At 47.3% G+C, this 57,671-nt stretch carries 59 protein-coding genes (2 of these 59 cut by a window edge); 32 read left to right on the forward strand and 27 right to left on the reverse strand.

From position 1 onward, the window contains the following. From EDC63_RS09630 to EDC63_RS09645, 4 genes are all read right to left on the reverse strand, one after another. Positions 1-56, reverse strand: the beginning of a protein-coding gene (locus tag EDC63_RS09630; protein WP_124946574.1) for an antibiotic biosynthesis monooxygenase family protein. It extends 274 nt beyond the left edge of the window; only the first 56 of its 330 coding nucleotides appear in the window; it begins with the start codon at positions 54-56; its stop codon lies off the left edge, out of view. Between the two features lie 201 nt (positions 57-257). Next, positions 258-1,133 carry an N-acyl homoserine lactonase family protein gene (locus EDC63_RS09635; protein WP_124946575.1) on the reverse strand — a complete coding sequence of 292 codons (876 nt, stop codon included), beginning with the start codon at positions 1,131-1,133 and terminating at the stop codon, positions 258-260. Positions 1,134-1,212: 79 nt separating this feature from the next. Next, the gene (locus EDC63_RS09640) at positions 1,213-1,518 is read right to left on the reverse strand and encodes an NIPSNAP family protein (RefSeq protein WP_124946576.1); all 306 of its coding nucleotides are present in this window, start codon (positions 1,516-1,518) and stop codon (positions 1,213-1,215) included. 192 nt (positions 1,519-1,710) lie between these two features. Further along, a complete protein-coding gene (locus tag EDC63_RS09645) occupies positions 1,711-3,156 on the reverse strand; it encodes an aminotransferase-like domain-containing protein (RefSeq protein ID WP_124946577.1) in 1,446 nt (481 codons plus the stop codon). Between the two features lie 210 nt (positions 3,157-3,366). Between EDC63_RS09645 and EDC63_RS09650 the strand changes: the two genes are divergently transcribed. Beyond that, the gene (locus EDC63_RS09650; protein WP_124946578.1) at positions 3,367-3,711 is read left to right on the forward strand and encodes a DUF2917 domain-containing protein; all 345 of its coding nucleotides are present in this window, start codon (positions 3,367-3,369) and stop codon (positions 3,709-3,711) included. Positions 3,712-3,953: 242 nt separating this feature from the next. Continuing rightward, positions 3,954-4,430, forward strand: a complete 477-nt coding sequence (locus EDC63_RS09655; protein ID WP_124946579.1) for a DMT family transporter — start codon at positions 3,954-3,956, stop codon at positions 4,428-4,430. A gap of 76 nt (positions 4,431-4,506) precedes the next feature. Here EDC63_RS09655 and EDC63_RS09660 read toward each other — a convergent pair whose 3' ends face one another. The 7 genes from EDC63_RS09660 to EDC63_RS09685 all read right to left on the reverse strand — a co-directional run bounded on the left by EDC63_RS09660 (position 4,507) and on the right by EDC63_RS09685 (position 10,187). Beyond that, positions 4,507-6,129, reverse strand: coding sequence for a sigma 54-interacting transcriptional regulator (locus tag EDC63_RS09660; protein ID WP_132920921.1), 1,623 nt, complete (start codon positions 6,127-6,129; stop codon positions 4,507-4,509). Positions 6,130-6,250: 121 nt separating this feature from the next. Next, on the reverse strand, positions 6,251-6,502 hold the full coding sequence (locus EDC63_RS09665; RefSeq protein WP_124946581.1) for an FmdB family zinc ribbon protein: 252 nt from the start codon (positions 6,500-6,502) through the stop codon (positions 6,251-6,253). A gap of 101 nt (positions 6,503-6,603) precedes the next feature. After that, positions 6,604-7,257 (reverse strand): beta-class carbonic anhydrase, encoded by a 654-nt coding sequence (locus EDC63_RS09670; protein ID WP_124946582.1) that lies wholly within the window; start codon positions 7,255-7,257, stop codon positions 6,604-6,606. Positions 7,258-8,019: 762 nt separating this feature from the next. After that, on the reverse strand, positions 8,020-8,154 hold the full coding sequence (locus EDC63_RS18965; protein ID WP_262982415.1) for a hypothetical protein: 135 nt from the start codon (positions 8,152-8,154) through the stop codon (positions 8,020-8,022). A 194-nt stretch (positions 8,155-8,348) separates the two neighbouring features. Beyond that, complete coding sequence (locus tag EDC63_RS18800) at positions 8,349-8,909, reverse strand: hypothetical protein (protein ID WP_223248289.1); 561 nt, start codon at positions 8,907-8,909, stop codon at positions 8,349-8,351. Positions 8,910-8,958: 49 nt separating this feature from the next. Continuing rightward, positions 8,959-9,837, reverse strand: coding sequence for an ImmA/IrrE family metallo-endopeptidase (locus EDC63_RS09680; RefSeq protein WP_124946583.1), 879 nt, complete (start codon positions 9,835-9,837; stop codon positions 8,959-8,961). Next, entirely contained in the window at positions 9,834-10,187 is a 354-nt protein-coding gene (locus EDC63_RS09685) for a helix-turn-helix domain-containing protein (protein WP_124946584.1), read from the reverse strand. Before EDC63_RS09685 ends, EDC63_RS09680 begins: the two co-directional genes overlap by 4 nt. Positions 10,188-10,314: 127 nt before the next feature. Here EDC63_RS09685 and EDC63_RS09690 point away from each other — a divergent pair, with 127 nt between their 5' ends. After that, on the forward strand, positions 10,315-10,608 hold the full coding sequence (locus tag EDC63_RS09690) for a DUF3892 domain-containing protein (RefSeq protein WP_124946585.1): 294 nt from the start codon (positions 10,315-10,317) through the stop codon (positions 10,606-10,608). 365 nt (positions 10,609-10,973) lie between these two features. Here EDC63_RS09690 and EDC63_RS09700 read toward each other — a convergent pair whose 3' ends face one another. Further along, positions 10,974-12,068: a site-specific integrase gene (locus tag EDC63_RS09700; protein WP_124946587.1), complete on the reverse strand. Its 1,095-nt coding sequence runs from the start codon at positions 12,066-12,068 to the stop codon at positions 10,974-10,976. A gap of 308 nt (positions 12,069-12,376) precedes the next feature. On the opposite strand from EDC63_RS09700, the gene EDC63_RS09705 reads away from it, so the two are divergent. From EDC63_RS09705 to mobV, 6 genes are all read left to right on the forward strand, one after another. Continuing rightward, on the forward strand, positions 12,377-13,582 hold the full coding sequence (locus EDC63_RS09705) for a tyrosine-type recombinase/integrase (RefSeq protein ID WP_124946588.1): 1,206 nt from the start codon (positions 12,377-12,379) through the stop codon (positions 13,580-13,582). Between the two features lie 2 nt (positions 13,583-13,584). Further along, on the forward strand, positions 13,585-14,025 hold the full coding sequence (locus tag EDC63_RS09710; RefSeq protein WP_124946589.1) for a hypothetical protein: 441 nt from the start codon (positions 13,585-13,587) through the stop codon (positions 14,023-14,025). A gap of 119 nt (positions 14,026-14,144) precedes the next feature. After that, positions 14,145-14,342: a helix-turn-helix transcriptional regulator gene (locus EDC63_RS09715; protein WP_223248290.1), complete on the forward strand. Its 198-nt coding sequence runs from the start codon at positions 14,145-14,147 to the stop codon at positions 14,340-14,342. Then, positions 14,342-14,677 carry a hypothetical protein gene (locus tag EDC63_RS09720; protein WP_124946591.1) on the forward strand — a complete coding sequence of 112 codons (336 nt, stop codon included), beginning with the start codon at positions 14,342-14,344 and terminating at the stop codon, positions 14,675-14,677. Before EDC63_RS09715 ends, EDC63_RS09720 begins: the two co-directional genes overlap by 1 nt. Beyond that, complete coding sequence (locus EDC63_RS18555; protein WP_165922965.1) at positions 14,670-14,816, forward strand: hypothetical protein; 147 nt, start codon at positions 14,670-14,672, stop codon at positions 14,814-14,816. The genes EDC63_RS09720 and EDC63_RS18555 overlap by 8 nt, the downstream gene beginning before the upstream one ends. Continuing rightward, positions 14,816-15,568: a MobV family relaxase gene (gene mobV, locus EDC63_RS09725; protein WP_165922966.1), complete on the forward strand. Its 753-nt coding sequence runs from the start codon at positions 14,816-14,818 to the stop codon at positions 15,566-15,568. Before EDC63_RS18555 ends, mobV begins: the two co-directional genes overlap by 1 nt. Positions 15,569-15,777: 209 nt before the next feature. On the opposite strand, the gene EDC63_RS09730 is transcribed toward mobV, so the two are convergent. Both EDC63_RS09730 and panD read right to left on the reverse strand, forming a co-directional pair. Continuing rightward, positions 15,778-16,257: a hypothetical protein gene (locus EDC63_RS09730; RefSeq protein ID WP_124946593.1), complete on the reverse strand. Its 480-nt coding sequence runs from the start codon at positions 16,255-16,257 to the stop codon at positions 15,778-15,780. A 542-nt stretch (positions 16,258-16,799) separates the two neighbouring features. Then, positions 16,800-17,180, reverse strand: coding sequence for an aspartate 1-decarboxylase (panD, locus tag EDC63_RS09735; RefSeq protein ID WP_124946594.1), 381 nt, complete (start codon positions 17,178-17,180; stop codon positions 16,800-16,802). Positions 17,181-17,446: 266 nt separating this feature from the next. Here panD and EDC63_RS09740 point away from each other — a divergent pair, with 266 nt between their 5' ends. Further along, positions 17,447-19,813, forward strand: coding sequence for an EAL domain-containing protein (locus EDC63_RS09740; protein ID WP_124946595.1), 2,367 nt, complete (start codon positions 17,447-17,449; stop codon positions 19,811-19,813). Here EDC63_RS09740 and panC read toward each other — a convergent pair. From panC to pcnB, 5 genes are all read right to left on the reverse strand, one after another. Beyond that, the gene (gene panC / locus EDC63_RS09745) at positions 19,810-20,646 is read right to left on the reverse strand and encodes a pantoate--beta-alanine ligase (protein ID WP_124946596.1); all 837 of its coding nucleotides are present in this window, start codon (positions 20,644-20,646) and stop codon (positions 19,810-19,812) included. The two genes, EDC63_RS09740 and panC, sit on opposite strands and share 4 nt — an antisense overlap. 32 nt (positions 20,647-20,678) lie before the next feature. Beyond that, positions 20,679-21,470, reverse strand: a complete 792-nt coding sequence (gene panB / locus EDC63_RS09750; protein WP_124946597.1) for a 3-methyl-2-oxobutanoate hydroxymethyltransferase — start codon at positions 21,468-21,470, stop codon at positions 20,679-20,681. Between the two features lie 124 nt (positions 21,471-21,594). Beyond that, a complete protein-coding gene (locus tag EDC63_RS09755; RefSeq protein ID WP_124946598.1) occupies positions 21,595-22,236 on the reverse strand; it encodes a deoxynucleoside kinase in 642 nt (213 codons plus the stop codon). Positions 22,237-22,241: 5 nt separating this feature from the next. Further along, complete coding sequence (gene folK / locus EDC63_RS09760; protein WP_124946599.1) at positions 22,242-22,751, reverse strand: 2-amino-4-hydroxy-6-hydroxymethyldihydropteridine diphosphokinase; 510 nt, start codon at positions 22,749-22,751, stop codon at positions 22,242-22,244. Between the two features lie 6 nt (positions 22,752-22,757). Beyond that, positions 22,758-24,110, reverse strand: a complete 1,353-nt coding sequence (pcnB, locus tag EDC63_RS09765) for a polynucleotide adenylyltransferase PcnB (protein WP_124946600.1) — start codon at positions 24,108-24,110, stop codon at positions 22,758-22,760. Positions 24,111-24,734: 624 nt separating this feature from the next. Between pcnB and EDC63_RS09770 the strand changes: the two genes are divergently transcribed. Then, a complete protein-coding gene (locus tag EDC63_RS09770; RefSeq protein WP_165922967.1) occupies positions 24,735-25,085 on the forward strand; it encodes a BON domain-containing protein in 351 nt (116 codons plus the stop codon). Positions 25,086-25,619: 534 nt separating this feature from the next. On the opposite strand, the gene EDC63_RS09780 is transcribed toward EDC63_RS09770, so the two are convergent. From EDC63_RS09780 to EDC63_RS09795, 4 genes are all read right to left on the reverse strand, one after another. Continuing rightward, on the reverse strand, positions 25,620-28,013 hold the full coding sequence (locus tag EDC63_RS09780) for a putative bifunctional diguanylate cyclase/phosphodiesterase (RefSeq protein ID WP_124946602.1): 2,394 nt from the start codon (positions 28,011-28,013) through the stop codon (positions 25,620-25,622). 142 nt (positions 28,014-28,155) lie between these two features. After that, positions 28,156-28,920, reverse strand: coding sequence for an ABC transporter ATP-binding protein (locus EDC63_RS09785; RefSeq protein ID WP_124946603.1), 765 nt, complete (start codon positions 28,918-28,920; stop codon positions 28,156-28,158). Further along, positions 28,917-29,882, reverse strand: coding sequence for a FecCD family ABC transporter permease (locus tag EDC63_RS09790; RefSeq protein WP_124946604.1), 966 nt, complete (start codon positions 29,880-29,882; stop codon positions 28,917-28,919). The genes EDC63_RS09785 and EDC63_RS09790 overlap by 4 nt, the downstream gene beginning before the upstream one ends. A 31-nt stretch (positions 29,883-29,913) precedes the next feature. Beyond that, positions 29,914-30,576, reverse strand: a complete 663-nt coding sequence (locus EDC63_RS09795; protein WP_124946605.1) for a histidinol-phosphatase — start codon at positions 30,574-30,576, stop codon at positions 29,914-29,916. A gap of 184 nt (positions 30,577-30,760) precedes the next feature. Here EDC63_RS09795 and EDC63_RS09800 point away from each other — a divergent pair, with 184 nt between their 5' ends. The 4 genes from EDC63_RS09800 to hrpA all read left to right on the forward strand — a co-directional run bounded on the left by EDC63_RS09800 (position 30,761) and on the right by hrpA (position 37,178). Next, positions 30,761-31,426, forward strand: a complete 666-nt coding sequence (locus EDC63_RS09800) for an energy-coupling factor ABC transporter permease (protein WP_124946606.1) — start codon at positions 30,761-30,763, stop codon at positions 31,424-31,426. Between the two features lie 393 nt (positions 31,427-31,819). Next, positions 31,820-32,236, forward strand: a complete 417-nt coding sequence (locus tag EDC63_RS09805; RefSeq protein ID WP_124946607.1) for a hypothetical protein — start codon at positions 31,820-31,822, stop codon at positions 32,234-32,236. A gap of 90 nt (positions 32,237-32,326) precedes the next feature. After that, positions 32,327-32,929: a hypothetical protein gene (locus EDC63_RS09810; RefSeq protein WP_124946608.1), complete on the forward strand. Its 603-nt coding sequence runs from the start codon at positions 32,327-32,329 to the stop codon at positions 32,927-32,929. 331 nt (positions 32,930-33,260) lie between these two features. Next, positions 33,261-37,178 carry an ATP-dependent RNA helicase HrpA gene (gene hrpA, locus EDC63_RS09815; RefSeq protein ID WP_223248291.1) on the forward strand — a complete coding sequence of 1,306 codons (3,918 nt, stop codon included), beginning with the start codon at positions 33,261-33,263 and terminating at the stop codon, positions 37,176-37,178. 187 nt (positions 37,179-37,365) lie between these two features. On the opposite strand, the gene EDC63_RS09820 is transcribed toward hrpA, so the two are convergent. Further along, positions 37,366-37,935: an ankyrin repeat domain-containing protein gene (locus tag EDC63_RS09820; RefSeq protein ID WP_124946609.1), complete on the reverse strand. Its 570-nt coding sequence runs from the start codon at positions 37,933-37,935 to the stop codon at positions 37,366-37,368. A 258-nt stretch (positions 37,936-38,193) separates the two neighbouring features. Between EDC63_RS09820 and EDC63_RS09825 the strand changes: the two genes are divergently transcribed. The 4 genes from EDC63_RS09825 to EDC63_RS18970 all read left to right on the forward strand — a co-directional run bounded on the left by EDC63_RS09825 (position 38,194) and on the right by EDC63_RS18970 (position 44,153). Next, positions 38,194-40,500, forward strand: a complete 2,307-nt coding sequence (locus EDC63_RS09825; protein ID WP_124946610.1) for a Tex family protein — start codon at positions 38,194-38,196, stop codon at positions 40,498-40,500. Between the two features lie 149 nt (positions 40,501-40,649). Then, positions 40,650-41,687 carry a GDP-D-glucose phosphorylase 1 family protein gene (locus EDC63_RS09830; RefSeq protein WP_124946611.1) on the forward strand — a complete coding sequence of 346 codons (1,038 nt, stop codon included), beginning with the start codon at positions 40,650-40,652 and terminating at the stop codon, positions 41,685-41,687. Between the two features lie 72 nt (positions 41,688-41,759). After that, positions 41,760-43,964 (forward strand): YgiQ family radical SAM protein, encoded by a 2,205-nt coding sequence (locus tag EDC63_RS09835; protein ID WP_124946612.1) that lies wholly within the window; start codon positions 41,760-41,762, stop codon positions 43,962-43,964. A 60-nt stretch (positions 43,965-44,024) separates the two neighbouring features. Then, entirely contained in the window at positions 44,025-44,153 is a 129-nt protein-coding gene (locus tag EDC63_RS18970; RefSeq protein ID WP_262982228.1) for a hypothetical protein, read from the forward strand. 392 nt (positions 44,154-44,545) lie between these two features. Here EDC63_RS18970 and EDC63_RS09840 read toward each other — a convergent pair whose 3' ends face one another. Next, positions 44,546-45,100 carry a hypothetical protein gene (locus EDC63_RS09840; RefSeq protein ID WP_124946613.1) on the reverse strand — a complete coding sequence of 185 codons (555 nt, stop codon included), beginning with the start codon at positions 45,098-45,100 and terminating at the stop codon, positions 44,546-44,548. 122 nt (positions 45,101-45,222) lie between these two features. On the opposite strand from EDC63_RS09840, the gene EDC63_RS09845 reads away from it, so the two are divergent. The 13 genes from EDC63_RS09845 to EDC63_RS09900 all read left to right on the forward strand — a co-directional run bounded on the left by EDC63_RS09845 (position 45,223) and on the right by EDC63_RS09900 (position 55,787). Next, positions 45,223-45,690 (forward strand): LEA type 2 family protein, encoded by a 468-nt coding sequence (locus tag EDC63_RS09845; protein WP_124946614.1) that lies wholly within the window; start codon positions 45,223-45,225, stop codon positions 45,688-45,690. 319 nt (positions 45,691-46,009) lie between these two features. After that, complete coding sequence (locus EDC63_RS18975; RefSeq protein ID WP_262982229.1) at positions 46,010-46,144, forward strand: hypothetical protein; 135 nt, start codon at positions 46,010-46,012, stop codon at positions 46,142-46,144. Between the two features lie 72 nt (positions 46,145-46,216). After that, on the forward strand, positions 46,217-46,468 hold the full coding sequence (locus tag EDC63_RS09850) for a hypothetical protein (RefSeq protein ID WP_124946615.1): 252 nt from the start codon (positions 46,217-46,219) through the stop codon (positions 46,466-46,468). 171 nt (positions 46,469-46,639) lie between these two features. Further along, positions 46,640-46,864 carry a BrnA antitoxin family protein gene (locus tag EDC63_RS09855; RefSeq protein ID WP_124946616.1) on the forward strand — a complete coding sequence of 75 codons (225 nt, stop codon included), beginning with the start codon at positions 46,640-46,642 and terminating at the stop codon, positions 46,862-46,864. A 91-nt stretch (positions 46,865-46,955) separates the two neighbouring features. Next, complete coding sequence (locus tag EDC63_RS09860) at positions 46,956-47,435, forward strand: GNAT family N-acetyltransferase (RefSeq protein ID WP_124946617.1); 480 nt, start codon at positions 46,956-46,958, stop codon at positions 47,433-47,435. A gap of 134 nt (positions 47,436-47,569) precedes the next feature. Further along, positions 47,570-48,052 carry a hypothetical protein gene (locus EDC63_RS09865; protein WP_124946618.1) on the forward strand — a complete coding sequence of 161 codons (483 nt, stop codon included), beginning with the start codon at positions 47,570-47,572 and terminating at the stop codon, positions 48,050-48,052. A 143-nt stretch (positions 48,053-48,195) separates the two neighbouring features. Beyond that, positions 48,196-49,173, forward strand: a complete 978-nt coding sequence (locus tag EDC63_RS09870) for a hypothetical protein (RefSeq protein ID WP_124946619.1) — start codon at positions 48,196-48,198, stop codon at positions 49,171-49,173. Between the two features lie 471 nt (positions 49,174-49,644). Beyond that, positions 49,645-50,205, forward strand: a complete 561-nt coding sequence (locus EDC63_RS09875; protein ID WP_223248292.1) for a DUF2589 domain-containing protein — start codon at positions 49,645-49,647, stop codon at positions 50,203-50,205. Between the two features lie 45 nt (positions 50,206-50,250). Then, positions 50,251-50,931: a hypothetical protein gene (locus tag EDC63_RS09880; protein ID WP_124946620.1), complete on the forward strand. Its 681-nt coding sequence runs from the start codon at positions 50,251-50,253 to the stop codon at positions 50,929-50,931. 6 nt (positions 50,932-50,937) lie between these two features. Beyond that, entirely contained in the window at positions 50,938-51,531 is a 594-nt protein-coding gene (locus tag EDC63_RS09885) for a hypothetical protein (protein WP_124946621.1), read from the forward strand. A 28-nt stretch (positions 51,532-51,559) separates the two neighbouring features. After that, on the forward strand, positions 51,560-52,111 hold the full coding sequence (locus EDC63_RS09890; protein ID WP_124946622.1) for a hypothetical protein: 552 nt from the start codon (positions 51,560-51,562) through the stop codon (positions 52,109-52,111). Between the two features lie 290 nt (positions 52,112-52,401). Beyond that, on the forward strand, positions 52,402-53,661 hold the full coding sequence (locus EDC63_RS09895) for an OmpP1/FadL family transporter (protein WP_124946623.1): 1,260 nt from the start codon (positions 52,402-52,404) through the stop codon (positions 53,659-53,661). Positions 53,662-53,693: 32 nt separating this feature from the next. After that, positions 53,694-55,787, forward strand: a complete 2,094-nt coding sequence (locus EDC63_RS09900) for an ATP-binding protein (RefSeq protein WP_124946624.1) — start codon at positions 53,694-53,696, stop codon at positions 55,785-55,787. Here the strand turns inward: EDC63_RS09900 and EDC63_RS09905 are convergent. Further along, on the reverse strand, positions 55,784-56,449 hold the full coding sequence (locus tag EDC63_RS09905; RefSeq protein WP_223248293.1) for a glutathione S-transferase: 666 nt from the start codon (positions 56,447-56,449) through the stop codon (positions 55,784-55,786). The genes EDC63_RS09900 and EDC63_RS09905 overlap by 4 nt on opposite strands. Beyond that, positions 56,446-57,671, reverse strand: the 3' portion of a protein-coding gene (locus EDC63_RS09910) for an ATP-grasp domain-containing protein (RefSeq protein ID WP_124946625.1). 43 nt of this gene lie beyond the right edge of the window; only the last 1,226 of its 1,269 coding nucleotides appear in the window; its start codon lies off the right edge, out of view; it ends in the stop codon at positions 56,446-56,448. The genes EDC63_RS09905 and EDC63_RS09910 overlap by 4 nt, the downstream gene beginning before the upstream one ends.

Consider the following 57,671-nt stretch of genomic DNA (forward strand, 5'->3'; position numbering starts at 1 on the left):
TGATAAAACGCTTCATCGAATTGTTTTTTATCAAAGATGAATGTTGCTGAATACATGCGGAATCCTAAATAGGGTTAACTAAGGGCTTATCTGATTTGCATCTGGCTACTGAGGTGCAACGCCCGGCGCACATGTCAGAAATGTGCCGCCAGGTTAGACGCTCTCAGGGAAAGTTTTCGGCAATACGCCCAAACGCATTTTTGGCGCGTCAGCTGGAACGAAGTGCAGGCGTAATACCCCTCGCTCCTTGTTGCTGATCAATCATAATAAGCAGGAGCATGCTTGATACCGGCATTTTGTTCCAGATCGTGCTGAATCCAGAGCACCGCATGATTTGCTTTCAGGAATTGTTCGGTCTCTTCCATGGTTTTGATCGACTGCTCCTTATCAAAGTTGAAGCTTGGCACACGTTTGTTCACCCAATTATCGGTATAGTGAACCAAGTCCCCTGAGAGAAGAATATTTCCGGTTTTGGGAAGTTTTACGTACAAGGCCTGGTGACCAGGAGTATGCCCCAGCATGCGCTTGATCACGACAGCACCGTCCCCAAAGACGTCGTAGTCCCCTTCAAGTGTTTTAACTGGATTGGAGTGCATGGTCGAATAGGTAGCAGGGTCAAATCCATACTTGGCCGGCTCGGGTCCGAAGGCTGCATCGTATTCTTCCTTTTGCATCAGGAGTGTGGCATGAGGAAATAAATCGGCATTACCCACGTGGTCGAAATGCATATGCGAGATACCCAGATTCTTGATTGACTCAGGTGCATACCCGATTTCCTTGAGTTGACTGGCAAGTGTCTTCGGCATTTTAATAACGAAAGTATCCATCATCGTTTTGCCTTCTGGTGTTTGCGCGAGCGCATCTGGAAGACCAGCATCCCACATCAACGTACCCTTAGGATGAACCACAAGGTAGCATGAATCAGTTAGCTTCTTGTGATCGCCTTTGCCTATACCAGGCTGGAATACTGAAAGATCCAATACGTCAATCGTGCCGCAGTTGAATACATAAAGATGTAATCCTGACGGCGGTGCTGTCCGCTCAGTCGCGCAGGCGGATAGAGCAAGTACCAGAATGGTGGTGAGGAAGATACGAAATAAGTTTCCATGATTCTGCATGATTTGGTTATCCATTTTAATGTGCGTGGTTAAGATAGCGACGGTGGTACAAAGATCAGATGTTGCGGTCCGTGTTGATTCATAGAAAGGACATTTACTCAAAAACCGGGCGCATAAACGAACGTTCAAAACTCAGAAAACACTGAGTTTCCTGGTAGTAGCGCATAGCTGCTTGACACTCCAGGTCATCAACTGCGGCTGCACGGTAAGTTTCGTAAGCAGCAAGGGATGGAAACGAAAACATGGCGAGCGCTATATTATTAGGGCCTTCATGAGGTAAAAAGTACCCGTGGTGTTTGCCGCCGAATTTCTCGACCAAGGGTATCCACATTTTTCCATAGGTTTCAAATTCCTTCAGCTTGAAAGGATCAATCACGTATCGAAGATAGCAAGTAATCATAAGGCGTTTCTTTCACCAGCAAAAAATTAGAACGCGTCACTATGGGCGATGCCAAACACAACCCAAATGACAGATTCGTCAGGACATGTTTTGAGAACAGGGACGCCAAGATATTTCTTTAACCTATTAATGACATACAGATTATCCATTTTTCATATAATACACAAGACCAAACATAAAAACGTTGCCAGTCTACTTACCGAAGGTCGCAACGTTGGCCGCTAGTGATCCCAAGCATTTAACGGCTTCCTCGAAACGCGCCGACCATGGGTTGCCACAGTTCAAACGTAAGCAATTACGGTAATTGCCGCTCGCAGAAAAAAGATCTCCGGGGACAAAAGCGATGCCTGCACTCACGGCATGCTCCAAAAGTACTGCGCTATCGATCCCGGCAGGAAGTTCGACCCATAGAACAAATCCACCCTGAGGCTGCGACAGTCGGGTACCAGCCGGAAAATATCGCAGAACCGCCTCGGACATCTGCATGACCTGTTTTTCGTACGCCCGCCGCAAGCCGCGCAGGTGCCGGTCATAAGCCGTCGACTCCAGATAACGGGCGACGACTTCCTGTGTCACCGGATTGGTGATACCAGAGGTCAGTGTTTTTTGCATCAGAACCGCCCCATGAAAGCGACCCGCTGCGACATATCCCAATCGAAGCGAAGGGCTCAGGGTTTTCGACATCGACGAGCAAAGCATCACGTTCCCGGCTGTATCGAATGATTTAACTGGCCATGGGCGATCCGTACCGAAATGCAGGTTTCCAAAAATATCGTCTTCAATTATCGGTATCTGCCGCGCCGCCATTAGATCTGCAAGTCGTTTTTTCTCATAGTCGGGGACGAGGCTCCCCAGCGGATTGTTAAAGTTGCTTACCAGCAGGCACGCTGCGATCCGCCGTTCACGAGTGGCAATCTCCAGCGCGTCGACCGACATGCCGTTACGGGGGTGGGTTGGAATCTCTATGGCCTTGAGCCCCAGGAGTTCCAGTAACTGCAGCATCAGATAGTACGATGGCGATTCCACGGCCACCGTATCCCCTGGCCGTGTCACGGCGCGCAAGCAGAGTGACAGGGATTCGGTACATGAATTGGTCACTACGATCTCGTCTGCTGCAATGGGTTGACCCCAGGAAATTGAATGCCGGACGAACTGGCGCACCAGATCTGTTCGATTTAAGGCCGAATGGCTGGCCTCATCGATGAGTGCGCCGAATCGTTTACCGACAGCGCCATAAAGGCGTTGAAGGTTCGCGACCGGGAGCAATTCAGCAGCAGGAAGAGCGGCGCCGAGGGGAACCATTTCCTTCCGATTATTCAACGCAAGCACGCGCATAAGACGACTGCTGATATCGACGGCTACCGGCCGCGCCAGATGTTGACGAGTTTGCGGTACAAGCTGCGGGTTCTGATTGAGAGATGGCAGGCGAACGAAAAACCCGGACTGTGGCCGCGCTTCCACTTGACCTCGATCTTCAAGCTGCCGCAACGCCTGCACCACTGTTGAGACGGATAGCTTCTTATCACGAGCCAAACAACGCACTGAAGGCAGGCGATCGCCAGGACGCAAAATGCGTTCAGCAATCATGCCTGCAAGTTCGTCTGCTAATTGTTCATAACGCAAAGTACGCTGATCCATCCCAGTCCCTTTTCTGCCAGTGATCTGTGCTAAATATTACTGTAATCGATCTGCTGCTTACAGATACAATTGCCAACAGATTTGAACAGTACAGTTTATATAAACGATAACTGTATTGGTAACAATTTAGCCTGATTGTGTCTGTACTGAATTATGCCGTAGTTCTAGACTGGCAGTGCGTTGTAATTGAATGCTTAAGGAAATTCAATCATGCTACTGTCACTGAGAAACATGGAAATCCAACTTGCTGAAGGGAAACCGCTGGCTTTTCGAGGCGCGCGCAATGTATATCTCGAATGCACTGAAGGGATGGTGTGGATCACTGCCGAAGGTCAACCTGGCGACTTCCTGCTTGTCCAGGGTGAACGATTGCGCATCGAAAACAACGGTCTTGTACTTGTTCAAGGTTTACCCTCTGGCGCCATCAGACTCATCAGCGAGGCGCCATGGTCAATTCTCCTGGCAAATCGTTTCAATCGGTGTTTCCATCTTCTGGCGATACTGCCTCGACTTGTACAGGTAAAGTGCCATTCAAACAGACCGTCAAAATGCTGAATTTTTTTCGTTCGGTTACTTCTCAAGTTAAGTAAACAATGAAAACACTTTCAGCCCAATGGCAAAGCACAATACTCGGCATGCTTGGGATAAGCCTCACTCTCCCCGCCACGCGGTTGGCGATCATCGAACTCGATCCCACTTTTGTTGGCCTCGATCGAGCAATCGTTGCTGCAAGCATAGCTGAAATTGCGCTCACAATGGTTGATACTCCGAGGCCAGTTAGAATGCAGTAGCTCCGATTGGGTGGAACTGCAATCGGTGTTGTCATTGGCTTTCCATTTCTGTCTACTTGGGCGATGAAGACCATACCTGCGGCTCACGGGGCAGTAGTCGTTGGCCTTTTGCCATTAGTTACTGCTCTATTTGGTGCATGGCTGGCTGGTGAACGCTCACGGCCAATTTTTTGGGTATCAACAATAGTGGGGAGCATAACCATTGCATTTTTTGCGCTGTCGTCGGGTGGAGGTTCTTTTCAAACTGGAGACTTTCTACTCTTAGGTGCAGTGTTTTCTACAGGATTTGGCTATGCCGAAGGAGCCCGTCTTTCAAGGGAGCTCGGCGCTTGGCAAACGACCAGTTGGGCGCTTGTTATTTCAGCCCCAATATGGTATTCCCTGCGTTCGAAACTATGCCTCATAACATCGACTCTGACGGTTGGCAAAGCCTATGCGGGTTTACTTACGTCAGCGTGGTCAGCATGTTTTTGGCCTTTGTAGGAATAAGTGTACGAACCGCTACTACGGTAGCTCACCACACACGCGCTTCAAAATTTGCGACAGACTCTGGTACTTGCTACTTCCCTTTATCCAGATGCGCGACTTTGAGCTTTACCCGGGAGCGATAATTGTTGGGATCTATGCTGTGCAAATTGATCTTCTGATGGATCGCCCGCGGCGTAAGCCCCAAAGACTTCGCTACCTCGCTGACATTGCCGCGGAAACGGGTAAGCGCCTCCTTGAGGATTAGCGCCTCCACTTGTTCACCCGCCCGCTGTTTCACCTCCTTGAGGGACAAGTCAAGGGGTTGTCCGGCGCTTGCTGGCGTACCGACACTGGTTTGGGGAAGCAGCAGCTCGGACATCATAGGGCCGACTGAGAACAGGAACGAGCGCTCCAGTACGTTCTCCAGTTCACGTACGTTTCCGGGCCAATCGTACTGCATCACCTGCGCCATCGCAGTCTCGCTTAATGCATTAATAACTTTGTTGTACTTCGCGGAGAGTTGCGCAAGGATGTGATTAACGAGGGGCAAAAGATCCTCGTGACGTTCGCGTAGTGGTGGGAGAAGGATGGGTACCACGTTTATTCGGTAGTAGAGATCCGTCCGGAAAGTTCCTTCGGCAATGAACTTGTCTAGCCGCATACTGGCCGCGGCGATCACCCGAACATTCGTCGAAAGGCGCTGTTTCCCACCCACTCGCTCGAACTCACTACCCTGAAGCACCCGCAAAAGGCGCGCTTGGGCGGCGAGAGGCAACGAATCGATCTCGTCAAGAAACAGACTTCCGCCCTCTGCCTGCTCAAACAGGCCGTGGTGGACTTCGTAGGCACCGGTAAATGCACCACGTTCATGTCCGAATAGTGTAGTCTCGACTAAATTTTCTGGTATTGCGCCGCAGTTCACCGCGACAAAATTCCTGTTCCTGCGTTCACTCACGGCGTGGATGCGCCGGGCAATGACCTCCTTGCCCACGCCGGTCTCACCAGTAATCAGCACGGTCGCTGAAGTTGGTGCTACTACCTTTACTATCTCCAGAGCATGGAGCATGGCCAGGGATTTCGCCACGATGGGAGGTTTATCAGCATCCTCTGGCTCGCTAACACCGCACCAAGTTTTCCCCTGCCGCAGCTCTCTAGTGATGTGAGCTTTGACTGTAGTCGCCCGACCGCGGATGACTCCCTGTTCCCGGTGATATTCGTCTCCCTCAAAGGAGGCAGCTTTCTTGAGATCGGTATAAATGCGTGCCTCGCACACCCCGTCTCCCATCGCAATGCGTTTGTCCAGAATCACCTTTGCGTAGCCGAAATTACGTGCTGCAATCCCGCCGAAGACACTGGACGTCATTTTGCAAAGCTCTGGGGCCTGCATGACAGCTTCCCCAAAGGGGCAGCGCGTGTTGACCACTCGCACCATGCCCGGTTCGCTTGATGCACGGGAAAAATTTCCGCCGATCTTATTCTTGATCTCAACAATCATGTCCGCGTACTTGTCATGATCCAAGGGTCCGTCTTGCGCCAACTTTTGGCGATATGCGGTCTCAAAGCAACCACTCGCGGTGAGACCAAGCTGCTCGATGTAATTGAGGCGATCATTACCTTTGCCGCCCCCCATCTTTGCGCTGACCTCAATGCTCTGGGCAACAAAGGTTTGCAAAAACAGGATGGGACTAAGATGGGAAAAAAGCTTATCGGGCATAGTGGTTCTCCTCAAATCTGACACCGCTATCGCAAGTCGCGCGCTATTGTGCGCTGGGCTTAGTCATTCCAAGGTTCCGCGATGGCTATCTGCCAAGGCTACACCAAAAAATTGATTGCGTTTAAGAATGTTGGTGATGCCCACATCCGCACCCAGGTCCGTGTACATGTTTTTCCTGGCCCGGTTTCGGCTGAAGTGAGCGCATTGCCAGATCACGGCCACGCGCCATGTTGCCATGCGTCGCGGGGGCCGAGAGGATCACTTTTTCAGTCGTGCCCCCACATACCGAGCAATCCGGGCTGGACGCGTTGATTGCATGACGTGCTTCGAATTGCAGCTTGCATTGTGTACACAGGTAATCATAAGTTGGCATTTGGAACCCCCATCCATTGTGTTAACGCGTTTCTCAGAAATGCTAAGACGTGGACACCTGTTACGCCAGGCAGCCCACGTTTCCGGCTTTCTCTTTTGGACTTAGCTCCAACGAGGCGGTTGCTTCCCTTTGACGCCGAACTGGGCTGAGGTGACATCGGTCCTTGCCCGTTTTTCAGGGTCTTGGGTCGGCGCCCTCAACCGACGCGTCTCAACCTCCCAGACCCAGCCGCTGATGACCACATCCTTGGGAATAAGGGGATGATTTTTAAATGCCGCTATTGTTTTCATGCAGGATTCGTCCACATCGTCCATCATCCCGATCCACTTGGCGAACGCGCCTTTCTCCAGCTTCAGTTCCGGCAGCGTCGGGTCCATCGCGATATTGTCCGTATCAATCCCCTTGTCGCGTAACATCTTTTCCAGATCGGTCGCATTCGCAGACAACATGCCGCATTGTGTATGCTGCACGATGACGATTTCCTTGGTGCCAAAAAAATTGCAAGTCAGCATCGCCGAGCGAATTGCATCGTCGGTGACGATTCCTCCGGCATTACGGAAGCAGTGTGCATCCCCACCGCCGGCCGGTGTATCTACGTGAATGCCGAGCGCTTCATCTACCGGCAGGCGTTCGTCCATACAGGCAAGTACCCACAAGCTTCGGTTGTTATGCCCATCCGGTCCATAGCGGCGACGTTGTGCCCAGAGGTCATATGCGGCGACGTGTGTGCTCAGTTGCTCTTTGAGAGTGGTCATTTTGAATCTCCTCGGTAAAAGTCTGCAAATTTAAAACCCCTAGAGCGGCCTAATTTCTTCGGTAGCAGCCCAAGGGGATTGGTAACGGGGGTTTTACCCGCACACTTAAATTAGCAAGACTCGTGCCAGATAATAATCATAGCAAAAACAATGGCTTAAATTTGCACGTACTCTCTCCAGTGATTTTATTTTTCTGCTGAAAACAAGTTAAGTGCGCATAACATATTGAAAAATATAAATAACACTGAAATGAAGTAACGCTTCATAGTGGGAAGTGATGTTGCTTGTTGCGGGGAAAATTGAGGCAAACATTGTCCATAAGGACTTCCCTGTCAACACCTAGGACTGAGCAGCAAATTTTACTGTTACCGATTTGCCCCCTGTTTTAACCGAAAGTGACTACCAGCGAGTTCGAAGCGAATGACAGTCCCTTCAGGGTCGAAGGCTGCCAACCAGCTTATCTGCAAGCAGACACTCGAGTCTATTTCTCTGAATTTTTTCAAAAAAATGTCGTGACTGGCCGGTGTTGAGCATAGAGCAGCCACTAGCGCTAGATGCTAAAACTGGTCCATTGATTCTTTAGCAGTCATTCGTTATCACAGATTTTCTGGCCTCGCTGACCGGCAACTTAGGCCGAACTTCAGCCCATACTGGTGATCGTGACTTACTTCCGATTCTCGACCTAAGCGGCCACTTGCCTTTACGCTGAACTGAGCGCCAATAGCGCACACCTGTAGGGTGTCAGACCGCACTACCATAGACCTATTGATGGTCGGGGAAGAAAGGACGCCGAGGAGCGGGCCAGCCTCCAGAATCCATCTCTGCTGCCAGATCGGCGCTTACTATGCGGCGCAGTGCTGAAGCGGCGATAAACTGAACACTCAATGCTAAGCGCACAACCTCCAGTCGGGCAGACCTGCCGGACTATATCGGCTATCGACGTAAGGCGGTAACCTCGACACGATTGATGCTACCAGTGGATCATCGCGATGTGGACTTGCCTGCGCCAAGCGTTCGGCAAGAAGAGTGAGATTATGACCTCCTTTGCCTTTAAACCCATTCGGATCGGCACCATTCCAGACGAGAGCACCTTACATCGCCAACTCGGCAACCATGCAGATTGGCTGAATCACGGAATCCACACTAAAGGTTGAGGGCAATATGTTCGCCACGTCTTCGAGGTTCGACTTCGCCATTCTCCACAATGTCGCTGCATTAACGCAGCGATCATCTACTTCGTTCAAGCCGTATGTGAAATCGTAGAGATCTGCGAAAGCAAATGACGCCTCCGAGGCAATATCATGCCTCTGTCGGCACCACGCCCACCATTCCTCAATGCTATTAAACCCGGTCGCTTGCCAAGGCTCAATCGATTGCCCGCCAAAGATGACCGCTAAAGTGAGCTTGCGTACTCGATCGACGGATACGGCTAAACCGACACCAGCACCTGGCCAGGTCGTATTCACCTCGGGCACCAGTTCGGCATAGGCGTCCATAATCTTTTTGACCTCGGGATTTCTCCCAACGCCAAGAGCGAAGGCTGCCCCAAGCAATTCCGTTGCCGCACGGAAAGGACGTTGATGCAGATGCACGCCTTCCTGCGCGTACTTAACGTCGAGTTTATGAAGATCGTCTTTTGTCCAACTCGCCATTTACGTTTCTCCCAAGCCCATAGCACTTGTTAACGCTGTACAAATCTTTCTAGCGCCTGAAATGCGGAGTCCAGGATTCCATGAGGGATTGCTCGCCTTCCTCGTCCTCTGGGTCTGGCACGTCGATGTCATACAGCACAGTAAGGGTCTTGCCATAACGGCCAAGCCCGACAACGTCTTCGCTGATCTCAATGCTGCGCCGTCCGCCGAACCAATGCTGAAGGTTGGAAGTTTCCTCGATTCGGACTCCGTGCAACACGTTGGTTGGAACCTTGTTGAATGCGGATGTGGTCGTATTGCGCGGCAGCCCTTCTCTTTTCCTAAGCCAGTTAATGCCGTCAACGTTTTTGATCGCCTCAGACATAAAGCAGTGGTCGATAATCCCGCCACGGCTGATGACTATTGCAACTGGATCGCGGGTGCATTGCGTATACCGAATAGCCGTAGCATGCAGCGAGGTCTTACACAGCGCCGCAAGATTTTCGATAGCCGCAAGGCCACTACCAGCCTTCTCAAGCGCTGGGAAGAACAGATGGCGTGGCATTAGAAAGCCTGCGGCAAAACGATCCGCCTCCGCTTCATACTTGTCGCCTGATGAGTACCCTGCGCGCGACGCATGTGAGCCGGTGTCACCTGCAATAACGGCGTCGACATGTCCGGGCAGGAAGTAGTGCCCTAGCTCATGGGCAACGCTGAAGTTTTCAAACCCTTCGTTCTGATGGTGTGTAGCGTAGGCAATCGCGAACTCGCTATCATACCGTACCAACATTCCCGAAACGCCCTCGTTTTCCATGGGCTTTGCGACAACATCGATTCCTCGTCCGCGAGCTATCCCTTTCGGATCGATGGGTAACGTAACGATCCCTAGGCCCTTGACAATTTGTTCCGCAACGAGCGTAGCAAAGGCGTAGGGATCGGTTGTGATCATGGTTTGCCTTTCTCCTCGGCGCGTTTGGCCAACATGGTTATGAGCTCGTCGGCCATCTTCCGATCCGACCCATCAAGCGACTCGTAATGGCGGTGGAGGCGATCTGCGCCAGCGAGGGCCTTAAACTCTTCAACGCGGCCCAGAAGGTAGTCAGTAGTGACATCGAGGCTATCAGCTAGGATGCGCAGATTATCGAAAGAAGGTTTGCGGGTACCGGTTTCAAAGTGGGAAATGGCGGAAGGCTGCATACCAGCTTTCTGGGCCAGTTCTGCCTGATTCAGTCCGCGATATTCACGCGCTCTACGCAATCGGTCTGGAAAAACAGCGGATGGGGGTGTTGACAAATTCATGACGATTCCGTATAGTTAACATTGACTATTTCGTCACGGCCCAACAGGGCCTCTCTTTTGGCCAGGAGCATGACGAATTCGTCACATTATAGATGACGCTCCTGGCGCAAGCAAGAAAGGAAATTCCATGGCTGACGTACAAGTAACTTGCATTTTGAAGTCTCACCCGCAGAGCACACACGAACACATCACACATCTCGGCAACCCGGCCGCGAACTGGATATGGACTCGTGAATCGGTGATCAGCAGCATCGACGCCAAGACTAATACGTTCTACGTGTTGGATGTGGCCAACAGCAAGCGTGCCGACATCGGAGTTGTCCGCGAGACGGGGAAAGCTCCATATCTTCGCACCTATGCGGATGGCCGTTGGAACAACAACCTGTTGTCCCTGAATCAGTGTCCGTTGAAGCAACATTAATCTACCTAAGGAGCACCACATGGCAACGACAAAGAAACCCGGTGAAAGCACCGGCAATAGGGGTGGGATTTACCAAGAGGTAGGTCCCCGTGGCGGCAAGCAACCAAACTACACCACTGTGCCGGACAACCGGCAACTTCCCCCAACGACCAAGCCCGGGCACACCTGGACTCCGGTTAAGGTGACGCCGGACAGTAATCGCTAACCCGTGCGACGCCTTATTAAACGAGCGGCTACAGCCGCTCGTTTTCTTTGGCAAGCGGACGCTCGTTAACGACTTGTTCTGTCGCTGTTCGACGTCAGCTTAGGCCGACATGCAGACAACTTCCCTGTTAGACTTGACAGTCTGTTGACAGCATAGAAACTTAGCCCATCTTCCTTGCCAAGTCTTCGGCCCGCAAATGTGTATAACGCTTAAGCATCTGGAGTGTCTTGTGCCCTGTAATGCTGGCCACCTCCATAGAATCGAATACTCCACGTTCGAACAACCTACTAGTCGCTTCATGGCGTAAATCGTGGAAACGGAGATTTCGCAAGAAACCTGGATTTGAATCCCTACCAATCTTTTCACATTCGAGCGCGTACTCTTTTCTGGCCCGCTTTAAAGCTGCTGCAAGCGCAGCCCTCAATTGGACTTTATCGACGTTAAAAACCTGACCACCCTTGATTGGCCTAGTCAACCCCTTTAGGACAGCCACCGCTTTGGTCGACAGAGGAACTACGCGATTTTCACCATTTTTGGTGTCATAGAGGGCTGCAGTTCCGGTCCCATCGTCATGGTACGTAATATCTTTCCATTGCAGTGATAGTAATTCGCCGCGCCGCATCGCAGTTTCCACTGCAAGTTTTGTAATTGGCAATACGAATTTATTGCGCGCTTTCCCCAGCTGTGCATAGAACCGAACCTCTTCCCCAGATTCAAGACGACGGTCACGCGACGGGCCATTACTGGGTAGCTCAATTGACGAAGCAGGGTTACTAACAGCCATCCGCCAACGTTTTAAGGCTATGTTATATAAGTGTGAGAGAATGAGTGCGTACTTGCGTCTGCCGTTATCGCTCATCCCCTCATCTTTAAGGGTAGATAGAAACATTGCAATATCATCGGCAGAACAGCTATAAAACCCTATTTTGGCAATATCGTAACGTTTCAGCTTGCCAATCTTATACTTCTCTTCTGCCGCACCCTTTTTTAATACTGTCACTTCCCGCAGATAACGATCAAGTGCTTTTGATATGGTAAAACTTGCCGCCTCTTGCTTCTTGATTCGCGAAGCAACGACCCGCTTAAAATCCGGGTCAAGTGCTTTGGCAACATTTTTTGAATCACGAAAAGCACGGGCTTCCAGAATGGTATCGAACGTCTCAGTCACACGATGACCGTTCACCATCATTTTGACCTGAAAGCTGTACTCACCCCGCTTGTATATCCCTTTCTCGACACGAACGAAATCCGCCATATTTTTCCCAAATTGTCCCAATTAATCAGATATATTTTGCTGAAATCAGTATACAGACTTGATATTGCCGATTTCAAGGTCAGGACTCAAAATCCCGCGACTGTGAGGTCATGGGGGTTCGATTCCCCCTCCCGGCACCAAGGAACACTTCTAAGCAGTTCAATACAGAATAATTCAGCAATAAAAATCAGCAGTTTACCTAGTTAGTCAGTACAAACCCTTTCAACACAATTCAATTGAACTTTAATGTGGTTGGGGGTATAAATGGGGGTATAAGTTTTCACCACTTAACTTAAGGTGCTGATTATATGCCACTTACTGATATTGCCACACGCAAAGCCAAGCCAAGAGCCTCTCAATACAAGCTAGGGGCTGGCAATAGCCTATATCTTCTAGTACATCCTAACGGTTCAAAATATTGGCGCATGAAGTACCGCTTCAACGGTAAAGAAAAAACCTTATCATTCGGCCAGTACCCAGAAATTTCCTTAGATAAAGCCAGAGAGTTGGCGGCGGATGCCAAGAAATCGATAAAGGCTAGTATTGACCCAATGGCAAAAAGTACGCACAGCACTTTTGAATCTGTAGCAAACGAATGGCACGATAGCAAAGCCCTGCCAGGTACAAACGCCAAAGCAACAAAATGGGCACCCGTTACCGCAGGCAAAATTAAAGCCATGCTTGAAAATCATTTATACCCCCATATTGGCAAAAGGCCGATTGCTGAAATTGATTCAGACGAATTACTAACAACACTCCAAAAGATAGAGTCAGATGGCAAGCATGAAACGGCTAATCGCGCATTGCAGGTATGCGGACAAATATTCCGTTATGCAGTACGCAAGAAAAAAACCAGTTCCGACCTCAGCGTATTGATTCGCGGCGACTTAATCCAGACTAAAGAAAAAAATCACGCTGCCATTAAAGACCCCAAGAAGTTAGGCGAATTACTCCGCAAGCTAGAGAATTACCAAGGATATTCCACAAAGTGCGCCTTAAAACTCATTGCCATGCTATTTGTGCGCCCCGGCGAGCTTCGCCATGCAGAATGGGCAGAGTTTGACCTTGATGCTAGCGAATGGCGCATTCCTGACCACAAGATGAAAATGAAAACCATGCACCTTGTACCCCTATCAACTCAAGCTGTAACGATTATCCGGGAGCTACAAGCTTTGACGGGTGACAGCAATTATCTTTTTCCTGCTATCAGCAACAACGATAAGCCTATGAGCGAAAATACCTTAAATAATGCCCTAAGACGCTTAGGCTATGACACGCAAGCGGATATATGTGCTCATGGTTTTAGGGGTACTGCCTCCACCATTCTTCACGAACAAGGCTGGCCACATGAAGCAATAGAGCGACAACTTGCTCATATTGAAGGCAACAAGGTGAGCAAAGCCTACAACCACTCGCAACACTTACCCAAGCGCAAAGAGATGATGCAAGCATGGTCAGACTATCTCGAAGGGTTGGCCGCTGGTGGCGAAGTAGTCAACATAAGAGCGGCTTGAAAATGACAACAGATAAAATTAATCCCAATTCTATGCATGTACCAGATTGGTGGATGCCTGATTTGAAGCAGCGTTTTGAGAGCGGCGAAGAATGGGCGATAATGCAGGTTATTCATACCTGTGCTAGCAAGGGATGGGCTTTACCTGATTGGGCTGCACTTGCTTACATATCAGCATTCGAAAAAATACAGAAATCCGATGAAAAATCTTGGGATGACGTATTTGGTAAGCGTCATAAAAAGGGTACCAATCTAAACGCGACTAACAAGAAAAAAAGAATAATGTGGCCATTGTTTGGCCATGTTCAACACATTATTGAACATTCCCCAGAAACACCAATTGATAATGAATTTTTTGAGCAGGTAGGCAGTAAGTTTGCAATCGGTAAAACATTAGCAAGTAAGTATTACTACGAAGCAAAAAAAAATGCAGAACTTTGCTGACTTTCCACAAATTTTGAAAAGTTTGCGGTTATCGCGATAGTAATTGAATAACTAGTATTCCAATCATGCAGGGCCATTCGGTCTTGTGCAATCCGGTTTTACTTAAGGAATTTGCAAACATGGCTGAGATTACAAGAAAATTACTACGCATCAACACACTGGCTGCAAAACTGGACGTTTCTACCAGCACCATCTGGTACTGGCTAAAAAACGGGAATTTCCCCAAGCCTATCAAGCTTGGTGCAAACTCAACGGTATGGCTAGAAAGTGATATAGAGGCATGGCTTCAATCCCGTATTGAAAACGGGGTGCAATAATGAGAGCCGCTACACTCACCAAAGCAACAGCGGCTCCCGAACAACAATGGCTGTTTAACCCAACAGATTTATTTTACCCTAAGCTACCAAACCGCAATAGTCTCGCATGGCGTTTATTAGATGTTTTGCTTGCTGGCAATTCTCTAACACAAATTGAATGGCTGGATAATTCATGGAGGCTCGGTGCAACAGTTTGGGATTTGATTCGGCTTGGCTGGCCGATTGATTCTCACCCAGTACCACACCCAGATAAACCTGATACGGCAATAGCGCGATATTCCTTGCCTAAATGGGTTATCGCTTGGCATGACGGTATTGGTGCCAATCATGAATAGGCTCGAATGGTTTGAACGCCTTGAAACACTCTTAAACCGCTTTTCATACCTCGGCATTGATGCTGATATAGCCTCGCTTACCTTATTTGAGCTATGGGCGCTTTATTTGCATCTATCACGGCTGGTGGATGCCCAGTAATGGCGGCAAGTCAGTTATTAAGAATTGGCAAGCTAAAGGGTAGCGGACGTTTGCTTGTCGCTGCTAAACACAACAGACGAACGATTCAGGCAGAGTTAGGAGCAGATAGCCACATTGATGCTACACGCTCATGCTTGAATTATTCGTTGGTTGGCGCTGAAACCCCTGCACTTATAGCAAGCCAAGCTAAAGACTTAATGCTCAATGCTGAAATAAGCAAGTTGCGAAAGGATGCTGTTCAAGGAATTGAAATAATCTTTTCGCTACCCCCTGCCAAGCATCAAGAAGATACACGTCAATTTTTCTATGATTGCATGACCTGGACTTGCAAACACTTTGGCGGCGTTATCTTGTCATTCGATGTTCACCTTGATGAAGCTGCACCACACGCACACGCATTGATTCTACCGCTAGAAAATGGCCGCATGATAGGCTCGGATATGGTTGGAAATAGAAAACACCTCAGAGCGTTACAAGATAGCTTCTATATCCACGTTGCTAGTAAGCATGGATTAAGAAAACCAAACCGAAAACTATTGGGTTTTGCCAAAACAGACACAGAGCAAGCTATCTTGAATCATCTAAAGAATGATTCTGTGATGCTTTCCGCTTGTTGGCCTCTTGTTCGTGATTTAGTTCATCAAGACCCTTTCCCATTTGCTGAACTTTTAGGTATCAAACCAGCAAGAAAAAGAGATAACCGAACGTTTACACAAATAATGATTAGCAAAGGTAAAGGACAAACCCTATAGGGTTCAGTCATCAATAAAACATCAAACCCTATCCTGTGTAGGGTTCGTTATTTTAACCATGCAAATTGAAAAGCGAAAGTTGTATATAAAGCGGCATTGCTGGAAATAATGAATGCAACGCGAACGCTCGGACATACTTATTAAGGGTGCTAAATGACCAGCATTCAAACGAATCAGGGAAAGGCGATAGTTTCAAATCCATTCACTGGTTAATCCAATACAACCATATCATATTGCTTCCCTGCATTATCTTGGCAGACACCCAAACCAGTACCATGACGGGAAAGATTAACTGTAAATTCACAACGTATAGCATCGCCTTTTGCATTTGTTGCTAGCAGCCTTCCATTACCCGAGCCTTGTTCAAATGTATTTCCAACAGTGGTGCCATACGCTTGTCCAAAACCTGTTCCATAAACTGTGTTATTTCCAGAAGTTGCACTTGCATTTGTATTTAATGTAGCAGTTGAATTGGATATATAAGTTTTAACTCTACCGGCATCCAATACAAAAGTGCCCGAGTAGGTGTTTCCATTCAGCGAAATTTCCACTGTTTTTTTGAATCCATATGCAACTCCCTGACCAGATGCACCTGGCTCTCTAGGGTTAATTGTAAAATGGTGCAGGGATTCACAACCAAAAAGAGTTAAGGTTGTAAACAATGCCACAGTGAATTTTAAATTACGCATGCATCTCTCTCCGAATTTGCCTGACCCAGTTTGCAACGATAGCACGGATTTTTAAAGCTAGTGCACAGCCAATACTTTAATAGCGATTACCCTTTCAAGTCCGTTTTATACGGCATTTAACGGACAAGTCAGTCATTTAACTTATTGATAGGTCAGCTATAAAATTATCTTTTACTACAATGTGTTAGATACCATAAAATGAATGGTTGCTTTCCTTCAAGCTAGAGTTGAGTCAACAACCATTTTAAAAGGTAAGTAATGGCTGATTTTGATTGAACGCTTTATCTATAGTAGATAGCAGTAGAAAACATAATGAGTGAAATTTATATTTAATCGGTTCAATAAACAGTGTCAAGCAGCATGCGAATGGGGGTATAAATAGGGGTATAAAATTAAACAAGGCCAATGAAACCTTTATATATATTACGTTTCAGATTGCTTGTGGTGCCCCCTCCCGCACCAAGAAAATCATAAAAAAAGCAGCCAGATCTGGCTGCTTTTTTTATGATTTCAATTTAACTGAAAGCTTCCTACGAGAAAAATCAGGCAACCTGTACAGGAATCTCCTGGCGCGTGTTCACAATACAGTTTTTTTCATCCACGTAAACAAGCTGCGGATGAAATTTTTGCAGCTCCAATTCATTGTATACCGCATAGGTAGTAATAATCAGAATATCATCTGGATTCGCCTTATGCGCAGCAGCACCATTGACTGAAATGATACCTGAGTCCCGCTGAGCACGAATGGCATACGTGGTGAAGCGTTCACCATTCGTCACATTATAGATATCAATCTGCTGATATTCGCGTATATCTGCAGCTTCCAGCAATGTTTCGTCGATCGCACACGATCCCTCGTAATGCAATTCAGAATGCGTCACATGTACACGATGCAGCTTGGACTTCAGCATAGTTCTTTGCATAGGATATTTATTGCGAAGCTGTATAAAGGGCAATTATTATACCGCCTGATCAATTTTGAAACAATTACGTAATTTTTTCTTTTAAAAACAATCACCAAAAAACACAAACCAAAATTCCTGCCTTCAAAAAAACCACTTGCCGCCAACTTTTACCATTTTCTGTCATGGCAAAAAAAAGCACGCAGTCCATTTTTCTACTGTAATATCATTGTTATACAATTATAAATACACACCATTAGAATGAATTCACTGGTGTCAGAACTATAATGACCGACTTAATAAACAAAATAACGAAATCCATTTATTGGGACTTAAAATCCATTGTTGCAATAGGCTTTACCCTTTTACTTGTGGTTATGCTTATTTTGGCTGCCGTTGGTTTAACCAGTATGGCAAACAATAATAGCCGTCTTGAACAAACAATCAATGAACAAAATTTCAAGCTTTCCGTGGTTACTTCCATGCGAAACATTGCCAGAGAACGATCACTGAATCTATTCATGGCAATATCCTACGACGACCCCTTCCAAAGGGATCAGGCCTTGTCAAAATTCAGGGAACTGGCTTCTGATTTTATTGCGCTACGAGAGCAATTTGAAGCTCTTAACCTGGATGAGGAAGAAAAAGCGCGCTTTGCAGAAATGCAACGGTCCGTACGTACCGCTTCCGCATCCCAAAATCAGGTTGCCACCCTTATAGGCAATGACAACATTGCAGAAGCGCAAAAAACAATGCTCAACGAAACAATTCAAGAGCAACATTTCGTAATCCAGGCCTACAACAAATTTGTCGATTTACAAACGAATAAAGCAAAGTCCGCAATTGACGTAGCAAATCAAGCCAACCACTTCACTTACCTGATCATGTTTCTGCTGGTTATTGCGGCATTAATTACCGGCGCTTTCATTGCGCTTTTCGTTATACGTCGCATAGCCAGTATCGAAAATGCTTTGTTCACTGAAAAAGAGTTTGCAGAAGTCACCTTACATTCCATTGCAGATGGCGTAATCACGACAGATAAAAACGGTGAGGTTACTTACATCAACCCTGTCGCTGAACGGTTAACCGGATGGAAAGCAACAAATGCAACGAATCAACACATTTCAGCTGTTTACAACATTATTGATGCTACCACCAGGCTGCCAATCGACCCTTCATTATTACTGGACCAACTGGAAGGTCCCACAGCCAATCTTGAGGAACGCACATTAATCCGGCAGGATGGCCAGGAGTTTGCCATTGAAGATTCTTCTGCCCCCATTCGCAATAAAGAAGGGGAAACAATTGGCGCTGTATTGGTGTTTAACGATGTATCTGAAGCACGAAACCTGACCCAGCAACTTTCCTGGCAAGCCAGCCATGATCCTTTAACAGGGTTAGCAAATCGCCTCGAATTTGAACGGGTTTTATCAATCTTACTGGATCAGGCAAAAAACAATAATAGACGCCACGTATTGTTATTTCTGGATTTGGATAAGTTCAAATTAATCAATGACACATGTGGCCATATTGCTGGCGATGAATGTTTGCGACAATTGTCGCGCATGCTTGAATCCAGAATAAGAGAAAACGACACATTAGCGCGCCTCGGTGGGGACGAATTCGGAATACTGCTGGCCAGCTGCCAACTTGATCATGCGCTCACCATTGCTGAAAATATTCGCCAGCTGATTGCTTCTTTCAAGTTTATTTGGGAAGGTAAAATATTCGACGTAGGCGTCAGTATCGGTGCCGTTCCCTTTGGCTCGGAAAGTGAAAATTCCGTGGACATTATGACCTCGGCAGATACCGCCTGTTACAAAGCAAAAAGCGAAGGACGTAACCAGATTCAGGTATTTCAGCCTGAGCATTTGGCCGACAATACCAATGGTGAAAAACTTTCCATTAAAAAAATTACTCAGGCATTGAATGCAAACCGCTTCCAGCTCTATTATCAAAAAATCATTGCTACTGATCGAAAACTACAACCTCATTCGCATTATGAAATTTTGCTACGAATGATAAATGAAGATGGCCAAATTGTTGCGCCCGGCGCTTTCATTCCTGCTGCAGAGCGTTACCATTTGATGCCAAATATTGACCGTTGGGTAGTTCAAGCCATGTTTGAATGGCTAGCAGATCACGCTGCAGAAATCAGTGAACATTCCATTTTTTCAATTAATCTTTCGGGGCAGTCTTTAGGTGACAAGCGCTTTTTGGGGTTCGTGATAGATCAGTTAAAACAAATTAGTATCCCACGCGGCACCATTGGATTTGAAATCACAGAAACATCCGCTATCGCTAACCTCAGCAATGCTGTACGTTTTATTTCTACGCTCAAGGGTTTGGGTTGTAAGTTTTCACTGGATGATTTTGGCAGTGGAATGTCTTCATACAGTTACTTGAAGAATCTTGATGTGGATTTCCTGAAAATCGATGGTGCCTTCATAAAAAACATCACGCACGATATGGTGGACCTTGCAATGGTTGATTCAATCAATCGAATCGGCCATGTCATGGGGATTAAAACAGTCGCTGAGTTTGTTGAGAACAATGCTATTTTCGACGAACTGGAAAGCATCGGCGTCGACTTCGCCCAAGGTTATGGCATCCATATTCCGGAACCTTTAGCAAATTTCAACCTTACCCATTAGGCGGGTAAAAATACTTCCAGATTATCAATCAGGCGGGTCCCACCAAGCCAGCATGCAGCAAGAATGACTAAATCAGTATCTGCTACCTGAGCAGGGGAAAGTGAATGCTGATGACGAATAGAAAAATAGTCCACACGCCAGCCATATTTTTCCAGCTCGGCTTTCGCATTGTTTTCCAGAAATGCAAAGTCACGACTCCCAGAAACCAAAGCATGCATGATAAATTCCAGATTCCTGAATAACCGAACGGCTTCATCCCGTTGAGTTTCACTTAGAAAGCCATTACGAGAACTGAGCGCTAATCCGTCTGCTGCTCGCATGGTTTCACCGGCAACCACCTCCACCGGTATATTTAACTGTCTGACCATAGAGCGGATAACATGCAGCTGCTGGTAATCTTTTTTTCCAAATACCGCTACAGATGGGGTCACAATATTAAACAGTTTCAACACAACGGTAGCCACCCCTCGAAAATGCCCGGGACGGTAGGCACCGCATAATTCATTGGCAATGGGCGGCGGTTCAACCAATACTTGTTGTGGTTCGGGATAGAGTGTCTGTTCAGTTGGCGTAAAAACCACATCAACGCCAGCCGCCTGCAACTTGTGGCAGTCTTCAGCCAGCGTGCGCGGATATTTGGCAAGATCTTCTTGCGGGCCAAATTGCATGGGGTTGACAAAAATACTCGCCACAACACATTTACTGCGCTTTTTGGCCAGTGCCATCAAAGCTAAATGCCCTTCATGCAAATTGCCCATTGTCGGCACAAAAGCTATGTCAGTTTCTGGCTGCAACCTTTCTTGCAGAACAGGAATTTTTGAGATAATTTCCATAAACGATGAGTGACTGCTGTAATTGCCGTATGCTAAAAACTATGCTCTACAGAAGGGAAATCTGCACTTTTAACTGCTTTAACATAGCGTTCAACCGCGTCCTGAATACTTGAGGAGCCCTGCAAAAAGTTCTTGGCGAATTTAGGCGTTTTACCTGGAAAAACACCTAGCAAGTCATGCAACACCAACACTTGCCCGGAACAATCAGCGCCTGCGCCAATACCGATGGTAGGAATTTGAAGCGTTTCTGTAATTTGTTGCGCCAAAACAGCCGGAATAGCTTCCAGCACTATCATGCTTGCGCCTGCTTGCTCCAGTGCAGCTGCATCGGTTTTCAAGCGAACTGATTGCGCTTCATCCTTGCCTTGTACTTTATAGCCACCGAGTTGATTCACAGACTGAGGCAGCAGCCCCAGATGACCGCAAACAGGAATGCCGCGGCTAGTCAGAAACGCCACAGTTTCCAGCATCACCTGGCCACCTTCCAGCTTTACCATGTGGGCACCAGCAGCCATCAGGAAAGCAGCATTGCGCATCGCCTGCGCAGGACTTTCCTGATAACTGCCAAATGGCATGTCTGCGACAATAAACGCCTGATTTGCTCCACGCGCGACACATTGCGTGTGGTAAATGATGTTTTCCATGCTAACCGGCAGTGTGGAATCATGCCCTTGCAGCACCATACCCAGAGAATCACCAACCAGCAACACTTCTACCCCGGCATTCTCCAGCAGCGAAGAAAAACTGGCATCGTAGCAAGTGAGCACAGCGATTTTCTCGCCAGCACTCATCATTTTTTTCAGGGTTGTAAGCGTAATTTTCAAAGCAACTCGCGCAATTTAATTTTCACAGTTTATTTTAACTCAGATATTACTATGGAACGAGATGAGGTGAGTGATCTTGCATTTTTTGGCTCAGCACAGCCAGGACAAGTGCTGAGCTTAAAGTTCAAACTGCACGATTAAAAAATTCCCGTTGCCCGCGCATTTCACCCATACGAGTCAGCAGCAATTCAAAATCCTGCTTATCTTCCACAAAATTCAGATTCTCACTATTTACAATCAGCAAGGGTGAGGATTCATATTGATAAAAAAACCGGCTGTAACTCTCTGCCAAATCACTCAGATAGGTTTCGGAAATTTGGCGCTCATACTGCACTCCACGCCGCCTTACCCGTTCAACCAGCACACTGACAGGCGCCTGAAGATAGATTACCAGATCCGGCTTAACTGTTTGCGGTTGCAGGTGACTATAAATCTGCTGATACAACTGAAATTCGTCATCATTCAGGTTAAGCCGTGCAAACAACAGATCTTTATCCAGAATAAAATCTGAAACGGTTACCTGATTAAACATGTCCATTTGTGCCATATCGCGCACCATGTTTGAACGCTGAAACAGGAAAAATAATTGTGTTGATAACGCATAACGCTGCGCATCATGATAAAACTTGGGCAAAAAAGGGTTTTCGTCTGCATTTTCCAGCAGGGTTTCTGCACGAAAACGATCAGCCAGACACTTGGCCAGACTGGTTTTTCCGGCACCTATCGGGCCTTCCACAACTACGTATCGATACCGATTTAATATCATGCGTGCTAATTATCCGTGACCTGCTCAATTTCCTGCTCGTCACAGTCTTCCATAAACTGTGATGCCTGCCCACGCCCAATAATGAAGCATTCAGGGAAAATTTCCAATAGTGGTTTTAATACAAACGCGCGCTCATGCATTCTGGGATGCGGCAAGGTTAAACCATGTTCATGGCACTGCAATCCATCATACAGCAATATGTCTAAATCCAGTGTGCGTGGACCATTCAATACATCCCGCACGCGACCATGCTGGTGTTCCAGCTCAAGCAATGCGTCAAGCAAAGCATGAGGCTGGAGGCTGGTTTCAACTTCCGCTACCGCATTAATAAAAACCGGTTGATCCAGAAAGCCTACGGGGGCAGTCAAATACAGTGAAGATCTTGCAACCATTCTTGTTTCCGGTAACGCGCCCAGCGCATCGAATGCCTGCAACACCTCTTCTTTGGAATTCCCTAAATTACTACCCAGAGCGATAAAAGCCCGACAAGGTTTACTTGAAGAGAAGCACTTCATAAAAACTTAATCTACCTGATCTTGATTGGATGAAGGCACATCGGCAACTGATTGCGCACTGTTTTTGCGGCGACGACGCTTTTTCTTGGGAACGGTATCAGCTATCAGCATATCGCTTCTTTCATGTTCTGTCGCCGACTGGAATTTCTCCCACCATTTTCCCAACTCCAACGTCGCTTCGCCACTTTCGCAACGCAACAGCAGAAAATCATATCCCGCACGGAACCGAGGGTGGCTTAATAACCGGAAAGGCCGACCACCAGAGCGTTGTTCAAAGCGGGGCTGCATTCCCCATATTTCTTTCATATTTGCGTCAAAACGGCGTGGAATAGCTAGTCGTTGCTCTTGTGCACGCATCACATCGTCCATGGCCAATTGCAAAGCCGGAACAGGCTTTGCTTCTTTGGCCTGATAAGCTTGCCAGGCAGCCAACACTTCGTGCCAAAGCAGCGTGGCAAACAGAAAACCTGGTGATACTGTTTTGCCGATTTTGACTCGTTCGTCGGTGTTTTTTAACGCCAGGGTGATAAAACGCTCTCCCATAGGCTGTTCCAGCACGACATCCAGCAATGGAAGCAGTCCATGATGCAAGCCCTCGGCACGTAACTGATGCACTGCGCGCAAAGCATGTCCGGAAAGCAGCAGCTTGAGCATTTCGTCGAACAAACGGGAAGATGGCACATTCTCAAGCAAATTGGCCAGTTCAGCGACAGGGGCGCGGGTACGCTCGTCTATATGAAAATCCAGTTTCGCGGCAAATCGCACTGCGCGTAACATGCGCACGGGGTCTTCGCGATAACGTTGTTCCGGATCACCAATAATGCGTAGTGTTTTGTGCTTTAGGTCACGTACCCCGTTCTGCGTATCCCATATTTCCTGGGTTGCCGGATTATAATAGAGCGCATTGATTGTAAAGTCGCGCCGGACGGCGTCATCTTCCTGACAGCCAAATACGTTATCTCGCAAAATCCGGCCATTTTCGTCAGACTTGCGACCATCTTCTTCTGAGGGTGCGGCGCGAAAAGTAGAAACCTCAATCGTCTCACTTCCACACATGACATGCACAATGCGAAAGCGCCGGCCAATAATGCGAGAACGTCTAAAGAGTGCCTGCACCTGCTCAGGTGTGGCATTGGTGGCAACGTCAAAATCTTTGGGTCGCGTACCCATTAACAGATCTCGCACCGCGCCACCAACAACAAAAGCAGAGAAACCAGCAGACTGCAAACCATCCGTCACTTTAAGCGCGCAGAAAGATAGCTGCTCACGAGAAATTTGATGTTCTTTAAACGGGAGGATTTTCGCCGCAGTTGTCGCTTTGTCTTTATTCAGGACGCGATTGATAAATTTTCGGATCATTGGAGGCTGAGCGACATGGATAGAAGCAAAAAATTGTGAGTTGTAAAACTTGCCAAAGTAAATTTTCCGGGGGAACACGGTTGTACATAGTTGGCCTTTTTCAAAGGCATTGGGGCATTATACACGGCAAAAACCATTTACGCCTTTAACCATCTATCTTGACGACCGTATCAACTGAAAAATGTGTACCAGCAATAGCAAACACCCCATAAAAGTGATTTTCGCAATAAAAATCTCAACCCATGTCGCTATTTATATCTAATAAAAATCAATATTATTCAATAAGTTAAACAAATTTTCATTTTGCCATGTCGCTTTCAGGCGACATTTTTTACCGCCATTTCTATACAGGATAACTTCAACATATTGTTTTAAATAATAAAACAATATCTGGCACACGTCTTGCTACTTATCAAACTGCCGACGACTTCTACCCCTTTCAATTTTCCGCGGAAGCTGTCGGGGCCTTTCTGGATCGCATACCAGAAAGGCCATCCTTGGGCTTCGCAATCGCTGCAAATGAATCAAATTCTCAGCGATATCGATAATGATCTAACAAGCTACCGGTCTGAAGCCTGGTTACATAAAGCTCAAACAAACGTAAAACTTAGGAGATGTATTAGTATGAAAAGCAATCTACGCGTATTAAAAATGAGTATGTTAGCAGCGATATTTACATCAGCTTTTAATCCTGCGGCCTATGCACAAACCGATACAACTGAAGCCGATGCCATGACTCCGAAGTTGTCTGCGGAAAACAATGTTGACGATAATGCCATTACTGCAAAAGTAAAGGGAGAACTTATGCGCAATGCCATTACCAACGGCCTTGATGTACAAGTAGAAACCAGCCAGGGCCAGGTAATCCTGAGCGGTACTGTCAACAGTGAGATACAACTGCAAAGCGCCGAACAGATTGCTGCCAGCGTGGCGGGTGTCAAAAAGGTGGTCAACAAACTTGAGCGCAAAGGATAAAAACTTCACATTAATCACGATTCGCTGAATGCTGATAAATTCGGCAAATCGTGGTGCTTTCATTACCATCAGAACGAAGAAGACACTGATCAACAGCAACGAGACTGTCGACATTTACGTCTTCATTATCAAATTTCAAGGGAGAAAAAAGTTATGCGCTTCAATTACAGAGCAATCATTCCACTTATAGCAGCCGGCATTGTCGGACTCACCGCTGTTGGCTGCCAGAAAAATTAGGGACCTGCAGAACAAGCTGGCGCCAAAATCGACCAGGCAGCTGAGCAGGTAAAAGACAGTGTAGAACACGCGACTGATAAATTAACCGGACAAACCGAACAAAAACTGGAAGAAACCACTCAAAAAGCCGGTGAGAAATTGGAGGAAGCGGCAGGTAAAGTCGGAGAAAAAATCGAAGAGGCAGGTGAGGCAATCCAGCAAAAAGCCCACCAATAAGCAGGACTGATTTCTCGGGGAGAACCAGTAAACGCTTGTATTTCAACTAGTGAAATAGATAAATTCCGTGGTTAAAGGCCGTTACGCCTTTAACCGTAGATCTTCATCAAAAACATATTCCGGAATCGCTTTAGGCCGCCCAAAATAATACCCTTGCCCGTACTTTACCCCCAGTTGTATCAAACGCTGACAGGTTTCTTCATTCTCTACGTGCTCTGCAACTGACAATGCGCCGAAAATTTTGGAAAGCTCGATAATTTGTTCCACTATCTTGGCATCTTCTTGATTGGTGGTGACCTGCTGCACGAAGCTACCATCAATTTTCACAAAATCCGGGCGTAGTTGCCGCATATAACCATATGAAGAATAACCGACACCGAAATCATCCAGCGCCAACTTGCAGCCAGCATCGCGCAACTCGTTAAAATACTGCATGAAGCTTTCTGTGAATGAAGTTGTTTGGCGTTCTGTAAACTCAATGGTGATATTGCGACCTAGCACATCAGGTGACAGCAAGATGTTGCGCAGATCATGACTAAATTCCGGGTTATAAAAAGAACACAAGCTGATATTCAGAAATAAATGTGTATGCTTTGGCACTTGTTTTAATGCCTGCTTGATAATGAACAAATCCATTTCACGAATCAGTCCCAGATCTTCAGCCATCAATACAAATACATCCGCAGCGATATACTCCTCGTTGCGTTTGAGGCGTGTCAGCACTTCATACGCAAACACTTCGCCAGTTTTTAGTTCAACAATGGGCTGAATAAAGGGCGTTAACATCCCTGCAGACACGGCATTTCGCAGTTCGAATCCTCGGGAGAAAATATCCATAATGGCTTCGCCCATATCCTTGGAGAGCGTATCAACCCGATTACGGCCGCTTTTCTTGGCGTGATAGAGCGCCACATCTGCCGCACTGATGAGTGACTGAGGTGTTTTACCATGCTTAGGTGCTAACGCAACGCCCATTGAAGACTGTATACGAAGCTGACCTACAGCCATATCTATCACGATTTTTCCGATGCGATTATGAATCTCATTGGCAATGTTATTTGCCTGCTCCTCTGTCACGTCTTGCAAAATCACTGCAAATTCATCACCGGCCAGTCTTGCCACTTCCACGCCAGCATAATCGAGGCTATGCAGTGTACTTGATAATGCCTTCAGCACTGCGTCCCCGACAGGATGGCCATAGGTATCATTAATGAACTTGAAACCGTCTATATCAATGACAAGCAATGCCATTTGCTGCTGATTGCGCAAGCTGGACTCGATGAGCTTATCCAGAATTTCATCAAAATATCGCCGGTTATATACGCCTGTCAAAGGATCTGTAATGGCCAGCTTATAGAGATTTTGCTCATGTTCTTGCTGCAATTTCTGTAGCCTTAAATTTTCAGTGATATCCACCAATGTGCTGATGGAGCCACTAAATTCACCGGCATTGTCAAATTGGAGAGTGGTATTCATCTGAAGCCATACCGATGCACCGTTTTCCGCTCTCAGTTCCAGTTGCAAATCATTGAGCGCAATATGCGCCAGATTTCCTTGTTCAAAATACTGTTGCTGCGATTCCTGAACAAGAAAAAATGAAAAGGGTTTTGTCAGTGAAAAAGCGGTCGTGTAACCCGTCAGGGTTTCCCAGATTGGATTCAGAAACTGGATGCGACCGCCCTTATCCAGTTCCAGCAGCACTTCCTGCATGTTGTTCACAAGGTTACGCAGCCGCAATTCATTTTGCGCCAGTTGGCTGCGTGTTTGCTCCAGTTCATGAATTTGCTTACGCATGATTTTGGCGCTATCGACAAACGCATTGGTCAGGTGTTTTACTTCAACAGAAGCCCGTGCCGAAGGTTTTGTTACACCATCAAGCGTCCCGCGAGATAAATCCTGCGCCATCAGCGTCAACGAACCCAAAGGCGACACAAGGTATTTGACCAGCAACTCAGACGCCAGTAAATCTATGGCCAACAAAATCAGAAAAAGATACAGCACGTTATGCAACAGGATACTGATATTATTATTAATTTCGTAATTTGAAAGGACAATGTTAAGCAGCCCGGCATAGTGATCACCATCCCGTAATGCTGTACTGACCTGAGCATCCAGATTGGATAAATTGAGCCAACCTGCAACTGGATGCAACGCGACAGGTGGTTTTTCCCGGGAAAACATTACCTTCCCTTGTGCATCCTTTACTTTGATATCTGACAGCGCTGAATCGCTATACAGTCGATTCAGGTAAGCAACCAGTCCGGATTTATCCTGCTCGATCACCATGCGCTCAACGGCAGGGGCAGTCAGAATAATAATTTTATGGCCCAGCACCTGGCGGTTGGTGACTTCATTTCCCACCAATTGCACGATCATATAAACACTGAACAACCCCACTACAATGAACTGCAGGGCTGCAATCGCCAGCATGATGCGCATGTGCAATGTGTGCGGCAAAGGGATTTTAAAAGCCATCAAACTTTCCTGATTCAATTTCGACCAAACTGTTCATAGACACAAATCAATTTACACTGCCATGCCCGTGAATCAAGCTTTCCCAACAGAGCTCGCACATCCATGAGTGCCAAAGGAATAACCCGAATTTGCTAAGATCGCCTCAATATGGCACATAGTGGACTTCTTTATCGATTATTAATGCTTGCATCTTACACCCGTACAATTCTTCCAGGTTATCCTTGCTCAACAAATCTTTTGCTGCCCCACTCAATGCGTTGCCATTTTCATATAACAACAATACATTATCGCAATATCGACTTGCCCAAAGCGTATCATGCAATACCATCACGACTGTTTTGCGCTGTGTTGCAGCAAGATCACGCAATAGCTTCATGGCAGTCGCCTGATGGCAGATATCCAGATGCAATAGCGGTTCATCCAGACCATATATCACCGGGGATTGAGCCAAAAGCATTGCGATACGCACACGTTGCCGCTCACCACCGGAAAGCGTACCAACCAACCGTAAAGCCAGGGCATTCAACTCCATCTGTTCCAGAGCATTTTGCACAAGTGCCTCACCCAATTCATCCCTGCCTGCCAGGGAGCCATTATGAGGAAATCGGCCAAACCGGACATAATCTAAAACTGTGCCAGAAAACAGACTGGATTCTTCCTGCAACAATAAGCCCATGGTCTGCGCCAATGTAATCCTGGGCAACGATGCAACTGGATTACCCTGAATAGAGACACTACCGGAAAGTGGCTTGATCAACCCACCCAAAGCATGCAGCAAGGTGCTTTTACCGCAGCCGTTTCTTCCCAGAATCCCCCAGCATTCACCAGGCAGCATGGTAACATTCAGGTTCTGGTACAACGATTTTCCGGAGTAACCCAGCGTGAGATTTTCTGCAGAAAGTGTCATCGGATTTTTCTAAGCAGCATGAGTAGTACGGGCACGCCCAATAACGCAGTCAGTACACCTACCGGCAGTTGGCCGGGCGCTACGATGGTTCTTGCCAGGGTATCCGCAACCGTCAAAAACCCGCCCCCCAGCAGAAGCGCCATGGGAATCAACCATCGATAATCAGAAATCCCTAACAAACGCACCATATGGGGTATCACCAAGCCAACAAAGCCAATGGCACCCGCCTCCATTACGGCAGCAGATGTCGCAACAGCTGCCAGAAAGTAAATACCGATTTGCAATGGCACCACAGATACACCCAACGTCTTTGCCTTGATTTCGCCCAGACTGAGAATATTCAAACTCTGTGCTTGCCAAAGGGAAAAGCCTGACACAAACACCATCGTTCCCCACACGACAGCAGGATTTTGCGCATGAGACAAATCTCCCATCAACCAGAACAACATACCTTGAACCTGCGCCGTTGGCGCCAGCACCAGCATTAAACTGATCAACGCACCAAATCCGGCTGATAACACAACCCCTGTCAGCAACAAGCGCCGCATATCCCAAAATCCGTCGCCGTAACTCAATCCGAATACCAAGCCGATCGCTGCCAATGCGCCTGTCAGCGCGAGCAGATTAACCCCACCCCAAGACAGCCCCAGCAACATTCCGCCCAAAGCAGCCACTGCCGCACCGCCGGAAATACCCAGAATATAGGGATCAGCCAGCGGGTTACGCAATAACACTTGCAGCAATGCACCTGCAACAGCCAGCAATCCACCGCAGGCAAAGGCACTTAACACTCGTGGCAAACGTAACTGGAGCACAATTTGCGCATCCAGCCCGGAAGCATTCCCCAACAAGGATTCGATTACTTTTGCAAAGGGGAGATTAGCGCTCCCCATGAGCATGCCCGAGACAATACTTGCCAAGGCAAACACAACCAACAACAGTAGGAGTATAAAACGCGGCATGTAATCTCAGATTTGTGATTTCACAGCAATTTTAGCGCAGGCTGATTACTGGCCACCCTTGTTTCTCGGCATAGTCACGCAGGGTGTCGTCAGGGTCAACAGCTACCGGGTTGGTAACACGTTGCAACAGCGGCAAGTCATTCAGAGAATCGCTATAAAACCAGCTTTCAGTGATTGAAGACCAGGTTAGCCCTTTCAGTTTTAGCCATTCATCCAGTCGGGTGATTTTTCCTTCCCGGAAGCTAGGCGTACCAAAAACCTCGCCGGTGAACTCCCCATTTTTCTGTTCGGGTTCAGTTGCAATCAGATGAAAAATACCAAAGGCTTTGGCAATAGGCGCCGTTACAAAACTATTGGTCGCTGTAATAATCGCCATCAAATCTGCGTCTTGAGCATGATGGGCAACCAGTTCCCTAGCCTTAGGGGCAACGATAGGCAGAATTTTCTCCTGCATGAATTGTTCATGCCACGCATCCAACTGGCGGCGGGAATGACGTGCAAGCGGCTTCAGCTGAAAATTCAGAAATTCGTGAATATCCAGCGTACCGGCCTTATATTGTTCGTAAAACGCCAGATTACGGGCTTCATACACTTCACGGTCGAGCACGCCCTGTTCAATCAAAAATTGCGCCCACTCAAAATCACTGTCTCCTGCCAGGAGTGTATTATCCAAATCAAACAGTACTAAACGCACAATAACCCCTTCATTCTTAATCCAGTTTAACTAAAACGATGCTTACTCAAAAACACGCTTTCGCAACAGAAAAACATAGAAAACATTCCACCACGGAATAATTATTTGAAATGTTGTTTCTCTGCTACGAACAAATTGCTTTTCAGGCATTAAAAATCAGAAGAGTATAGCGTAAAATAAGCTAATGAATTTATCAGACAATCTATTACCTGCCCAGTGGTATTGGTTCGGACATGCGCTACTCGCCATCCTGCTGATCAAAACCGTGCCTGCCACCCCATGGCAACGCTTAAAAATCCCTGCCAATCATAATCTTTGGTTAGGAGCGTGTGTTGCCTTAATGACCATCTGGAGCATCAAAGCCGGGATCAAACCGGGCTTGAATTTTCATTTATTAGGCGCAACCGCTTTCACCCTCATGTTCGGGCCGCAGCTGGCTATTTTTGGATTATTAATTGTATTAGCCGGCGTAACACTTACCGGCTTAGGCGGATGGGAAGCCTTTTCGCTTAATGCTCTGATCATGATTTTCTTACCGGTATGGTTAAGTTACACCCTGTTCAGAATAGTGGACCAAAAATTACCCAACCATTTTTTCATTTATATTTTCATTAACGCCTTTATTGGCGGCGCTTTCGCAGTGACTGCCACAGGCCTTGCTTCTACCTGGCTGCTGGCAGCAGGGGATGCCTATAGCCTGAAATATCTCTATTCACAATATCTGCCCTATTACATCCTCATGAGTTGGTCCGAAGCAATGTCTACAGGCATGATCATGACGCTGATGGTGGTGTTTCGCCCTCAGTGGGTCAGCACGTTTGATGATGAACGGTATATTCGGAACAAATAGAAAGTTTAGAAATGACGAATTCAGGTTATCTGTGATTCATAGATTTATTTTATTGAACCCTCAGCCACAAAGCAAGACTCAAGCAACCACTAAATTTCTTGCTTAAATCATATTGATTACCTTCTACACCAACAGGCAGCAATATGCCAATTCTAGAAACTGGTAATTGCCCATTTTTAGGTAACAAAATGAATGCAATGAAGTTTACGTTCGTACCAAAAAGAGACGAGTTACTTCTGGTTCTAGCTGGCTCCACAATCAGCACTTGAACCAGAAACTTTCTCTACTGGAAGATTATGGCTTTTGCTGATAAATTGTTCCTTGTTGTATCTGTAGCTTCCTTGTGTTAAGTGAACAGGGAAAATTGCTTGCTACCATGGAAGATAATATTAAATGACACCTACAAAGCAGAATCGTTTACTTTCCATCCTACTGGTTGTTTTTGGATTGATTATGAGCAGCGCCACCAATGTTTTTGCCTACGACGAGCATGGGAAATTTTTAGCTTGGGGGGATGGGAGTTGTGGGCAACTTACCGAGGAATTAAAAACAGGTCAAGGTGCAGCAACCGTTAACAAAATGTATATCCAAGGTTTTGTTGCGGGAATCAATGCATCAGTACCTGGGAATGTCGATTTCTTTGCAGGATCAGATATGGACTCCAGATTTAATTTTGTAGCCAAGTATTGTGAAGAAAATCCTCTAAGCTATGTTATTGGAGGTCTGGCTGAAATGGTGAGGAAAATAACAGGCAAGGATATGCAGCACTTAGCGCCACAGCCATTTCAAAAACCTAAGCACGGGATGTAGTTTCTGATTTTTTAGGAATACAGTTGCTTACTGCCCCAGTTTTATACATATAAGTATTGCAGCCTAGTGATTAACTATTAGCCCCGGATCATGAAATTTTTTGCCTATTCAAACAGAGCAACACAACGACAATCTGAGCTAGTAATTGAAGTCTTGAGGATTGCCGAAGTTGATACGTTACCGGGATTAATTGTCATCGATCGTGAACAACAAGATCTAACTCAATCTTTAATAGGAGGCCAATACGATTTTGGTTTATATCGCAGGCCTGGGGAGCAATTGCCGCGTGGGCAAGTGCCTGATCACATTTGGAACCTAATTAATAATGCTCCCGACGATCATCTCATATGGTTGGCTGCACGAATAGTGGAACAGGAAGATATTCACTTTACTTGGATCGTCGCTCACGAGTGTGGTCACGTTCGGCAAGTAGCTTGCTCCCAATCTTTCGTTAAACTGGCGCGAATCAAACAGCGCCTGCGCCAGAACACGGAATTCACCCAACTACCGCCAACGTGTATGGAAAATATTGAAATCGATAGCGACTTACTGGCGATGCAAATCACCGAAAATATCTTCGGTAAGGAAAAACTCCATGAATTTTTTGATCGCCATGGGATAGCTCGCTGCCCATTCCCCAGCTACCCAGAGTTTTTGAGGAATTTAAGCGATGCCCTTGCTGAGTCAGTTTGAGATGGTGGCAACCGACAGCTATGGGTAATGTCGATATCCAAAGTTGGAACCTACACCTGAAAAATTCAATAATTCAGTTAAATAGACTCTATCCAATGCCCAGTTTTGTCCGAACCGGTGAGCCAAACACAATCCGAAAACAAAACTACCGCTGCTGCTTGCTGTGTGATCGTCTGCAAGATGTCAGATGCCACATATCTCGATAGTTAGGACTTAGGGGAAGCGTATTTACAAGATTGAATGGCCGCATGGCTTGTAAATAATCACATTTGTTAGAAAATAATCATTTTAAACTTTGCATTTAAGCATAGAGCGATGCATCCAAAATGCCGTGTATAATCCCAAATTCTTTAATATTCATGACGTAACCGTGCAAAAGCAACTCCAGCAACTGGCCGCAGACATTCCCTCCTGCATGGGTGCAGACCAGTACCCTCTGCGCAGACAACTCGACAAAATCCGTTCTGTTGCCAGCGCGGGTAAACCCTTCGAAAACCTGCTGGAAAAGCTGGTGCTTGCCATACAGCTATCTGCACAAAAGCGGGCGCAACGTGTTGCTTCATTGCCTGTCCCCACCTTCCCGGAAGAACTACCCGTTTCGGAAAAGCGTAGCGAAATCGCACGGGCGATTATGGATCATCAAGTCGTCATCGTGGCAGGTGAAACCGGTTCCGGAAAAACTACTCAAATTCCGAAAATTTGTCTGGAAATCGGGCGGGGGGTCGGTGGTTTGATTGGCTGTACCCAACCTCGGCGGATTGCTGCGAGATCTGTGGCTTCGCGCATTGCAGTGGAGCTGAATTCTTCCCTTGGGCAGACGGTGGGCTACAAAGTGCGTTTCACTGACAAAATCAGCCAAGAAAGCTTCATCAAAGTCATGACGGACGGCATTTTGCTGGCTGAAACTCAGAATGATCGTTTCCTGAATGCCTACGATACGATCATTATCGACGAGGCTCATGAGCGCAGTCTCAATATTGATTTTCTGCTGGGTTATTTCAAGCAATTATTACCGAAACGGCCTGATCTTAAACTGGTCATCACATCAGCCACTATCGACACTGAGCGCTTTGCCAAGCATTTCAGTAACGCGCCGATTATTGAAGTATCGGGCCGCCTGTATCCGGTTGAAGTGCGTTATCGGCCTATTCGATCTGATGATGAAGATGAGCAGGAACGAGATCAGGAACAGGCCATTCTAGATGCGGTTGACGAATTATCCCGACTGGGCCGAGAAGGGGATATTCTGATTTTTCTGCCGGGTGAACGGGAAATTCGCGAGACTGCGGAAGCGCTGCGCAAACACCACCCGGCACACACGGAAATTCTCACGCTGTTTGCCCGACAATCGGCTCAGGAACAGGAACAGATTTTCAAACCATCCGGTGCGCGGCGTATTATCCTGGCGACCAATGTCGCAGAAACTTCGCTCACTGTGCCCGGTATCCGTTACGTGATAGACCCAGGCCATGCCAGAATAAAACGCTACAGTTATCGCAACAAGGTAGACCAACTGCTGGTTGAAAAAATATCACAGGCTTCTGCCAACCAGCGCTCTGGACGGTGCGGGCGGGTAGCTGCGGGCGTGTGTGTGCGCTTGTATGGCGAAGATGATTTTAAAGCGCGCGCGCCTTTCACGGACCCGGAAATTCTGCGTACTTCACTGGCCGGGACAATTTTGCGCATGCAAGGTTTACGGTTAGGCACAGTAGATACCTTCCCCTTTTTGGAAGCACCCATACCCCGCATGATTGCAGACGGTTATCAACTTCTGCAAGAACTCAACGCAATGGATACCGAACGCAATCTCACTGCAGTCGGAACACAGTTGGCGAAACTGCCCATTGACCCAAAAATTGGCCGCATGCTGCTTGCCGCCGAGAAAGAAAATTGCCTCAATGAAGTACTGATTATTGCCTCTGCCATGTCTGTTCAAGACCCTCGCTTGCGGCCGATGGAAGCGCAAGGACGTGCAGACGAACGACACCGCCGATTTGCAGATGAACGCTCGGACTTTATGGGCTTTCTGAAACTGTGGGATTTTTACGATGATGCGCTCAAGCATAAAAAATCCAATCGCAAACTGCTGGAACAGTGTCACGAAAACTTCCTTTCGCTGATCCGCATGCGTGAGTGGCGTGACATTCACGGCCAGCTGCATACCCAAATTGCAGAAATGGGTATGCGGTTAAATCAGATTCCCGCTGCTTTTGAAGAAATACACCGTGCGCTATTAACCGGTTTGCTCGGGAACATCGGCGTCAAAGCGGAAGAAGGACACTATCAGGGTACCCGTGAGATCAAGTTCAATATTTTCCCCGGCTCCGTCCTGCACAAGAAAAATCCTAAGTGGGTCGTAGCTGGCGAGCTAGTTGAAACCACTAAACTGTTTGCACGAACCGTTGCAAAAATCGAACCGGAATGGGTTGAAACAGTTGGCGAACATCTGATCAAACGCCACTACTTTGACCCCCATTGGGAAAAGGCGCCCGCTCAGGTAGTGGCGTTTGAACGCACCTCACTGTACGGCCTTACCCTGAGCCCGAAAAGACGTATACATTACGGCCCCATCGATCCTAAACTTTCGCGGGGACTGTTTATCCGGCAAGCGCTAGTAGAAGGCAACTACGATAGCAAGGCCCGGTTTTTTGAACACAATCGCAAGCTGGTGGAAGAAATTCGCGAACTGGAGCACAAATCACGGCGCCAGGATGTGCTGGTAGATGAAGAACGCATGTTTGCTTTCTTTGATAAGCATATTCCACAAGGCATCTTTAACGGCTCTTCTTTCGATAAGTGGCGGCGGGAAGCCGAGAAAGAACAACCACGTTTGCTGTTTATGACACGTGAAGACCTGATGTGCCATGGTGCAGAAATGGTGACTGTAGAACTGTTCCCACAAACACTTAATATTGGCGAAACTCCCTGCATATTGACTTATCGATTTGAACCGAGTCATCCTTTAGATGGTGTCACGTTAACTGTACCACTGCATTTGCTGAATCAGGTCAATGAAGCGCGTTGCGAATGGCTGGTGCCGGGTATGATCCGAGAAAAAATCACCTCCCTGATAAAGGGATTGCCTAAACAAATACGCCGGGCTTGCGTACCGGTACCCGAGTTTGTGACAGCTGCTCTGACTGATATACCGTTTGGTAGCGGCCCGCTGACAGAATCCCTTGGGCGATTCATTCTCAAAAAAACCGGTGTTGAAGTACCACCGGACAGTTGGAACAGTGCTGATATACCCACCCATCTTCAAATGAATTTCCTGGTAGTAGATGATGCCAAGCAGGAACTGGGCATGGCACGAAACCTGGCTGCGCTGAGAGAAAAACTGGGCCAAGCCGCGCAAGTGACTTTTGCACGGGCCCCATCGCTGGATTTTGAACGGGAAAATATCACCACTTGGGACATTGGTGATTTGCCGGAAGTGATCACTTTCAAGCGCGGCGAAACGCAACTGACCGGCTACCCCGCACTGGCGGATGAAAGTGGGATTGTTTCAATCCGATTATTTGATACACAGGAAGCAGCCAATACTGCCATGCGAGAAGGTGTGCGCCGGCTGCTCAGACTGGTACTGCGTGAGCAGATCAAGCAACTTGAAAAGAGCCTGCCTGGTTTTACGCAAATGGCTATGCAGGCACGTACCATTGAAAACCCGGACGAACTCAGGGAAGATCTGCTGATTGCGATCACGGACCGTGCTTTCATTGGCGACGATGAGCTTCCCCGCAACGAAAAACAGTTCATCGCCCAGAAAGACCGTGCCCGCACCCGGCTAGCCGCTGTGACACAGGGAGCCTGCCGCATCACTGGGGAAATATTTACCGAATACCATGCCATCCAATCCAAACTTGGTGGCAAACTCCCACCGCCTTTGGTGACAGATATTCGGGAGCAGCTCGCCCACCTCATTTATAAAAATTTCATTTCGGCCACACCATGGGAGCAGTTGCAGCACCTGCCTCGTTACCTCAAAGCCATTTTGCGCCGAATTGAAAAATATCCTGGTGCTGCCGCACATGATGCACGCCATAGCGCTGCAGTCAAAGAACATTGGCAAGCTTACCAAACGCGGCTGGATAAACAGCGCAAAGCTGGCAACTCGGGTGCTGAACTCACCCAATTTCGCTGGATGATTGAGGAACTAAGGGTTTCGCTATTCGCGCAGGAATTAAAGACGCCTTATCCGGTATCAGCAAAGCGATTACAAAAGGTATGGGAAGGGATTAACAAGTCTTAATAACTCTCGGCAGCATTCGTTAGGCTGATAAAAGGCATTTGGATAACCGCTGAGGCGCGGAGGCGCTGAGAAAAAACAACCCTTGCACCAACTCATTATTGAGGCAAGGAATTACTTTCGTGCAACGTCTTGAAAAACCTCTGCGCCTCCGCGCCTCTGCGGTTAAAACTGTTTTTCTAGCGTGAAACTATTTCTTTTCCGGCTTCAAAAAAGTAATTACCTGCGCGTTAGGTGCATTTCTGGTGCCGCAACCTGCTTCACCATTTTCCAAGTCCAGCTCGGCTTCATGGATCAGATTGATTACATCCACATAATCCTTGTCTTTCACCATCATCAAAGCGGTTCTGCCGCCTTCGTTTTTAGCCTTGGGATCAGCACCGGCTTTCAGCAATACTTCTACCACACCGGCTTCACCGTAACCCGCAGCCACCATTAGCGGACGCGTACCGTATACAATCTGATGTTCGAAATCCGAACCAGCATCGATCAGCGCTTGCACCACATCCGGAAAGCCCCGATCCTGTTCAGCGTTATAGATCCCCTTCATCAAAGGGGTCCAACCCACTTCGTTTGTTGCCTTGATATCGGCTCCTGCTGCCAACAGCGCTTTGACCATTGCCAGATTGCCAGAATTAGCCGCAATCATAAGCAGGGTATCCCCTTCTGCATCACGCATATTCACATCGGCACCTGAGAGCAAACCGCTTACTTTTGATACATCACCGGATTTTACCGCATCCAATAATTCGTTAGACATGTGACATTCCTCTGCAAAATAGCCCTCTATTACCTCAAACCCTTTGCGTTTCGTCAACCCCTCTCTTGAAAGGGTAAATCCAAATCTAGCCGAAGCCCCCTATATAGCTAGTGTTTCTGGTATTACATCAAAAAAATTCCATGTCAAAGATTCCGGATTAAGTCTTAGGCGGGCAATAAAATCCGAATAATCTAAAAACCGACTTGATGGTATGATTTCATTTTTCGCAAAATCGTCTCTGAGCAAAATCACCCAAGCATGAATAAAACCATTACACAACGCATTGCTGAAGAAATTTCAGCACATGAGAAACAAGTCATTTCCGCCATTCAATTATTGGATGAGGGCGCGACCGTTCCTTTTATTTCCCGCTACCGTAAAGAAGTGACCGGTGGCCTGGATGACACACAATTGCGCAATCTTGAAGAAAGATTGGGTTATCTGCGTGAGCTGGAAGATCGCCGTTCCACGATCATCAAAAGCATTACTGACCAAGGGAAACTCACGCCTGAACTGGAGCTATCCATACAGACCGCAGCTACCAAGACAGATCTGGAAGACCTGTATCTTCCCTACAAACCCAAACGCCGCACCAAGGCACAGATTGCGCGTGAAGCCGGGTTAGAACCTTTGGCTCTGGCCTTGTTTGAAGACCCCACCCTGGATCCCGAACAAACCGCGCAAACTTATATTGATGCAGAAAAAGGAGTAGCAGATACAAAAGCGGCGCTGGATGGCGCGCGCCAGATACTGATGGAAAAGTTTGCTGAAGAAGCCACCTTGTTAGGCAAGCTGCGTGAATATATGTGGGAAAACGGTATTCTGAAATCTGCCATCGTTGCCGGCAAAGAAGAAGCCGGTGCAAAATTCGCTGATTATTTCGAATACAGTGAAGCCCTCAAGGCCATTCCGTCTCACCGTGCTTTGGCACTTTTCCGTGGCCGCAATGAAGAAATTCTGCAACTCACTTTGCTGTTGCCGGAAGATCTGGAAGAAAACGCCAGAATGCAACCCAATACCTGTGAACGCATGGTTGCCCAGCAATTTAATATCCGCGATGCCGGGCGCCCTGCAGACAAATGGCTGCTGGAAACAGTACGCTACACCTGGCGCATCAAGATTTTCCTGCACTTGGATGTAGAACTCATGATGCGCCTGAAAGAAAGCGCAGAACTGGAAGCCATCAAGGTATTCGCCCGTAATCTGCACGATTTGCTGTTGGCCGCCCCTGCTGGACCTAAGGCTATTCTCGGCCTGGACCCTGGTCTGCGTACCGGTGTTAAAGTGGCTGTTGTGGACGTCACCGGCAAGATGGTGGATACCGCTACCATCTTCCCGCACGCACCGCGCAATGACTGGGACAGATCGCTTGCCACACTTGCCCAACTGGCTAAAAAACACAAAGTGGAACTGATCAGCATTGGTAACGGCACCGCATCCCGCGAAACCGACAAGCTGGCTATGGATCTCATCAAACAGCTTCCTGAAATGAATATGAATAAGTTAGTAGTATCGGAAGCTGGCGCGTCAGTCTATTCCGCATCCGAATTCGCCGCAAAGGAATTCCCTGAACTGGACGTTACCCTGCGCGGAGCTGTTTCCATTGCCCGTCGCTTGCAAGACCCGTTGGCTGAACTGGTGAAAATCGATCCAAAATCCATTGGTGTCGGCCAATATCAGCACGATGTCAGCCAACCTGCATTGGCGCGCAGTCTGGTTGCTGTAGTGGAAGATTGTGTGAATGCAGTGGGTGTAGACGTCAATACCGCCTCGGCACCTTTACTCACGCGTGTTTCAGGGCTGAATGCCACTTTAGCGAAAAATATCGTGGATTACCGTGATCAGAACGGTGCTTTCAGTTCCCGTGACCAGCTAAAAAAAGTGCCGCGCCTGGGCGACAAAACCTACGAACAAGCTGCCGGATTTTTACGCATCATGAACGGCAACAATCCGCTGGATGCCTCCAGTGTTCACCCTGAAGCTTACCCGGTTGTAGAACGCATCGTGGCAGCCATCAAACGCGATATCAAATCAATTATCGGTGATACCGCCCTGCTACAAAAGCTCGACCCACGACAATTCACCGACGAACATTTCGGCTTGCCGACAGTAACGGATATTCTCAAGGAACTGGAAAAACCGGGACGTGACCCCCGCCCTGAATTCAAAACCGCCACCTTTCAGGAAGGCGTGGAAGATCTGAAAGACCTGATTCCCGGCATGATCCTTGAAGGCGTTATCACCAACGTCACCAATTTTGGCGCATTCGTGGATATTGGCGTTCATCAGGATGGGCTGGTGCATATTTCGGCATTAGCGGACAAGTTTGTCAAAGATCCGCATTCCGTAGTGAAAGCCGGAGATGTGGTAAAGGTAAAAGTACAGGAAGTGGACGAAAAGCGCCGTCGCGTTGCGCTGACCATGCGTTTGAATGATACTGGCAGCCCAGTACAGGCAAAAACCTCGTCACCGGCTAACAACAAGCCACAACGCAAACCTGAATCCAAACCTCAAGTGCAAGACGGTGCCATGGCTGCAGCTTTTGCCAAGTTTGGTAAAAAATAAGCCTTCATGCAATTTATTGCACAGGGCCAAATTACACCAATTGGATAGCAGCAGGTTCCCTCACCCCTTGTGGGAGAGGGACAGGGGGAGGGAGTAACTTGTCAGTTTGCTTTACTCACAAAGAAATCAGCATTAACGTAAATAACGCTATGAATACCAACCCGTTTTCTTCACTACCCGCCTTTCGCCATGCATTTAACACTGGCCTTTCAGCGATGCTTAAAAATGGCGGACTGGGTCCATTTATTCTAGTTTGCGCCAACGCATCTTTTGATCAGGAAATTCAAACAGCCACTTCAACAGCACTTTCCACCTTGTATGAATCACTCAAAACAAGCTTCGGCAACGCGCTGGAAGAAGGCAGGACCCTACAGGAAGTAGAAGAAGATCTGCTGGTGTTTCTCAAAATTAATGCGATTGGATTAGACAAACTCAAATCCACAGAAAATCGGACAGAAGATAAATGGACGCTGCAATTCAACCATCTGCGTGCTTTCCGTCCCAAACGTATTACCACCACTATTCCGCCGGGTATTCGTGCTGATTTTGACGACAATGGTTTCCACTTCAACAAGGGGTTCATGCAGAAGGAAGCCTTCTGGGCTGGCGAAGTCGCCGATAAATCTACCACGCTCTATTACAATAAATACCCCTTTGTGGATTTCCATGGATTACTGGTACCAGAGCGCGAAAAATGCCACCCCCAGTACCAGACAGAAGCTTTCAACAGCTATATGTGGGCATTGACACAAGAGCTGGCGCAGACTCTGCCGGGTGTGGGCTTTGGCTATAATTCCCTTGGGGCTTTTGCTTCGGTCAACCATTTGCACTTCCAGATGTATGTCCGTCCAGCCGGTATGCCTGTGATGCATCCCGACTGGCAACACAATGGGGGCACAGATGCTTACCCAACTTCGGTTACAGTTTGTCTCACGGCACAAGATGCCTGGCATGCAATCGAACGCCTGCACCAATTAGAAATCCCCTACAACCTGCTCTACACGCCGGGCAAGCTGTATCTGTTCCCGCGCAAGAAACAAGGCACTTACCCTCAGCCTGCATGGACCAGCGGGTTTACCTGGTATGAAATGGCGGGGGGCATGATCAGCTTTAACCGAGATGATTATGAAAAACTAAATACCCAGACAATCTCTCAAGAACTAGCACAGTTAGCCATTACGGCATAACCTGTTCTTCACCAAACTAAAAACATGCATAGAATCATATCGATTCTGCTCTGCTTCGCGTAAAATAAACAAATGATACAGACTCCCCCACCAATAAATTCCTACCGTAAATACTGGGCAAAACGCTTCGGCGTTGCCCCTGTACTGCCCATGTCACGTGCCGAAATGGACAAGCTTGGCTGGGATAGCTGCGACATTATTCTCGTCACCGGTGACGCCTATATTGACCACCCTAGCTTCGGCATGGCACTGGTAGGAAGACTCCTGGAAGACCAGGGGTTCCGCGTGGGGATCATCAGCCAGCCGGACTGGCAAAGCGCCAAAGCCTTTGCTGCACTGGGCAAACCCAATCTGTTTTACGGAGTGACGGCCGGCAACATGGATTCCATGGTCAACCGCTACACTTCAGATCGTAAACTGCGTTCAGATGACGCCTACACGCCTGATGGTGCAGGCGGTAAGCGCCCTGACAGAACCGTGGTTGTTTACTCTCAGCGCTGCAGGGAAGCGTATGGTGGTGTGCCTGTTATCATCGGCGGCATTGAAGCCAGCCTGCGCCGTATTGCCCAGTATGATTACTGGTCAGACAAAGTACGCCGCTCAGTACTGCCGGATTCCAAAGCGGACATGCTGCTTTTCGGCAATGCAGAACGCGCCCTGGTAGAAGTAGCGCACAGATTGGCCCGTGGCGAAGCCATTTCAGATATAAAAGATGTGCGCGGCACCGCAATCATGCGCAACGAAGTACCGGAAGGCTGGAGCGAAATCGACTCCAGTCACCTGGACACTCCCGGCCCTGTTGCGCCTAAGCTCAATCCCTATGACTGGGATGAAAACAAAAAAGATAAAGCCTGCGATCAGGATAATCCAAAGCCGCCAGCAGAAAGCAATGTGCTGCCGCTACAGTTCCAGCACCGCAAGGTAATGAAGCTGGACCGCGCAACCAGCGTTATCCGCCTGCCATCTTACGAGCAGGTCGGTGAAGATCCGGTGCTCTACGCCCATGCTTCACGTATTCTGCATACGGAATCCAATCCGGGTAACGCGCGTGCATTAGTGCAAAAACACGGCAAACGCGATGTATGGATCAACCCGCCACCCATTCCGCTGACCACACCTGAGATGGACCATGTCTATGGTCTGCCTTACAACCGCCTGCCGCATCCGTCTTACGGCAATGCCAAAATTCCCGCATATGAGATGATCCGGTTTTCGATCAACATCATGCGCGGCTGTTTTGGCGGGTGTACCTTTTGCTCTATTACAGAACATGAAGGGCGTATTATCCAGAGCCGGTCAGAAGAATCCGTTTTAACCGAAATTGAAGAAATCCGCGACAAAGTACCGGGTTTCACCGGCATTATTTCTGATTTGGGCGGCCCTACCGCCAATATGTATCGCCTCGCTTGCAAAAGCCCCAAAATCGAATCCGCCTGCCGATTATTATCCTGCGTCTTTCCGGAAGTCTGCAGTAATCTGGGCACCGATCACGCTCCGTTGATTCAACTCTACCGCAAAGCCAGAGCGATTCCTGGCATCAAGAAGATTCTGATCAGTTCAGGCCTGCGATATGACTTGGCTGTACTCAATCCAGAATACGTTAAAGAACTGGTCACACACCATGTGGGCGGCTATCTCAAGATTGCACCGGAACACATTGAGGAAGGCCCACTTTCCAAGATGATGAAACCGGGTATTGGTGCGTATAACAAATTTAAAGAGTTATTTGAAAAATACTCGAAAGAAGCAGGTAAAGAGCAATATTTAATTCCCTATTTCATCGCAGCCCACCCCGGCACCACAGATGAAGACATGCTGAATCTTGCGCTATGGCTTAAAAAGAACAGCTTCCGCCTGGATCAGGTACAAAACTTTCTGCCCTCTCCAATGGCGCTGGCAACGGCCATGTACTATTCAGGCAAGAATCCGCTATGCAAAGTCACTAGAGATAGCGAAGCCGTCAAGAGCCCTAAATCAGCCACAACACGCAGACTGCATAAAGCTTTTTTGCGGTATCACGACCCCAACAACTGGCCACTCATCCGCGATGCGCTCAAAAACATGGGCCGCAGCGATTTGATCGGCAATGGCAAACAACACCTCGTACCCCACTGGCAACCAATGGGAACAGGCCTGGCACACGAAGGTGCCCGACGCCCCGGAGCAGATGCGACGCGCCGCACCCCACACCCGGCAACAACAAGAACCATTACCCCCACGCGCAAAGCCCCCACCAGGACTTCAGGGAAGCGCAAAGCCGAAGGACGAGGACGTTAAATGGATCAGGCCAGGATCAATCAGTGTATTGAGATAGCGTGCGAGAAGGGATGCACAGAAGTGAACGCAATTATCGAAAAACTGGAAACTGGCTTGCCTGTTCCTGAAGCCAGCATGCTGAACGAAGCAGAACAAGAAGTGCTGCTTCAGGAATTGAAGTCCATCATGGCAGTATACGAAAGTAAGTAGGCTTAATAGGTTTGGCGCTTAAGTTTGATAATGACAAGAGGTGGTTAAATGCATTTTTTAACCGCAGAGGCGCAGAGGCGCGGAGGCGCTGAGAAAGATTGCGTCACCTAGCTAGTTCCCATCTGGAGACGCTATATCCCCTCTCCCCTTGTGGGAGAGGGGAGAGGGGTTAAATTTCAAGGCGTCACCACCCTCTCCCTGGCCCTCCCCCATCAAAGGGGAGACAAAAATAGATGTTTCCGGATGAGAACTAGCTATTTCTATCAGAGCGTTTTGGCTTTATCTGTCTCTGGATTGCACTTATTCAGTTTAAAGTACTAGTTGTTCTCTGCGCCTCCGCGCCTCTGCGGTAAAGTTTTTAAAAAAACCATTACCCGCCTGCTAACATTTGCCTAATGACTAGCCAGCTTGCCCATCTCTGTCAGGATTGAATAAACCAGCTCACGCCCCTGCACGCTCATCCCTTTGGCCAACTTATCGGCATCCCGCTCACCGTTCACCAGTTGCCGCATCATCCCGCCCAATTTCGCCATATCCCCACCGGCCTTGACCATTTGCTCAGCCATATTCGCCAAAAGCTGCAATGCCTGCGTATCACCCTTGCCTGCTGCATCAATCATGGTGGCCAAGCCTGGTGCAGCCAGACCGGCATCCGGTTTGGCGTTAGGGTCAGGCAACGTTGCCGGATTTTGAATACCGCGAAGAATCGCTTCAACAATCACGCCATCTTCCTCATCTAACCCCATAGTCAGACTGACATCGCGACGTCCATTCAAAATCTGGCGAATAATCATGACAAGATTGCCCCAACCATTCTGGACAGACATTTCAAGTACAGGTTCCAGTTCCGGGAGCATTGCACGGTTACTGCAAGCCATCACAACGCGCGTAATAAGCGCTGCATGCGCCTGAATAATTTGTTGCTGCCTTGGGGGCAATGCTGACATCTTATCGATCTCCAGAAATAGGTAAAAGCCGAAAAAGGCATAAGTAATTTATATAATAACAAAACTCAGCAATCAATAAACAACTGTTGCCGATATGAGCAATCTACGCAATACTAGATTCCATGAAAAAACTTACCTGCTTATATGTTGTATTAGCCCTGCTTATTGGCGGATGTACAGGCCTGCCAAGCAAAATGGAGCAACCAACCGTCACCATTTCCAGCATCAACTTGCTACGTGCTACTTTTCTGGAACAAACCTACCAGATGCAGCTACGCATTCAAAATCCAAACGATTTTGCACTGCAGATTGATGGCCTTTCGTACGAACTGGAAGTCAATGACAAACCCTTTGCCAAAGGCTTAAGCAACAAACCTATTACTGTTCCGCAATATGGTACAGAATTATTAGAGGTGGAAGGTATCAGCACACTGGCCAGTTTGCTACGCCAGTTTTCCGAAATGGATAAAACCCAAACCAGCATGCATTACCACCTGAAAGGTAAGTTAAACCTGCGCAATGCTGCAATGCCCATCCCATTTGACTACAAAGGGGAAGTTGCGATACCCACGCGGGAAAAAACATTGTAAATGTTTAAAGTTTGTCGAAAAAGTGCAATGCCTTTATAAAAAATAATGGGACTTGCATGATCATACCAATGAAATCAATGAAAGTTATATTGCAAGTTTTTTCCTCTGAATACACAAAGCATCCATCCCCTGCAATAAGTGAGATGACAAGAATGTGGTGGTTGGTTGAAAGTCCAGAATATGATGCCTAATATGTACCAAAATATGACGTTATTGTATATATCACATTGTTATATGACAAAAAGTTATCTTATTTATGGAAGTATCAGACGTCAATTAGGACGCCTAATAAATGTTAGAACTCTCAAAGGAGACAAGTATGACCTCTACTAGGCAATCATTCACCACACAAGGGCAGTGCCCAGTTATTGGTCGTCCTGTTTCATTGAGCGGCATTCGAGTGTCATTGATCGGTTCCACCGCAATCGCAGAAAAAACTGTTCAAATGCAGTGAAGTGCCTCGAAGCAAACGGCAATCTTGAGCGCATCCAAGGGTGCTTGCTCCACAATTTCAACGGGTGAGCATATGTCAGGGGAACCAATCAAACTCACCAAACTTCAACGCGAAGTCCTTGAAGCATTGAAGTCAGGTAAGCTAATCACGCACGACGACCACAACATGCCGTGGCTCGGTGAACACGCCCTTCAATCACAAACCAGATATTTCCTCACCGAAAACCGTCTCATCACACGTCAAGACAAAACACGCTCCATAGAGGCGAAAGGCAATGGGTTCATTATTTCGCCAAAGGGTCTGGCACTGATTAACGCGTCGTAGTCCATGATCATTACACGAGGCCCAACCCATCAATCCACGTAAGAGGCAAAGATCGTCGTGGAAAAACCAGTATTGAAGCTGCACCTGAACGTAAAGAGGGCAATACCATTCGATCATCTCCGCACGCAAAGCTACAAAAAATGAAATCCAGTACTACTCTGGTGAGAAGCCATGAAAACTGAATATGATCTTTCTAAAATAAAGTCTCGCAAAAATCCCTATGCCGCAAAACTAAAAAAATCAGTCACTATGCGCCTGAGCGAAGATGTAATTGGCTACTTTAAGCAAATGGCCGAAGAGGCGGGGGCACCCTATCAGAGCCTTATCAATTTATATCTTCGTGATTGCGTTGCATATCACAGGAAAATTGATATTACGTGGCAAGAAACGCCTTAACTAATAAGTTCAGTACGTGCGTAGCCACGTTCTGAACTGTACTCAAGGCCTATCCAGCGCATCATCTGTAAATATTTTATATGATATCCCTATGTTTGAAATAGTCAGAGCAGATCTAAATAATCATATCCATGCAGAAGCGCTCATACACTTGATGCGAGAATATGCCTTGGATCCAATGGGGGGAGGCAAGGATTTATCAGCATTTGCAATAGACAACTTGGCTTCTTTTCTCAACAACAGGAATGATGCCCATGTGATCTTTGCTTTCCATAACAATGAAGCTATAGGACTGGTTACTTGTATGGAAGGATTTTCAACATTTGCTTGCAAACCCTTACTAAACATTCACGATGCCATAGTTAAAACTGCATATCGAGGTCAAAGGGTTTTGAAAACTTTACTTCTCGAAGCTGAGAAGATTGCCATTGAAAAAGGTTGTTGCAAAATGACCCTGGAAGTATTGGAAGGCAATATTCCCGCTCGATCAGCCTATGTAAAGTTTGGTTTCCATGGGTATGAACTAGACCCCAAAATGGGTAAGGCGCAATTTTGGGAGAAACGATTATAGCAATTCATTTGATGAAAGCGCACCTACTATCCTATTGCATCGTAAAACCCTACTTCAGCTTTGACAGATTCATCTATTGCCTACCAACCATCAAAAACGTTACGCTTTTAAAAAGCATAATATAAAGGTGACCCATGGCCCCATTAAAATTCGAAAGTAATTCTGGAAAGCAAACAGCACTTTCGCTGATGAGTATTATTGCTGGCGTAACCTTGGCAATGGGCTTCCGTCACTTCGATGGACCAGGCATGACAAGCAACCTTGCGGGATTTTTATTGGGGCTGCTCTTGTTGTTCATTGGCATTGCTGCCTTTTTAGTCAGTGGTAAGCAAAAAATCGTCATTGATCCCCAAGCTCGGCATATCGCTATCGAAGACACCACCCGGTTCAGAACAAACAAAAGAACGATTTTTTTCAACGACATTGTTGATACCGGCATTGGTTTTCTCGGAAAAAAATCGAATTTTGTCAGTTACTATTACATCAATCTCCACCTCAAAAATGGAGAAATATATCCACTGTTTTCACCCGGACGTTTCTTTGACGGAAGTTCGGATAGATCGATTATGGAAACCCGGCGACAGCAGCTTGAAGAACTCATTAAAAATAAACAGTAAATTCAGTGCTGTGTGCTGCATACAGACTGATAAATTTTATTTTGGAATGCTTTATACATTGCGTACCCAATATTGCACACTTTCACGAAGCTACCAGTGATTAGAATATTTAAGATCAACACCTATAGCTATCGAGGCACTACATGATTGTTCCACAATATTGGGCTGAGAGCCGTACTAAGCATCGGAAACAGGGAAAGCAAATCACTGCGCATCGTTTTGGCTGGTCTGACACCAGCCAGGAAGAAGCTCAGGCCAACGCAGATAGCCGTGCACAAGAAGCACTCAAAAGATTAATCTCCGGTGAAAAATTAGTTCGCAGAGAACCGAAAACTCCCTACAACGGAGCTGAAGGCGTACCGATTCGTGAAGAGATTGTCAGCCGTCACGGCGAGACCATTATTACAAGAAACGCATACGGTGCAAGATGCCTGAACACGCCTGACGTGTTTTTTGCCGATATTGATTTTCAAAATAAACCGTCAACGCGGTCTACATTAAATGTTTATACAATTCTGCTAGGTGCTGCAGCGGTTATCTGGTGGTTTACACAATCCAAAGTGCTTGGCATTTCCCTGCTGGTTTCTGCAATTTTATTCAGCAGTTATATCTCCAATGCTTTTTACCGAGCGATGCTACTGGCAAAGGGTGGTGCGGAGCGTGTTGCACGCAATCGCATAAGCCATTTTTTAGAACAACACCCAGCATGGAACATGCGTGTTTATCGCACCCCGGCAGGCATGCGCGTGATGGCTACCCATCAAACTTTTAATCCTGGCGATCCTGCCGTAACAGCATGTTTTAATGCGTTGGGCACTGATCCTATTTATATGGCGATGTGTCTGAATCAGCAATGCTTTCGTGCGCGCGTCAGCGCAAAACCTTGGCGCATAGGCGTCGATCAGCACATAAAACCCCGCCCGGGAACATGGCCTGTCACCCCAGAGCGTTTGCCAGATAGAAACGCCTGGATCCAAACATACGAAACTGCGGCCGAGTCGTTTGCCGCTTGCACCCTGATTGAAACGATAGGCAGTGGCGTCACGCATCCTGACGCAAAACTCGTGCAGGAGTTACACGACAAACTATGCAAGGCAACCAGTCAATTGCCCATCGCTTGAGCATTGCACAAATGAACATTAATAGCAGGTTATTTCACCAGATAAACACGCGTATATCACACGATAATCAGATGCACTTTCAATGACAATTACTTAAAGAGCAATGCACATTACGAAAATTTAATGTGACGCGGGATATGACTTTCAAGTCTTTTGCACTTTTACTACAGATCTTCTCTTATCCCAGCAATACCGCCAAAATCAGAAAATTCAAGGCATACCGAGCCTGTCTTAATTAATCAAAACTTTTACAACTTGTCTTGACAGTCGTTTTCGCTGAACTATATTGATTTTTAGATGAATCAGACGACTCATCCAATGAGGCACGAACATTCCGTGGCGTCTTAACTTTCAATTTTTTTGGAGGACGAAACAATGCCAAGTCCAGGACAAGAATTATCCAGTATCGACTTCGAATCGATGATAGGCGGGCCTTTAGTCGCGGTAATCAACGCGCAAGCCTAGGCAGCAATGTCAACCGTCAATTTTATTAAAGAAGTTGGTTTTAAAAAGCCCAGTGCAGAGCAAGATGCAGGCGGCGACACATCTACAGAAGAGCCGATATACGTCAGTTTCAAATACCCTAAAGAACTGAGTCCGTACGTCCCGGCTGTTCCGGCAAATCCATCTGCAACGCCACCGGTTGCGGCTTCTCCTGCAGTACCGGCCGTTTATGAGACTCAGGAGTTAAAAGTACCTATCCTGACGATTTTACCGATTCCATTTATTCGTATTGAGTTGGCAACTGTAGATTTCAACGCAAAAATCAATTCGATTGAGTACCGTAAAACCAATACTGATCTCAAGGTTAACGCATCACTGGAAGCAAAAGCCGGTTGGCTTTGGGGCTCTGCAAAACTCAAGGTATCAACCTCTTTCCAACGCACGACCCAGGAAGGAAACTCTGTCAATCGCACCTACTCTATGGCAGTCCATGTAAAGGCTGTACAAGATGAAATGCCTGCGGGTATGGAGAAGATGCTGGGAATACTGGAAAGCGCGATCACTTCTACTCCGGTAGCAGCGGCATAAAGTTTGTTTGCTTAATTAATCGATTTTAAGGCCTGTGGAGTAGTCATGCCAAAATTAGGTGATTATTTAGGGCATATTTTGTCTGAAATAACAGTGGCAAGAATGCATGCCGATATTGAATCTGTACGGGTGGCCGAGCTATATGCCGACCACCCATTATTGAAAAACATGCCTGTTCCCCGCTTCCGCATGCCTGATATCGATATCGACGTTCCAGTTGTCGTAAAGGAAATGGAGGAGCCTTCAGGTGGCGTATCTTCCCACGGCATTCCGCCTGTCGCAGACATGCGAAAAGTATTTGATAAAGCACTTTCTTCCGTGTTGGCTGAAAACCGTATCAACTTAACCGATGCCGTCAGAAGCAAGCTTAATACGATACTGGATCAAAGGGTAACGGCACTTACTCGCCCTTCTGAAACGGCAATTGATACAGGGCGTGTTTCACGTGATTTCATTAGTGTTTCCATGAAGACTTTGAGTACTGTTATGAAACCAGAAAAACAAGCAGAACTGGAGGCCCGGCTCAATGATGTACTACGTGTTGAATTGATCAAAATTCGAAAACCACCGGCACGTCTGAATGTGCTGGTTACGACAGCAGAAATTCGTGAGGCAGGCCCCTCTGAGGTCATTACGCACTTGCGCTTGAAAATTTCAGAAGAGGCCTTTGAATGGACAACCATCGAATCGGACGAAGGCAAAGATGATCGTTTAATCATCGAGTAACTTAATATGCTACGCATTGTCAATATTGAAGAAATTCAGAACATGCTGAGCAGCATTTCAGGGCTGGTTGATCTGCAGCAACGGCGCGATGCCAATTTCGATGACAAGGTTAAATTGTGGTTAGCGAAACTTGAAAAAATGCTTGAAAGAAATCGCATAATGCAAGTGGGCGAAGTGGCTACTTTACGAGGTTTAATTCTTTCAGCAGAAAATGGGATTACCCCTCCCGGCATAGAGATACATGGCAACTCAACCAAACGAAAAATAATTGAAGCTGCAGTCACCTTTTCCCTTCGTCAGGCAAGCAGCGTGGTGTCGACAATTCTGCAAAAAGAGGTGGACAGGATATCTGATGCTGAACGTATGATGCGCCAGATCATTGCAATGGCCAAGTCTAAAGGACTTATTCCGGAAATTCCCGAAGCCAGCGATCATACTGAAGTGCTTAAATTCATCTGGCGTACACTTTCTGCCAATCCTGAAATAGCCCCTGGAACAACCAATGTGGAGGGTCTTGTTGGTCCCCATGATGCGCTTATTATTCTTGACCGTATCATTGCAAGCGATCTTCAAACGACAAAGCTTCACCTGGAATCATGACCTGTATACAGGAAGAAAGAGCAATACAATGCCTTTACAAGTAAATGTAAATACCGGCACTACGCCCTCCCCCCAGATTGTTGCAGCGAATACAGTGGTGGAACGTGCGCGCTCAATTGGCGATCCAAATGCATCCCGGGCGTTGGCTGTTACGATACCCGTTTGCAGAGTAGACCAGACTAAGCTGGAATATGAACAGCGGCGCAACGCAGGTCAGGTTGAGTTTCGCTTCAAGACTGGCATTCTTCAGCTGACATTGCGACAATCCATTTTCATCGCAAACAATATCTCCGGTTGCGCGCAAGATATCTGGGCTGAACACGAACAGGATCATGCCACTGACAATCAGCAAATCATGAGCAGGATGGAGCGCGCTATCAGAGCACATCGCGATTTGCAGAGCATTCTCATTTCACCCATTTGGCGCCCACGCAGGGCATTCAATACCGTGCAGGATACAATTCAGTCGACTGTTGGTAGCATTTTCATGGAATTTACAACTGAGGCAGTACGAAGCCGCGACACCACTGCCGTCTACTCTGCCGTACGTGACCGAATTCGCCGTCAATGCAATCCTTAAACAAACTCATTAAAGTCTGCCAGAATCCAAGGTTTACCTTATAGGCCAACAGGACTTCGGCGACTCTTATCTCAGAATCATGGACACCAACTATCTCATTCCCACAACTACAGATACCTGTTTGATTCATTTAAAGATTGATTTGACAGCCACAGCATCATGCCCGACAATTCTGTGCTGAAAGCTAATTAAGATCAACAATCATCATTCAACCCTGATGCACTGACTTCGGGGAATAAGCCACATCGATCTATTCGCTTAAACAACAGAATGCCAGGAACCCCGACAAAATGATCAAATCTCCATCACCTATTCGCAAAGTTATTTTATTCAGTTTGGCGAGTTTAGCCTGTGGATTGTCATATGATGCAACCGCTTCAGGTTTTGCCTTGATTGAAGACAGTGGAAGCGGCTTGGGAAATGCTTTTGCGGGAGGTGCAGCCAGTGCTGAAGGGGCCAGTACGATTTATTACAATCCCGCCGGTCTGGTGCTGCTTGACCAGCAGCAGTTGGTGTTAGTCGCACACGCTATCAGACCTACAATCAAATTTACTGATCAAGGCTCTTCTAATGCGCCTCGGCCCGTTGGCGGCAACGGAGGAGATATGAAAGATATCACCCTTGTGCCCAATTTCTATTATGCAGTGCCTGTTAGCCCGGCCCTGAGATTAGGTATTGGCATTAATGCGCCTTTTGGGCTGAAAACAGATTACGACCCAGCCTGGGCAGGTCGTTTTCAGGCGGTCAAGTCTGAATTAAAAACCGTTAATGTCAATCCTGCTATCTCATACAAAGTGAATGACCAGCTTGCCATCGGTGGGGGTATCAATTACCAGCATATTCAGGCCGAACTGACAAGCGCTGTCAATCTGGGTGTCTCAGAAGGTTACAGCACGATGAAGGGTAATGATTATGCATGGGGTTACAATATGGGGGCACTCTTCCAAGCATCCCCGCAAACACGCATTGGTGCAAGCTATCGCTCACGTATCCGGTATCAACTCTCTGGTGACATTACTTTTACGGGCGTACCAAAGCCAAATGGCCCCGTTACAGCCGATTTAACGGTGCCTGATACTTTGTCTCTCAGCATTTTTCATCAAATAAACCCTGAGTGGGATGTGATGGCTGACCTGACATGGACAGGCTGGAGCAGTTTTGACAAGCTGACAGTGGTGAGAACCACTGGTGAAGTAGTCAGCAGCACGGATGAAAACTGGCGCAATACTTTACGTCCCAGCATCGGTATGAATTATCACTACAGTAAAAATGTTACTTTACGCAGTGGTGTTGCGTTCGATCAGAGCCCGGTTCGTGCCGAATATCGCACTGCCAGAATCCCTGATAGCGATCGCACTTGGCTGAGTTTTGGGGTGAAGTTTAATGTTTCTGCGCAAGGTGCTGTCGATATAGGTTACGCACATATTTTCATGAAGGATGCAAATATCAACAGGATAGAAACACCCACGCCTTTGCCATCTTCGGCACTCAAGGGCAACTATAGCAATTCCGTTGATATTCTGAGTCTGCAATATACGCATAATTTTTGATCCATAATGACTTAATTTGATTTCGGCTACACATGACACAAACAGAAAAAGCAGGAGGAAGCACAACTAGCCAATTGCTAGCTAAAATGCCGGAAGGTAAAAAAATTCGCGCTGTATTCGGGCGAGATCGCGAGTTTGAACAATCCCTGGTTCGTGTAGTTATCAGCTTACTCGTCCTGGCCTATTTATCCTGGAGCTGGTCTGAAGGGCAGCTGGTTAATCACGTCGGCGCTGTACTCTTCTGGAGCATTTCCTACTTTTCGTTTGCCGTTCTGCTAGCTGTCTGGATTTTCCTGCGTCCTGAGACCATGAACTCTCGTCGCATCATCGGCACTATTTCAGACATGGTGTCTATCACCTTCGCCATGAGCATGGGTGATCAGGTAGGTGCCGCATTGTATGGTGGCTACCTATGGGTAGTCATTGCCAATGGTTTCCGGTATGGACGGGCAGCGTTGTTTCAAACCCAGTTCATGTCTATCATCGGATTTATCTTTGTTCGCTTTTATAGCAAATTCTGGATGAACCAGTCACTTATGTGGGCGGGGCTGATGGTCTGGATGATTCTGCTTCCGGTCTACGTTTCGCTACTTCTTAAGAGGCTTGAACAAGCTCGTCAGAGCGCCGAACATGGCAATCAGGCAAAGAGCCAGTTTCTTGCCAATATGAGTCATGAAATCAGAACACCGTTAACAGCCATTATTGGTTTCTCGGAGTCATTACTCAACAGCCAGCAATCCATGTCGGATCGTATGGCCTCTATCTATACAATCATTCGAAATGGTAAACATTTACTTCAAATCATCAATGATATTCTGGATATCTCCAAAATAGAAGCGGGCAAACTGGATACAGAACAAATTGAAGTTTCTCCGTTCAATGTACTCTCAGATATTCAAACCATGGCTCATCTTCAGGCTGAAGAGAAAGGCCTGATTTTTGCTATAGAATATATTTTTCCTCTACCAAAAATGATCATTTCTGATCCGGTACGACTGAAGCAGATACTGCTCAACCTTTGCAGTAACGCAATCAAATTTACCGAAAAAGGACGCGTGACTGTCCGGGTTGGCTTGGACCCTTTAAACGAACAGATGCAATTTGACGTCATAGATAGTGGTATTGGTATGACTGATGAGCAACAGGAAAAATTGTTTGCTCGTTTTACCCAGGCTGATTCCAGCATCACCAGGAAATTTGGTGGTACGGGCTTGGGGTTGCATCTTTCCCGCCAATTGGCAGAAAAGCTGGGGGGCAATATTACCCTTGTGAGTCAGGCTGGCTCTGGCACAACCTTTACCCTCAGAATCAGCACTGGGCCACTCAAAAATGTTCAGTATGCCTACGATATTTCAGAAATTGCAGAGCATAAAACACGCCAGATTGCGCCACAACTGGCCAGACTGACTGGCAGCGTTCTGCTGGCTGAAGACAACCCGGACAATCAACGTCTCGTCAGCATGTACATCAAAAGAACAGGCGCAAATCACACCATTGCCGATCATGGGCTCGATGCAGTGCACAAAGCCTTGTCCGGCAAATTTGACCTTATTCTGATGGATATGCAGATGCCGGTGATGGATGGTGTTAAAGCAACCGAAGTGTTACGCGAAAAAGGGTATACAGGACCAATCGTCGCACTCACTGCAAATGCGATGCAGGAAGATAAAGACCGTTGCATTGCAGCCGGATGCAACGATTTCCTCACTAAGCCGCTAAATCTTGAACACTTTTATCAAATATTGGAAAAGTATCTCAAAGTGTCTGATGTGACTGGGCAACAGATACCCCCTATTTCATCCGAATTACTGAGTCAGGGGCCCGAGTTTGCTGAACTTGTGCATTCATTTATACAGCGCCTTCCCTCTATGGTAGAAAACATTCGAAATGCGTTTAACCAGTTAGACTGGACCACGATGAAAGAGCTGGTTCACGATTTAAAAGGTGTCAGTGGCGGTATGGGCTACCCACAACTCATGGATCATGCGCGTTCCATGGAAATGGAAATAATCAAGAATGACCACGAAGCAGTCACACACCAACTCAATAGCCTCGATTTGCTTTGCGAACAAATCCAAGTGGGCGCCAAACAGGATTTGAGTGGCTTGGTTGCTGGCGGCAACTAAGGAAAAATAACGACATCCGCTCCCGGTTCCCACGGTTTGTATTTTTGCATCACAGAGACAAACAGCGATGATTCAATCTGGAATGCCAGCCATTGCTGCAGGCGAGGACAAGGCGTTTTTTCGAACCATTCCTCATCCACATGGGCAAACTGACGGACAAATGGAAATAATGCAATATCTGCCAATGTAATACGGTCTGATAATAAATAATGATTTGTCTTCAAACAGTTTTCCAGGCTCATCAAAAATACTTCGCCTTGACCTCGGTAGTACTCCATGGGGTGCTCTGGATATCTGTCAGCATACTTGTAACGATCCAGAATTTTTTTAAACGCCTGATCATTTTCCTGAATCAAACGATGGGTCTGTTCAAACAATGCCGTATCGCTTCCGCCTGTCCAGTTGTCCGGATCATTTTCTGCCAGTGCCCACTGCATGATTTCGACACTTTGTTCTATCACTCGCCCTTCTGGCAGTATAAGCACAGGAACGGTTCCTTTTGGTGACTGAGCCAGGAGTAATTCCGGCTTGTTGCGCAGCACCACTTCGCGTAGCGCTACTGATACACCACTATAGCTGATGGCCATTCGTGCCCGCATCGCATAGGGGCAACGACGGAATGAATACAATACCGGGAGAGCACCTGCCATTGCCTGAGTCATGCGCAGCCTGCTTGTCCTGGGTGAGTAATGGCATTTGTTACAGGGATTTCTGTCTGAACATCAAATTGCAGGCAACTGTGCGCATGACGCAGTGAAGATTCGACTGCATCCGGGCTGATACCGCTAGCGAAAATAAACCCCAGATAACTCGCCCCTTCTGGCGATGGTGAGACTATCTGGCCTGCACTGGCGGTAATTTTTATGTCACTGATACCGGGAACCTGCCGTGCTTCATCCAGATGATGCACACTTTTCAAAATACCGCGCTTGGGAATCGGAATCATCATGACCCCTGTTGCTTCAGCTTGCCACACCTTCGGCAATGGCATGTTCAGGGCGTGACGCAAAATCAGTTCTTCCAGGCTCATGCCCAGCGCGTGTTGTAACATCCTGCCGCACAAACCGCCTATTGAACGTGTGGCAATTTCCAGCAACCATACACCTTGTTCGTTCAGGCGCATTTCCGCATGAATCGGACCGCTTACTATTCCGGCCAGCTGACAGGCCTGCTGAACAGTATGAGCAATTTCATCCTGTTTAGCCTGCGAAAGTTGTGGTGGCGTGATATAAATGCTTTCTTCAAAATAAGGGCCATCCAGTGGGTCTGGTTTATCAAACAAAGCCAGAACACGCAGCTCCCCTTTTTCCAGCAATCCTTCTAATGCATATTCGTGACCTGGGATAAACCGTTCCACAATCAACCCCAATTGTGCGCCGTCCCGGTCTGCTTTCTCCTGAATACGATTTACCCATTTCACTGCTTGTGTAAATGCTTCCTGCGTATCAGCCCGAACAACTCCACGACTGGAAGAAAGTCGTCGCGCTTTAACCACAACAGGAAAAGAAAGCGAACAAGCCTGCTCAGGCTGAGTTTCAGAGGTGAGATGATAAAATTCAGGACAATGCAGCCCGCCATTGCGCAACAAACGGCGGAACGCCAACTTGTCACGCATCAACCATACTCCGGCGGGTGGATTTCCCGGCAACTGCAAACGCTCGCTCAACAGGGCTGCCAATTCCAGTCCGCTATCATCCACTGCCAGCACGGCATCCGGTTTGCGGCCTAAAGACTCCATGACCTGATGAACCGCAATTTCAGGCTGATCGAAAGGCACTGAGCTGATAGGACTCATTCCCCAGCCAGGGGCTAGCCTGTGACAGTAATCGGCAGCGCTGATGATTTCTACATCGAGTTTTTTTGCAGCGGCAATAAAGTCTTCGT

It is taken from the genome of Sulfurirhabdus autotrophica (genome assembly GCF_004346685.1).
Taxonomy (GTDB): domain Bacteria; phylum Pseudomonadota; class Gammaproteobacteria; order Burkholderiales; family SMCO01; genus Sulfurirhabdus; species Sulfurirhabdus autotrophica.

Excerpts from the sequence above, each read along its gene's own strand:
- EDC63_RS09740 (WP_124946595.1), top strand. The coding sequence starts at position 17,447 with ATGACCGACTTAATAAACAAAATAACGAAATCCATTTATTGGGACTTA.
- EDC63_RS09840 (WP_124946613.1), bottom strand. The coding sequence starts at position 45,100 with ATGTCAGCATTGCCCCCAAGGCAGCAACAAATTATTCAGGCGCATGCA.
- EDC63_RS09845 (WP_124946614.1), top strand. The coding sequence starts at position 45,223 with ATGAAAAAACTTACCTGCTTATATGTTGTATTAGCCCTGCTTATTGGC.
- EDC63_RS09645 (WP_124946577.1), bottom strand. The coding sequence starts at position 3,156 with ATGGATCAGCGTACTTTGCGTTATGAACAATTAGCAGACGAACTTGCA.
- EDC63_RS09780 (WP_124946602.1), bottom strand. The coding sequence starts at position 28,013 with ATGGCTTTTAAAATCCCTTTGCCGCACACATTGCACATGCGCATCATG.
- EDC63_RS09720 (WP_124946591.1), top strand. The coding sequence starts at position 14,342 with ATGAGAGCCGCTACACTCACCAAAGCAACAGCGGCTCCCGAACAACAA.
- folK (WP_124946599.1), bottom strand. The coding sequence starts at position 22,751 with ATGAAGTGCTTCTCTTCAAGTAAACCTTGTCGGGCTTTTATCGCTCTG.
- EDC63_RS09730 (WP_124946593.1), bottom strand. The coding sequence starts at position 16,257 with ATGCGTAATTTAAAATTCACTGTGGCATTGTTTACAACCTTAACTCTT.
- EDC63_RS18975 (WP_262982229.1), top strand. The coding sequence starts at position 46,010 with ATGACCTCTACTAGGCAATCATTCACCACACAAGGGCAGTGCCCAGTT.
- pcnB (WP_124946600.1), bottom strand. The coding sequence starts at position 24,110 with ATGATCCGAAAATTTATCAATCGCGTCCTGAATAAAGACAAAGCGACA.
- EDC63_RS09710 (WP_124946589.1), top strand. The coding sequence starts at position 13,585 with ATGACAACAGATAAAATTAATCCCAATTCTATGCATGTACCAGATTGG.
- EDC63_RS09705 (WP_124946588.1), top strand. The coding sequence starts at position 12,377 with ATGCCACTTACTGATATTGCCACACGCAAAGCCAAGCCAAGAGCCTCT.
- EDC63_RS09880 (WP_124946620.1), top strand. The coding sequence starts at position 50,251 with ATGCCAAAATTAGGTGATTATTTAGGGCATATTTTGTCTGAAATAACA.
- EDC63_RS18800 (WP_223248289.1), bottom strand. The coding sequence starts at position 8,909 with ATGGCGAGTTGGACAAAAGACGATCTTCATAAACTCGACGTTAAGTAC.
- EDC63_RS09890 (WP_124946622.1), top strand. The coding sequence starts at position 51,560 with ATGCCTTTACAAGTAAATGTAAATACCGGCACTACGCCCTCCCCCCAG.
- EDC63_RS09785 (WP_124946603.1), bottom strand. The coding sequence starts at position 28,920 with ATGACACTTTCTGCAGAAAATCTCACGCTGGGTTACTCCGGAAAATCG.
- EDC63_RS09685 (WP_124946584.1), bottom strand. The coding sequence starts at position 10,187 with ATGAATTTGTCAACACCCCCATCCGCTGTTTTTCCAGACCGATTGCGT.
- EDC63_RS09850 (WP_124946615.1), top strand. The coding sequence starts at position 46,217 with ATGTCAGGGGAACCAATCAAACTCACCAAACTTCAACGCGAAGTCCTT.
- EDC63_RS09805 (WP_124946607.1), top strand. The coding sequence starts at position 31,820 with ATGACACCTACAAAGCAGAATCGTTTACTTTCCATCCTACTGGTTGTT.
- EDC63_RS09875 (WP_223248292.1), top strand. The coding sequence starts at position 49,645 with ATGTCAACCGTCAATTTTATTAAAGAAGTTGGTTTTAAAAAGCCCAGT.
- EDC63_RS09810 (WP_124946608.1), top strand. The coding sequence starts at position 32,327 with ATGAAATTTTTTGCCTATTCAAACAGAGCAACACAACGACAATCTGAG.
- EDC63_RS09835 (WP_124946612.1), top strand. The coding sequence starts at position 41,760 with ATGATACAGACTCCCCCACCAATAAATTCCTACCGTAAATACTGGGCA.
- EDC63_RS09755 (WP_124946598.1), bottom strand. The coding sequence starts at position 22,236 with ATGATATTAAATCGGTATCGATACGTAGTTGTGGAAGGCCCGATAGGT.
- panD (WP_124946594.1), bottom strand. The coding sequence starts at position 17,180 with ATGCAAAGAACTATGCTGAAGTCCAAGCTGCATCGTGTACATGTGACG.
- EDC63_RS09870 (WP_124946619.1), top strand. The coding sequence starts at position 48,196 with ATGATTGTTCCACAATATTGGGCTGAGAGCCGTACTAAGCATCGGAAA.
- EDC63_RS09860 (WP_124946617.1), top strand. The coding sequence starts at position 46,956 with ATGTTTGAAATAGTCAGAGCAGATCTAAATAATCATATCCATGCAGAA.
- EDC63_RS09635 (WP_124946575.1), bottom strand. The coding sequence starts at position 1,133 with ATGGATAACCAAATCATGCAGAATCATGGAAACTTATTTCGTATCTTC.
- mobV (WP_165922966.1), top strand. The coding sequence starts at position 14,816 with ATGGCGGCAAGTCAGTTATTAAGAATTGGCAAGCTAAAGGGTAGCGGA.
- panC (WP_124946596.1), bottom strand. The coding sequence starts at position 20,646 with ATGGAAATTATCTCAAAAATTCCTGTTCTGCAAGAAAGGTTGCAGCCA.
- EDC63_RS09905 (WP_223248293.1), bottom strand. The coding sequence starts at position 56,449 with ATGACTCAGGCAATGGCAGGTGCTCTCCCGGTATTGTATTCATTCCGT.
- EDC63_RS09825 (WP_124946610.1), top strand. The coding sequence starts at position 38,194 with ATGAATAAAACCATTACACAACGCATTGCTGAAGAAATTTCAGCACAT.
- EDC63_RS09900 (WP_124946624.1), top strand. The coding sequence starts at position 53,694 with ATGACACAAACAGAAAAAGCAGGAGGAAGCACAACTAGCCAATTGCTA.
- EDC63_RS09855 (WP_124946616.1), top strand. The coding sequence starts at position 46,640 with ATGAAAACTGAATATGATCTTTCTAAAATAAAGTCTCGCAAAAATCCC.
- EDC63_RS09830 (WP_124946611.1), top strand. The coding sequence starts at position 40,650 with ATGAATACCAACCCGTTTTCTTCACTACCCGCCTTTCGCCATGCATTT.
- EDC63_RS09700 (WP_124946587.1), bottom strand. The coding sequence starts at position 12,068 with ATGGCGGATTTCGTTCGTGTCGAGAAAGGGATATACAAGCGGGGTGAG.
- EDC63_RS09715 (WP_223248290.1), top strand. The coding sequence starts at position 14,145 with ATGGCTGAGATTACAAGAAAATTACTACGCATCAACACACTGGCTGCA.
- EDC63_RS09790 (WP_124946604.1), bottom strand. The coding sequence starts at position 29,882 with ATGCCGCGTTTTATACTCCTACTGTTGTTGGTTGTGTTTGCCTTGGCA.
- EDC63_RS09665 (WP_124946581.1), bottom strand. The coding sequence starts at position 6,502 with ATGCCAACTTATGATTACCTGTGTACACAATGCAAGCTGCAATTCGAA.
- EDC63_RS09650 (WP_124946578.1), top strand. The coding sequence starts at position 3,367 with ATGCTACTGTCACTGAGAAACATGGAAATCCAACTTGCTGAAGGGAAA.
- EDC63_RS09895 (WP_124946623.1), top strand. The coding sequence starts at position 52,402 with ATGATCAAATCTCCATCACCTATTCGCAAAGTTATTTTATTCAGTTTG.
- EDC63_RS09640 (WP_124946576.1), bottom strand. The coding sequence starts at position 1,518 with ATGATTACTTGCTATCTTCGATACGTGATTGATCCTTTCAAGCTGAAG.
- EDC63_RS09885 (WP_124946621.1), top strand. The coding sequence starts at position 50,938 with ATGCTACGCATTGTCAATATTGAAGAAATTCAGAACATGCTGAGCAGC.
- EDC63_RS09770 (WP_165922967.1), top strand. The coding sequence starts at position 24,735 with ATGAAAAGCAATCTACGCGTATTAAAAATGAGTATGTTAGCAGCGATA.
- EDC63_RS09670 (WP_124946582.1), bottom strand. The coding sequence starts at position 7,257 with ATGACCACTCTCAAAGAGCAACTGAGCACACACGTCGCCGCATATGAC.
- EDC63_RS09820 (WP_124946609.1), bottom strand. The coding sequence starts at position 37,935 with ATGTCTAACGAATTATTGGATGCGGTAAAATCCGGTGATGTATCAAAA.
- EDC63_RS09800 (WP_124946606.1), top strand. The coding sequence starts at position 30,761 with ATGAATTTATCAGACAATCTATTACCTGCCCAGTGGTATTGGTTCGGA.
- EDC63_RS09680 (WP_124946583.1), bottom strand. The coding sequence starts at position 9,837 with ATGATCACAACCGATCCCTACGCCTTTGCTACGCTCGTTGCGGAACAA.
- EDC63_RS09660 (WP_132920921.1), bottom strand. The coding sequence starts at position 6,129 with ATGCCCGATAAGCTTTTTTCCCATCTTAGTCCCATCCTGTTTTTGCAA.
- EDC63_RS09865 (WP_124946618.1), top strand. The coding sequence starts at position 47,570 with ATGGCCCCATTAAAATTCGAAAGTAATTCTGGAAAGCAAACAGCACTT.
- EDC63_RS09690 (WP_124946585.1), top strand. The coding sequence starts at position 10,315 with ATGGCTGACGTACAAGTAACTTGCATTTTGAAGTCTCACCCGCAGAGC.
- EDC63_RS18555 (WP_165922965.1), top strand. The coding sequence starts at position 14,670 with ATGAATAGGCTCGAATGGTTTGAACGCCTTGAAACACTCTTAAACCGC.